Origin of the sequence: Guyparkeria hydrothermalis, from assembly GCF_023555385.1 — a bacterium.
GTDB lineage: Bacteria > Pseudomonadota > Gammaproteobacteria > Halothiobacillales > Halothiobacillaceae > Guyparkeria > Guyparkeria hydrothermalis_A.
In genome coordinates this window covers 57051-112497 of record NZ_JAJSED010000001.1, presented here as the reverse complement: position 1 = coordinate 112497, position 55447 = coordinate 57051, and the positions used below count along the sequence as shown (strand labels likewise).

57 protein-coding genes and 2 tRNA genes (2 of these 59 only partly in view) are annotated in these 55447 nt (G+C 64.8%); 24 read left to right on the top strand and 35 right to left on the bottom strand.

Going from position 1 to position 55447, the window contains the following annotated elements:
* From fabG to LV476_RS00495, 15 genes are all read right to left on the bottom strand, one after another.
* Positions 1-208, bottom strand: partial view of a 3-oxoacyl-ACP reductase FabG gene (fabG, locus tag LV476_RS00565; protein ID WP_250072260.1) — the start only. 551 nt of this gene lie to the left of the window's left edge; the window shows 208 of its 759 coding nt (coding positions 1-208); the start codon lies at positions 206-208; the stop codon falls past the left edge of the window.
* A 61-nt stretch (positions 209-269) separates the two neighbouring features.
* Entirely contained in the window at positions 270-1196 is a 927-nt protein-coding gene (gene fabD, locus LV476_RS00560) for an ACP S-malonyltransferase (protein ID WP_284047377.1), read from the bottom strand.
* A 257-nt stretch (positions 1197-1453) separates the two neighbouring features.
* The gene (flgL, locus tag LV476_RS00555) at positions 1454-2497 is read right to left on the bottom strand and encodes a flagellar hook-associated protein FlgL (protein WP_250072257.1); all 1044 of its coding nucleotides are present in this window, start codon (positions 2495-2497) and stop codon (positions 1454-1456) included.
* Between the two features lie 11 nt (positions 2498-2508).
* Entirely contained in the window at positions 2509-4230 is a 1722-nt protein-coding gene (gene flgK / locus LV476_RS00550) for a flagellar hook-associated protein FlgK (protein ID WP_250072255.1), read from the bottom strand.
* Positions 4231-4304: 74 nt separating this feature from the next.
* Complete coding sequence (gene flgJ / locus LV476_RS00545) at positions 4305-5354, bottom strand: flagellar assembly peptidoglycan hydrolase FlgJ (RefSeq protein ID WP_250072253.1); 1050 nt, start codon at positions 5352-5354, stop codon at positions 4305-4307.
* A gap of 9 nt (positions 5355-5363) precedes the next feature.
* Positions 5364-6449, bottom strand: coding sequence for a flagellar basal body P-ring protein FlgI (locus tag LV476_RS00540; protein WP_284047460.1), 1086 nt, complete (start codon positions 6447-6449; stop codon positions 5364-5366).
* Between the two features lie 58 nt (positions 6450-6507).
* The gene (gene flgH, locus LV476_RS00535; RefSeq protein WP_250072251.1) at positions 6508-7200 is read right to left on the bottom strand and encodes a flagellar basal body L-ring protein FlgH; all 693 of its coding nucleotides are present in this window, start codon (positions 7198-7200) and stop codon (positions 6508-6510) included.
* A 40-nt stretch (positions 7201-7240) separates the two neighbouring features.
* Positions 7241-8029, bottom strand: coding sequence for a flagellar basal-body rod protein FlgG (gene flgG, locus LV476_RS00530; RefSeq protein ID WP_250072249.1), 789 nt, complete (start codon positions 8027-8029; stop codon positions 7241-7243).
* A gap of 27 nt (positions 8030-8056) precedes the next feature.
* Positions 8057-8800: a flagellar basal-body rod protein FlgF gene (gene flgF / locus LV476_RS00525; RefSeq protein WP_250072248.1), complete on the bottom strand. Its 744-nt coding sequence runs from the start codon at positions 8798-8800 to the stop codon at positions 8057-8059.
* 176 nt (positions 8801-8976) lie between these two features.
* On the bottom strand, positions 8977-10329 hold the full coding sequence (flgE, locus tag LV476_RS00520; protein WP_250072246.1) for a flagellar hook protein FlgE: 1353 nt from the start codon (positions 10327-10329) through the stop codon (positions 8977-8979).
* Between the two features lie 15 nt (positions 10330-10344).
* Positions 10345-11046 (bottom strand): flagellar hook assembly protein FlgD, encoded by a 702-nt coding sequence (locus LV476_RS00515; RefSeq protein WP_250072244.1) that lies wholly within the window; start codon positions 11044-11046, stop codon positions 10345-10347.
* Between the two features lie 26 nt (positions 11047-11072).
* A complete protein-coding gene (gene flgC, locus LV476_RS00510; RefSeq protein ID WP_284047376.1) occupies positions 11073-11480 on the bottom strand; it encodes a flagellar basal body rod protein FlgC in 408 nt (135 codons plus the stop codon).
* A 43-nt stretch (positions 11481-11523) separates the two neighbouring features.
* A complete protein-coding gene (gene flgB / locus LV476_RS00505; protein WP_250072232.1) occupies positions 11524-11931 on the bottom strand; it encodes a flagellar basal body rod protein FlgB in 408 nt (135 codons plus the stop codon).
* Positions 11932-12033: 102 nt separating this feature from the next.
* Positions 12034-12837: a CheR family methyltransferase gene (locus LV476_RS00500; RefSeq protein ID WP_250072230.1), complete on the bottom strand. Its 804-nt coding sequence runs from the start codon at positions 12835-12837 to the stop codon at positions 12034-12036.
* Between the two features lie 8 nt (positions 12838-12845).
* Positions 12846-13805, bottom strand: coding sequence for a chemotaxis protein (locus LV476_RS00495; RefSeq protein WP_349665988.1), 960 nt, complete (start codon positions 13803-13805; stop codon positions 12846-12848).
* A gap of 314 nt (positions 13806-14119) precedes the next feature.
* Here LV476_RS00495 and flgA point away from each other — a divergent pair, with 314 nt between their 5' ends.
* The 3 genes from flgA to flgN all read left to right on the top strand — a co-directional run bounded on the left by flgA (position 14120) and on the right by flgN (position 15991).
* Positions 14120-14866 carry a flagellar basal body P-ring formation chaperone FlgA gene (gene flgA / locus LV476_RS00490; protein WP_250072228.1) on the top strand — a complete coding sequence of 249 codons (747 nt, stop codon included), beginning with the start codon at positions 14120-14122 and terminating at the stop codon, positions 14864-14866.
* A gap of 166 nt (positions 14867-15032) precedes the next feature.
* A complete protein-coding gene (flgM, locus tag LV476_RS00485; protein ID WP_250072226.1) occupies positions 15033-15350 on the top strand; it encodes a flagellar biosynthesis anti-sigma factor FlgM in 318 nt (105 codons plus the stop codon).
* 161 nt (positions 15351-15511) lie between these two features.
* Positions 15512-15991: a flagellar export chaperone FlgN gene (gene flgN, locus LV476_RS00480; RefSeq protein WP_250072224.1), complete on the top strand. Its 480-nt coding sequence runs from the start codon at positions 15512-15514 to the stop codon at positions 15989-15991.
* 9 nt (positions 15992-16000) lie between these two features.
* Here flgN and rsmD read toward each other — a convergent pair whose 3' ends face one another.
* Positions 16001-16600 (bottom strand): 16S rRNA (guanine(966)-N(2))-methyltransferase RsmD, encoded by a 600-nt coding sequence (gene rsmD, locus LV476_RS00475; RefSeq protein WP_250072221.1) that lies wholly within the window; start codon positions 16598-16600, stop codon positions 16001-16003.
* A gap of 122 nt (positions 16601-16722) precedes the next feature.
* Here rsmD and ftsY point away from each other — a divergent pair, with 122 nt between their 5' ends.
* The 5 genes from ftsY to LV476_RS00450 all read left to right on the top strand — a co-directional run bounded on the left by ftsY (position 16723) and on the right by LV476_RS00450 (position 22371).
* Complete coding sequence (ftsY, locus tag LV476_RS00470; protein WP_250072220.1) at positions 16723-17925, top strand: signal recognition particle-docking protein FtsY; 1203 nt, start codon at positions 16723-16725, stop codon at positions 17923-17925.
* A 153-nt stretch (positions 17926-18078) separates the two neighbouring features.
* On the top strand, positions 18079-18750 hold the full coding sequence (locus LV476_RS00465; protein ID WP_250072219.1) for a cell division ATP-binding protein FtsE: 672 nt from the start codon (positions 18079-18081) through the stop codon (positions 18748-18750).
* Complete coding sequence (locus LV476_RS00460; protein WP_250072218.1) at positions 18747-19709, top strand: cell division protein FtsX; 963 nt, start codon at positions 18747-18749, stop codon at positions 19707-19709. The genes LV476_RS00465 and LV476_RS00460 overlap by 4 nt, the downstream gene beginning before the upstream one ends.
* Positions 19710-19867: 158 nt before the next feature.
* Positions 19868-20752: an RNA polymerase sigma factor RpoH gene (gene rpoH, locus LV476_RS00455; protein ID WP_250072217.1), complete on the top strand. Its 885-nt coding sequence runs from the start codon at positions 19868-19870 to the stop codon at positions 20750-20752.
* A gap of 158 nt (positions 20753-20910) precedes the next feature.
* Complete coding sequence (locus LV476_RS00450; RefSeq protein ID WP_250072216.1) at positions 20911-22371, top strand: GGDEF domain-containing protein; 1461 nt, start codon at positions 20911-20913, stop codon at positions 22369-22371.
* A 240-nt stretch (positions 22372-22611) separates the two neighbouring features.
* On the opposite strand, the gene ccoS is transcribed toward LV476_RS00450, so the two are convergent.
* From ccoS to LV476_RS00405, 9 genes are all read right to left on the bottom strand, one after another.
* Entirely contained in the window at positions 22612-22845 is a 234-nt protein-coding gene (gene ccoS, locus LV476_RS00445; protein WP_250072214.1) for a cbb3-type cytochrome oxidase assembly protein CcoS, read from the bottom strand.
* A 131-nt stretch (positions 22846-22976) separates the two neighbouring features.
* Positions 22977-23891 (bottom strand): protease HtpX, encoded by a 915-nt coding sequence (htpX, locus tag LV476_RS00440; RefSeq protein ID WP_250072211.1) that lies wholly within the window; start codon positions 23889-23891, stop codon positions 22977-22979.
* Between the two features lie 170 nt (positions 23892-24061).
* On the bottom strand, positions 24062-26296 hold the full coding sequence (gene parC / locus LV476_RS00435; protein ID WP_250072209.1) for a DNA topoisomerase IV subunit A: 2235 nt from the start codon (positions 26294-26296) through the stop codon (positions 24062-24064).
* 38 nt (positions 26297-26334) lie between these two features.
* Positions 26335-27432, bottom strand: a complete 1098-nt coding sequence (gene lptG / locus LV476_RS00430) for an LPS export ABC transporter permease LptG (protein WP_250072208.1) — start codon at positions 27430-27432, stop codon at positions 26335-26337.
* On the bottom strand, positions 27419-28537 hold the full coding sequence (gene lptF, locus LV476_RS00425; protein WP_250072202.1) for an LPS export ABC transporter permease LptF: 1119 nt from the start codon (positions 28535-28537) through the stop codon (positions 27419-27421). Before lptF ends, lptG begins: the two co-directional genes overlap by 14 nt.
* Positions 28515-29954 carry a tRNA 5-hydroxyuridine modification protein YegQ gene (yegQ, locus tag LV476_RS00420; RefSeq protein ID WP_349665987.1) on the bottom strand — a complete coding sequence of 480 codons (1440 nt, stop codon included), beginning with the start codon at positions 29952-29954 and terminating at the stop codon, positions 28515-28517. The genes lptF and yegQ overlap by 23 nt, the downstream gene beginning before the upstream one ends.
* Positions 29955-30066: 112 nt before the next feature.
* A complete protein-coding gene (locus LV476_RS00415; protein ID WP_250072200.1) occupies positions 30067-30684 on the bottom strand; it encodes a pyridoxamine 5'-phosphate oxidase family protein in 618 nt (205 codons plus the stop codon).
* A gap of 63 nt (positions 30685-30747) precedes the next feature.
* Positions 30748-31290 carry a DsrE family protein gene (locus tag LV476_RS00410; RefSeq protein ID WP_250072198.1) on the bottom strand — a complete coding sequence of 181 codons (543 nt, stop codon included), beginning with the start codon at positions 31288-31290 and terminating at the stop codon, positions 30748-30750.
* 149 nt (positions 31291-31439) lie between these two features.
* Positions 31440-31862, bottom strand: coding sequence for a hypothetical protein (locus LV476_RS00405; RefSeq protein WP_250072196.1), 423 nt, complete (start codon positions 31860-31862; stop codon positions 31440-31442).
* Positions 31863-31967: 105 nt separating this feature from the next.
* On the opposite strand from LV476_RS00405, the gene hemB reads away from it, so the two are divergent.
* The 3 genes from hemB (at position 31968) to LV476_RS00390 (ending at position 35188) form a co-directional block, all read left to right on the top strand.
* Entirely contained in the window at positions 31968-32963 is a 996-nt protein-coding gene (gene hemB / locus LV476_RS00400; protein ID WP_250072194.1) for a porphobilinogen synthase, read from the top strand.
* Between the two features lie 58 nt (positions 32964-33021).
* Positions 33022-34101: a GGDEF domain-containing protein gene (locus tag LV476_RS00395; protein ID WP_250072193.1), complete on the top strand. Its 1080-nt coding sequence runs from the start codon at positions 33022-33024 to the stop codon at positions 34099-34101.
* Between the two features lie 166 nt (positions 34102-34267).
* Positions 34268-35188, top strand: a complete 921-nt coding sequence (locus tag LV476_RS00390) for a sensor domain-containing diguanylate cyclase (protein WP_250072192.1) — start codon at positions 34268-34270, stop codon at positions 35186-35188.
* A gap of 2 nt (positions 35189-35190) precedes the next feature.
* Here LV476_RS00390 and LV476_RS00385 read toward each other — a convergent pair whose 3' ends face one another.
* Genes LV476_RS00385 through LV476_RS00370 form a run of 4 tightly spaced genes read right to left on the bottom strand, consistent with a single transcriptional unit; the run spans position 35191 to position 38665 of the window.
* Positions 35191-35829 carry a DUF2238 domain-containing protein gene (locus LV476_RS00385; RefSeq protein ID WP_250072191.1) on the bottom strand — a complete coding sequence of 213 codons (639 nt, stop codon included), beginning with the start codon at positions 35827-35829 and terminating at the stop codon, positions 35191-35193.
* Positions 35829-36287 (bottom strand): VOC family protein, encoded by a 459-nt coding sequence (locus LV476_RS00380; RefSeq protein WP_250072190.1) that lies wholly within the window; start codon positions 36285-36287, stop codon positions 35829-35831. The genes LV476_RS00385 and LV476_RS00380 overlap by 1 nt, the downstream gene beginning before the upstream one ends.
* Before the next feature lie 25 nt (positions 36288-36312).
* On the bottom strand, positions 36313-37305 hold the full coding sequence (locus LV476_RS00375; protein WP_250072189.1) for a DUF697 domain-containing protein: 993 nt from the start codon (positions 37303-37305) through the stop codon (positions 36313-36315).
* A 22-nt stretch (positions 37306-37327) separates the two neighbouring features.
* Positions 37328-38665 (bottom strand): YcjX family protein, encoded by a 1338-nt coding sequence (locus tag LV476_RS00370; RefSeq protein ID WP_250072188.1) that lies wholly within the window; start codon positions 38663-38665, stop codon positions 37328-37330.
* A gap of 252 nt (positions 38666-38917) precedes the next feature.
* Between LV476_RS00370 and LV476_RS00365 the strand changes: the two genes are divergently transcribed.
* Positions 38918-39940 (top strand): cation diffusion facilitator family transporter, encoded by a 1023-nt coding sequence (locus LV476_RS00365; protein WP_250072187.1) that lies wholly within the window; start codon positions 38918-38920, stop codon positions 39938-39940.
* A 100-nt stretch (positions 39941-40040) separates the two neighbouring features.
* Here the strand turns inward: LV476_RS00365 and LV476_RS00360 are convergent, their stop codons facing one another.
* Entirely contained in the window at positions 40041-41663 is a 1623-nt protein-coding gene (locus LV476_RS00360) for a methyl-accepting chemotaxis protein (RefSeq protein ID WP_250072185.1), read from the bottom strand.
* 245 nt (positions 41664-41908) lie between these two features.
* On the opposite strand from LV476_RS00360, the gene LV476_RS00355 reads away from it, so the two are divergent.
* The 6 genes from LV476_RS00355 to dusA all read left to right on the top strand — a co-directional run bounded on the left by LV476_RS00355 (position 41909) and on the right by dusA (position 45626).
* Complete coding sequence (locus tag LV476_RS00355) at positions 41909-42124, top strand: putative motility protein (RefSeq protein ID WP_250072183.1); 216 nt, start codon at positions 41909-41911, stop codon at positions 42122-42124.
* Positions 42125-42226: 102 nt separating this feature from the next.
* Positions 42227-42955, top strand: a complete 729-nt coding sequence (locus LV476_RS00350; protein ID WP_250072181.1) for a sulfite exporter TauE/SafE family protein — start codon at positions 42227-42229, stop codon at positions 42953-42955.
* A 516-nt stretch (positions 42956-43471) separates the two neighbouring features.
* Complete coding sequence (locus tag LV476_RS00345; RefSeq protein ID WP_250072180.1) at positions 43472-43663, top strand: hypothetical protein; 192 nt, start codon at positions 43472-43474, stop codon at positions 43661-43663.
* A 139-nt stretch (positions 43664-43802) separates the two neighbouring features.
* Positions 43803-44108, top strand: a complete 306-nt coding sequence (locus tag LV476_RS11285; RefSeq protein WP_434062804.1) for a DUF4124 domain-containing protein — start codon at positions 43803-43805, stop codon at positions 44106-44108.
* 26 nt (positions 44109-44134) lie between these two features.
* Complete coding sequence (locus LV476_RS00340; RefSeq protein WP_250072178.1) at positions 44135-44356, top strand: outer membrane protein assembly factor BamE; 222 nt, start codon at positions 44135-44137, stop codon at positions 44354-44356.
* 262 nt (positions 44357-44618) lie between these two features.
* The gene (gene dusA / locus LV476_RS00335; RefSeq protein WP_284047375.1) at positions 44619-45626 is read left to right on the top strand and encodes a tRNA dihydrouridine(20/20a) synthase DusA; all 1008 of its coding nucleotides are present in this window, start codon (positions 44619-44621) and stop codon (positions 45624-45626) included.
* Positions 45627-45632: 6 nt separating this feature from the next.
* Here the strand turns inward: dusA and LV476_RS00330 are convergent, their stop codons facing one another.
* A complete protein-coding gene (locus LV476_RS00330) occupies positions 45633-46142 on the bottom strand; it encodes a hypothetical protein (RefSeq protein ID WP_250072174.1) in 510 nt (169 codons plus the stop codon).
* Positions 46143-46150: 8 nt separating this feature from the next.
* Positions 46151-46819: a lytic transglycosylase domain-containing protein gene (locus tag LV476_RS00325; protein ID WP_250072172.1), complete on the bottom strand. Its 669-nt coding sequence runs from the start codon at positions 46817-46819 to the stop codon at positions 46151-46153.
* On the opposite strand from LV476_RS00325, the gene LV476_RS00320 reads away from it, so the two are divergent.
* From LV476_RS00320 to LV476_RS00300, 5 genes are all read left to right on the top strand, one after another.
* The gene (locus LV476_RS00320) at positions 46818-47252 is read left to right on the top strand and encodes a DUF1249 domain-containing protein (protein ID WP_250072170.1); all 435 of its coding nucleotides are present in this window, start codon (positions 46818-46820) and stop codon (positions 47250-47252) included. The genes LV476_RS00325 and LV476_RS00320 overlap by 2 nt on opposite strands.
* Before the next feature lie 110 nt (positions 47253-47362).
* Positions 47363-47438 (top strand) — tRNA-Gly (locus LV476_RS00315).
* Positions 47439-47444: 6 nt separating this feature from the next.
* Positions 47445-47518: transfer RNA gene (locus LV476_RS00310), tRNA-Cys, on the top strand.
* Between the two features lie 95 nt (positions 47519-47613).
* Positions 47614-48690, top strand: coding sequence for a lysylphosphatidylglycerol synthase transmembrane domain-containing protein (locus LV476_RS00305; protein ID WP_250072168.1), 1077 nt, complete (start codon positions 47614-47616; stop codon positions 48688-48690).
* Positions 48687-50930: a glycosyltransferase gene (locus tag LV476_RS00300; protein ID WP_250072166.1), complete on the top strand. Its 2244-nt coding sequence runs from the start codon at positions 48687-48689 to the stop codon at positions 50928-50930. Before LV476_RS00305 ends, LV476_RS00300 begins: the two co-directional genes overlap by 4 nt.
* A gap of 9 nt (positions 50931-50939) precedes the next feature.
* Here the strand turns inward: LV476_RS00300 and sohB are convergent, their stop codons facing one another.
* Positions 50940-52028, bottom strand: coding sequence for a protease SohB (gene sohB, locus LV476_RS00295; protein ID WP_250072164.1), 1089 nt, complete (start codon positions 52026-52028; stop codon positions 50940-50942).
* Positions 52029-52157: 129 nt separating this feature from the next.
* Here sohB and LV476_RS00290 point away from each other — a divergent pair, with 129 nt between their 5' ends.
* Entirely contained in the window at positions 52158-52391 is a 234-nt protein-coding gene (locus LV476_RS00290) for a DUF2789 domain-containing protein (protein WP_250072162.1), read from the top strand.
* A gap of 32 nt (positions 52392-52423) precedes the next feature.
* Here LV476_RS00290 and LV476_RS00285 read toward each other — a convergent pair whose 3' ends face one another.
* Positions 52424-53653: a MalY/PatB family protein gene (locus LV476_RS00285; RefSeq protein WP_250072160.1), complete on the bottom strand. Its 1230-nt coding sequence runs from the start codon at positions 53651-53653 to the stop codon at positions 52424-52426.
* Positions 53650-55447: the 3' portion of a 5-histidylcysteine sulfoxide synthase gene (gene ovoA / locus LV476_RS00280; RefSeq protein WP_250072158.1), read on the bottom strand. It continues 350 nt past the right edge of the window; 1798 of the gene's 2148 nt are visible here — the last part of the coding sequence; the start codon falls outside the window, past its right edge; its stop codon occupies positions 53650-53652. Before ovoA ends, LV476_RS00285 begins: the two co-directional genes overlap by 4 nt.

Genomic DNA, 55447 nt, shown 5'->3' with positions numbered 1-55447 from the left:
GGGTCACGTCCAGCGCCATGCCGGCACCCTGGTCACCCAGACGCTCGCTGATGGCAGCGGCGCCCTTCTCGGAGGTAGCCGTGCCGATCACCGTCGCCCCGGCGGCGACCAGCGCATCGGCAATGGCGGCACCGATACCGCGGGAGGCGCCGGTAACCAGCGCGACGCGCCCTTCCAGATTGGCAAATTGGCTCGCTTGTTCGGACATGGGATGTTTCCTCGAATTGGGTTCGTCGTGGTCCTTGTGACTTGCAGCACGGCCCGGCGGCTTATTCGGTGCCGAGCGCCTTTTCCAGCGTGGCCTGGTCGAACACGGGCTTCGCACCCATGCCACGGTCGATGCGACGGGCCAGACCGGTCAGCACCTTGCCCGGGCCGAATTCGACCTGGTCACCGGCGCCCATGGCCTGCATCGCCTGAACGCAGGCGACCCACTGCACCGGACGGAACAGCTGCTCGACCAGCGCGGTGGCAATCGCCTCGGGATTCTCGTGGGTCAGTGCATCGACGTTGTGGATCACCGGCACACGCGGCGGGCGGATCGATACCTGGGCGATCTCTCCGCGCAACTGCTCGCCCGCCTCGCGCATCAGCGACGAGTGCGACGGCACGCTTACCGGCAGGAGCACGAAGCGCTTGGCGCCCTCGTCGCTGGCGATGGCCTCGGCCCGCTCGACCGCGGCGCGGTCGCCGGCGATCACCACCTGGCCTGGGGCATTGAAATTGACGGCCTCGCAGACGTCGCCGTCGGCGGCCTTCTCGCAGACACCACGCACCGCGTCGTCCTCAAGGCCCAGCACGGCAGCCATCGCGCCCTGCCCTTCGGCAACCGCCGACTGCATCAGCTGGCCGCGGCGCGCCACCAGGGCGACGGCGGCCTCGAAATCGATCGACTCGGCGGCGACGAGCGCCGCGTACTCGCCGAGACTGTGACCGGCCAGCGCAGCGGGCGTGGCGCCGTCGTTGTGACGCCAGATCTGCCAGGCCGCGACATCGGCCGCCAGCATGGCCGGCTGCGTGCGTTCGGTCTGATTGAGGTCGGTGGCTTCACCCTCGGCGACCAGCGACCAGAGGTCGTAACCGAGCACGTCGCTGGCACGATCGAAGACCGCCTGCGCGATGTCCTCGTGTTCACCCCAGCCGCTAGCCATGCCGATGGATTGGGAACCCTGCCCCGGAAACACCCCTGCAATCATGTTCACGCCTCGCCGATTAAAAACGGCCGCGATCGTATCACAGCCGCCTTGGCGCGCTGACCCCGCACCTTGACGTCAACGCATCGCAGGGGGTCAGGAATCCATGCGGGGTGTCCGATCGATGGGTCCGGATAACACCAACCCTGGAGGCGGGCGTCATCACCGCGACCCGGGACGGAGGAACAAAGGAGGGAGGAAACGCCAGCCCGGGCCGCGACCAGTTATCCCGCGGGTCCACGCGAGAGGTGCAGCTCGGATCAGATGTTATTGAAGAGCGAAAGCCCCTGAATCTTCACCATGCTCTTCTGGGTGGCCTGCAGGTTGTAGTGGTTCTCGTTCAAACGGGTGATGGCCTCGGCCATGTCGGTATCGCGCAGACCGGACACCACCTGCTCATTGGCAAGCTTCCATGCCCCCTGATCGCTCTTCATCCGATCGAGAATATTGAGGTCATTACCCATCTCACCCCGAGCGACGACCACCTGCTCGAGCAAGACATCCACGTCCTGCTGGCTGGCCGAGTAGAACTCGGTTACATCCGCACCGCTACTCTCAATGGCGTCATGGTTATCGATCGCCCACTTCAGACCGTCGATAATTTGGAGCGCTGATCGAGGGTCGGCCTCGTCATCAGCAAGATCAACATTCGTAATGTCATACGTGGGGTCGAAAGGAAATTCCGCCGGAAGACTGCTGTTGGTTTGCAGATCAGACGGATAAATATTCTCGTCACCCGGAGTTACCGTGAAAATGTCGGTGGCGACCCGCTGGGTCGTGACCTGCTGGTTTTCACCGACATCCACCTTCACTTCGGCAGTCGGGGCAGCACCAGCGACAAACTGGTCCTGACCAGTCTTCTCGTCAAAAGGCTGACTGTTCGCGCGGGTCCCCGCAAAGACATACTCACCACGCTCGTCGCGCGCATTGATCTGCTCGGTGAGTGCCTCGCGCAGTTGCGAAAGTTCGTTGCTCAGCGCCTTGCGCGAGGTGGCATCCTGAAGAATGCTGCCAGTCTCGAGCGAAATCTCCCGTACGCGTTGGAGAATATCGGTGCTGGCCGCCAGCCGGGTTTCCTGCGAGCGGATCTTGCCATCGGCTAGATCGTTGTTGCGCAGGAACTGCTCCACCCGCTCCTGCTGGCTGCTCAGCTGGCTTACACGCGAGAAAGCGACCGGATCGTCGTCCGCTGATCGCAGCTTCACACCGGTCGCAATGTCAGTCTGCGCCCGAAGCATTTCCGACTGCTGGCGCTGCAGGTTCTGCAGGCCGGACTGGAAGATCATGGAAGTGGAAACACGCATCAGGTCACTCCTCAGCGAACGGCATTGAGAACCGACTGGAACAACTCACCAGCGATCGAGATACTGCGGGCCAGCGCCTGGTACTGCTGCTGGTACTGCAGAAGCTTGGCCGCCTCTTCATCCAGATTCACACCGGAAACCGACTGCTTGCGGGCTTCAAGGTTGTCCAGAGCCGCGCGGGCTGATTCGCCCTGCAACTCGGCTGTGCGGGCAACCGAGCCTGCCTGACTGACGGCAGAAGACAATGAGCCGGCGATGGTCTCGCCATCGAGGGCATCGGGGTCAGCCGAAGCACCGAAATCGGAAGTCGACTGCCCGACCACTCCTTGATTACCCATCTCGGTAATCTTCTGGATATTCGTGTTATCTCGCGATCCGGCGCTGACCGAATCACCGTTTGAATCCACAACAGAGCCAGCCGCGGCGACTTCAGCTGGACCAAGGTCAGTCGTCGTAATTCGACCGGCGACACCAAGACCAGCATCGATGAACAACCGATCCCCGGTTTTAGCCCCCGCGCTGTCAAAGTCGATCGACATGCCGGGAATGTCAGTGGTCACCGAGGTGCTTGTGGGATCGACAGTCGTGGAAGCGCCAGAGCCGTCTTCTTTCGTAATCTTCCAGACAGATCCATCGAAGCGAGCTACGTAACGCCCGCTTTCTAGCAAAGTCGCATCAGTGATGGCGACATCCGCACCTGCGGCCCCCTCATTCCCTGGACTAGCGATGACGCTGCCACCCATCAGATCATTATTTGGGTCGCCTTGTCCGACGTTGAACAAAGCCTTACCCGGATCACCATTCAGATCGAACCCATCCTTCTGAATCGCGTTCACTTCTTGGGCGACCACCATCGCCGTGCGCCCCAGTTCACTGCGCAACGGCTGAATCAAGGTTTCCTGCGCCTCGATCATGCCGCCCAGATCCCCACCGGTAACGCGATGAGTGATCGACTGGCCATCAATCGAAACCTGCAGGCCACCGGGCGCGTTGGTGGTCGTCAACTGACTGGCCATGTTGGCCGTCACCAGCGGCTGACCGGTTCCTACCGCCAGGTTGAGCGATCCTGCCCCATCATCAACCACGCGAACATTGATTCGCTCGGCAATGTCGGTGATCAGTTTGTCACGCCGATCCAACAGATCGTTCGGCAAGGCATTGGGGTCCTGCGCATAGGCCGTGGTGATCTTGTCGTTAAGATCCGCAACCTCATTGGCAAACGTGTTGATTTCTCGCGAGATAGCCTCTGCCTGCTGACCGATCCCCTGATCGAGCTGGGCCAATTGGGCATCGACCCGATTGAAGTGGTCGGCGAGCGCGCCAGCCTGATTCAGGAAGGCCTGCCGCGACGTGATGTCGGTCGGGTTGGAAGCCACATCGCCCGCAGCGTTGAAGAACGCATCCGTGCTTGCCGCAATACCCGTCTCGGTATCGCCGAGCACGCCGGTGACCTGGCTAGCAAAGTTCTCGATATAGGACAGACGGCTGCTGTCGCTGGTGGCGTCACGCAATTGGCTCTCGACGAACTGGTCGAAAGAGCGCGTGATGCTGTCGACCTTCGTGCCCGTACCGATGTAACCATTGCCCATGAACTGCGGCACCTGCGCACTCATGCTGACGCGCTGGCGCGAGTAGCCCTCGGTATTGGCATTAGAGACATTGTGCCCGGTCGTCGTCAGTGCACGCTGCACCGCGAGCAGGCCGCTGACCGAGTTACTTAGAATGTCCGCCATGGTGAGACCTCGAAGGGTTTACTGCCGACCGTATCGGCCGGAAAACGAAAAACTTTAGCTGCGGGCGCCGGCACTCAGACCACGTCCTTCAGGGCCGGCGAGTTCATAATCGAGATCAGCTTGTCGGCGTACTTCGGGTCGGTGGCGTAGCCGGCCTGCTGCAGCTCGCGGGCAAACTGTTCGGGATCATTGCGTGCCTCAAGAGCCTTGCCGTAGCGCGGGTTGTCCTGGATGAAACGGGCGAAGTCGTTGAACGATCCGGCCATGGAGTCGTACTCGCGGAAGGCCGCCTGACGGCGCACCAGGCTGCCCGATTCGAACTCGAGCGTGCCGTGCACCTGGCGCTCGCCGTCCCAGCCTCGGTCGGCCTTGATGCCGAAGAAGTTGTGGCTCGCCCGACCACTGTCGTCGTGCGGGACATGCTTGCCCCAACCGGTCTCCAGCGCCGACTGCGCCACCAGCACCTTGGGCGAGACACCCAGCTTGTCGGCCGCCTCGCGGGCGTGCGGCAGGATCGCCTCGACGAACTGTTCCGGCGATTCCCAGTACGCCGGCTGTCGCGAAGTCGGCTCGCTGGGTGCGGACTGGCCCGCCGACTGGATGGCCGCCAGACGCTCCTTGGTCGGCCCCGCCTGCTCGAGCTTGTCGCCCTCGGCCTTAGCGGCGTCCTTGCCGTCTTCCTGCTTCATCCACGCATGCGGCCGCAGGGTCCACTCGGAGGCATCCGGCAGCGGATACGCCCGTGCTTCGCTCGCCGTGGTCATGCCCTCCGCCTGCCGCTCGAGCGGGTAGCCGCCCTCCGGCGTCGGCTTTGCCTCACTGGTGGTCTTCGCAAGCTGACGCTCGATCATCTCGGCCAGACCGATACCGCCTGCCCGACTCGAGAGCTTCTGCGCGATCTCCTGATCGAACATGCCCTCGAAGGTCTTCATCTGGTCGCTGTTGAACAGGCCGTCGCGCGGTGTGGCCTCGCGCATCGACTGCAGCATCATCTTGACGAACTGCGTCTCGAACTGGGAGGCGACCGTCTTTAACGCCTGAGCCGGGTCCTTGCCAGCCTGCGACTTGAGCTGGTTCAGCCCCTGGAAGTCGGTATAGGAACGAATCTGTGCCGGATCGACCATCACGCCACCTCAAATCACGATCAGCTGGGCCTTGAGCGCCCCGGCGCGCTTGAGCGCCTGCAGGATCGCCACCAGGTCCGAAGGCGAGGCACCCACGGCATTGACCGCCTGCACGATATCGTTGAGCTTCACGCCCGGATCGAACAGGAACGCGCGGCTGTTTTCCTCCTGGACCGCGACGTTCGAGTCCGGCGTGACGACCGTCTCGCCCTGACTGAACGGCGCGGGCTGCGACACGTTGAGGCTCTCGTCCACGGTCACGGTCAGGTTGCCGTGAGAGACGGCGGCCGCCTCGATGGTGACGTTCTGGCCGATCACCACCGTGCCGCTGCGCGAGTTGACCACCACGCGCGCCGGGCCATCCCCCGGTTCGACGTTCACATTCTCGAGCACCGACATGAAACCGACGCGCTGGTCCGGCGCATCCGGCGCACGCACCTTGACCGTGCCGCCGTCGACGGCCTGCGCCACCCCGCCGCCGAGCGCATCGTTGATGGCCTTTTCCATCCGCCGAGCGGTGGTGAAGTCGGGCTCGTGCAGGTTGAGGAACACGGCGCCCGCGCCGCCCATCTTGCTCGGCACGCTGCGCTCGACTGTCGCCCCGTTCGGGATCCGGCCAGCCGTGGGAATGTTGACGGTCACCCGCGAGCCATCACGCCCAGAGGCATCCAGCCCGCCGACGACCAGGCTGCCCTGCGCGACGGCGTAGATGTTGTCGTCCGCGCCCTTGAGCGGCGTCATCAGAAGCTCGCCCCCGCGGAGACTGTCGGCATTGCCCATCGAGGACACGGTCACGTCGATGGTCTGCCCCGGCTTGGCGAACGGCGGCAAGGTCGCGGTGACCATGACGGCGGCAACGTTGGCCAGCTGGACATTGCCGCCATCGGGCGACAGTCCCTGGCGCTCGAGCATGTTCTGGATGCTCTGGCGGGTGAACGGCACCTGCGTGGTCTGATCGCCAGTACCGGCGAGACCCACCACGATGCCGTAGCCGACCAGCTGGTTGTCGCGAACCCCGGCGAAGCTGGCCACGTCCTTGATCCGCTCGGCCCCGGCCTGCGGCGCCCAAGCGATGCCAGCGGCCACCAGAACCATGGGCAACAGACCGAAGAGAAATGCGCGTGCGTGCTTGATCATCGTCATGCCACCGACCTCAGAACGGGAACACCGGGCTGTTGAAGAAGCGGGCCATCCAGCCCATGTTGTTCGACTCGTTGATCACGCCCTCGCCGCCGTAGGCGATCTTGGCGTTGGCAACACGCGTGGACATGACCGTGTTGTCCGGCGCGATGTCCTGCGGGCGCACCATGCCGGCAAGCTTGATGAACTCGCTGCCCTGATTGATGCCGATCCACTTCTGGCCGCGGATCACGAGATTGCCGTTCGACAGCACCCGCGAGACGGTGACGGTGATCTGGCCGTTGAGCGTGTTCTGCTGGCTGCTTTCGCCGTCACCGGCGAAGTCGCGCTCGCCGGCGATCTGGGCGTTGAGTCGCTCGACCAGCGGGCCGCTGAGACCCAGCACGTTCGGCGGGGTGATCCCCACTTCCTGGCTCTTGCCGGTGGAAGTCTGGGCACTCTTCGAGGCCTGCATCCGCTCTTCCAAAATGACCGTCAGGATGTCGCCCACCCGGTAGGGCCGGGCATCGGCGAACATGTTGTCCACCTGCCCCGTCTGGAAGATGGCGCCGTTGCTCTGCACCGGATTGTGCTGGGACGGCTCCGGCGGCATGGCGGCATCGAACTGCGGATCGGGCTTGATCGGCGGCTGGCTGGCACAGCCGGCCAGCAGCGCCAGCCCGACGAGGGCCGTTACCCGGAAAAGGCGGTGGATTGACGGTTTCATGAGGCGCCTCCGGCGTGAGCCGCGCGGGAAAAATGGGTCATCAGACGTTCTGGTTCAGGTACTGGAGCATGCCGTCAGTGGTCGAGATGGCCTTGGAGTTCATCTCGTAGGAACGCTGGGTCTCGATCATGCTGACCAGCTCCTCAACCACGTTGACGTTGGAGCTTTCCAGCGCGCCCTGCTGGATCGCGCCCAGGCCATTCAGCCCCGGGGTGTCGAGCTGCGGTGCGCCGCTGGCACCGGATTCGACGAACAGGTTGTTGCCGATCGGCTGCAGGCCCGCCGGGTTGACGAAGTCCGCCAGCTGGAGGCTGCCGAGCTGGACCGGTTGCGCCTGGCCGGCCAGCTGGGCGCTGACCGTGCCGTCCTGGCCGATCGTGATCGAGATCGCGCCCTGCGGCACGTTGATCGCCGGCTGGACCGGCTGACCGTTGGCGGTCACCAGCTGGCCGTCGCTGTTGAGCGAGAAGTCGCCGTCACGCGTGTAGGCGAGGTTGCCGTCCGGCTGCAACACCTGGAAGAAGCCACGACCGTTGATGGCCATATCCAGCGCGTTGTCCGTCTGCTGGATATTGCCCTGGCTGTGCTGCTTCTCGGTTGCGACGACGCGGACACCCGTACCCACGTTCAGGCCCGTGGGCACTTCGTCCTGCTGGTTGTTGGCCGCGCCGACCTGGCGGTAGTTCTGGTAGATCAGGTCCTCGAACACCGCCCGGTCGCGCTTGAAGCCCGTGGTGTTGACGTTGGCGAGGTTGTTGGAAATCACCGACATGCGCGTCTGCTGCGCGTCCAGGCCGGTCTTTGCTGTCCAGAGTGCGGGTGTGGTCATGGTGTTTCTCCCCTAACTGGTAACGGGTTAACCGAGGCGCATGAGACGATCGGCAGCCTCGCCGTTTTCCTCGGCGGTGCGGATCATGCGGCTCTGTGTTTCGAACATGCGGCCGTACTCGATCATGTTGACCATGGCTTCGACGGCGTTGACGTTGCTGCCCTCGAGCACGCCGCTGGCAATCTGCACGGCGGCATCCGCCTGCGGTTCCTCGACGCCGGGCCGCAGCGAGAAGCGCCCGTCGGGGGCCTTCTGCAGGTCGGCCTGGGCCGGATTGACCAGTCGGATGCGGTCGACCATTGCCGGCTGATTCGCCTGGCCGCCGACCGGAATGATGCTGATGCTGCCGTCGGCGTGGATGTCGATCTTCTCCGCCGGCGGGATGGCGATCGGGCCCTGGTTGCCCATCACGGGATCGCCCTGACCCGTTTGCAGCTGACCGTTGGCGGTCAGGTGCAGGTCGCCGCGCCGGGTGTAGGCGACCCGGCCGTCCGGCGCCTCGACGGCGATGAATCCCTCCCCCTTGACCGCGACATCGAGCTCGCGACCGGTGGTCTGCAACGGGCCGGCCGAAAAATCGGCACCCTTGCCCTGCGCCTCGGTATAAGCGCGCGAAGCCTGCCCCGGGCCGTAAACCGGCAGACTGGCAAAGGCATCGATATCCGCCTTGAAGCCCTGGGTGTTCACGTTCGCCAAATTATTGGCGTTGGTGGCCTGGGCCCGCATGGTCTGCGACGCACCGCTCATGGCGATGTAAGCCAGACGATCCATCTCGCACCTCCAACAATTCACTGATTCGATTCGGGGAAAGCCCCGGATGCCCTGCTTTAATGCAGGAGGTGTGCCAGATCAGGAATGGCAGAGAAAAATTGGCATGGCGCGGCCTTTCGGCAGGCACAAAAAAAGCGGGCCCGATGGCCCGCTTTCGCGTTTACGGCGATGCGTCGTTAGCGAATGCCGATGATCGTGTCGCTCAAGGCCTTGTTGGCCTCGATCGCCCGTGAGTTGGCCTGGAAGTTCCGCTGCGCGGTGATCAGGTTGACCAGCTCGGCGGTGAGATCGACGTTGGACGTCTCAAGCGCCCCGCCCTGAATGGCCCCAAAGGTGCCCGTCCCCGCTTCGCCTGCAAGTGGCTCGCCGGAGTCGACTGTCTCGATCCATTGGTTATTACCGACCTGCTTCAAGGCCTGGGGATTGCGGAAATCAACCAAAGCGACCTTCCCTAACGCCTGATTCTGACCGTTGCTGTAGCTGGCACGGATCAAGCCATCACTGCCCACGGACACGCCCGTCAATTGGCCGGTGGTATAACCATCCTGACCTTGATCACCGATATTGAATCCTGCCGCGTACTGCGTGGAGTTGCGTGAAATCCGCATTTGCACTGACAAATCCTCGGCCCCAGTACCGGGAGATGCCAAGGTGAGGGTTGGATTCTCAGGATCCATAGACGTACCGGGCACACCTGAACCATAACTGAGCAGATTCCCGTCAGCATCTGTAAGGCTACCGTTGCCATCAAACCTGAGCATTTGATAACCGACTGTCACGTCGGCAGTAGAATCGCCATCGGTATCAATACCGTGTGTGTTACTACCAAAGTTGACGGGGTCCTCGTTGTCGAACTGATAGTAAACCCTCCAAGTATTATCTTGCCCCGCGTCTTTCACAAAGTAAGAAGTAAGAGTGTGCGGATTCCCCAGAGAGTCAAAAACACGTTGGGAATTTGCCTGAGTATATGTCTCCGGATCATTCCAATTAAACGCACTGACAGGAAGCCCTTCGGCTTCTGAAGGCAGATTGAACAACTGAGTTGCGGTTGTGGTTGCCCGAGGCTCGCCCGCTTCAGCAGGCAATCTCACCGGATCAGCCGTAGCCAGTGACGTCGAAACCGAGTTGCCCTCAGCATCCGTCGGCAAGCCCTTCAGAAACTCTCCGGCCTGGTTCACAAGATAACCATCCTTGTTGACACCGAGAGCGCCCGCTCGACTGAATACTGACTCAGCCGAGTCCAGCGACGGCTGGAAGGCAAAAAAGCCCTCACCCGAAATCGCCAGATCCAGAGACCGATCGGTGAAATCGAGATTCCCTTGCGTGAACTGCTGGGTGACTGCCTGGTTGATGACGCCCTGCCCCACCGAAGTTTTGCTATTGCCGAACGCGCTGACGGCATAGATATCGCCGAATTCCGCCCGCGACTTCTTGAAGCCGGTGGACTTGGCATTGGCAATGTTATTGCTCGTCACGTTCAGGTCTTTCTGCGCGGCGTTCAGGCCGCTAATGGAGGTGTTGAACGACATGCTGCGTCCTCCGGTTTAATTAATGATTTCAACGATATCCGACAGCTTGACCGACGACAAACCATCGAGATTCAACTCCGGACCATTCTTGGTCACGCCCACACTGCTGATGACCGCCCCGACGTAGGTCTGGGGTGCCTGCCCCTTGCCGTCGACCGTGGCGCTCGCATTCACCGTGTAATTTCCCTCGGGCGCCATGCGCCCATCCTTTAACCGGCCATCCCAGGAAAAGGTCGCCCGGTCGGAGCCTTCTGCCGGCACATCGATCGTCCGTACGACCTGCCCGGTGGCGTTGGTGATGTCCACTCTCACCTCGGATGCACCCGTCGGCACGTCCACTGCGCCGAGGATCCCCGACGGAGCCTTGCTGCCGTCCGCCTGGGTCATGTGGTAGAGCTGCGCGGTATCGCCCTTGACGATGGCCGCCTTGCCCACCAGTGAGGAGGCCTGCATCACCTGGTTGGACTGCACGGACGACTGGAATCCCGAGACGGTCTCGTTCAGATCCTGAATGCCCTGCAGCGAACTGAATTGCGCCATCTGGGCCACGAACTGGGTATTGTCCATGGGCTTCATCGGATCCTGGTTCTGCATCTGCGTGGTCAGCAGTTTCAGGAAGTCCGTCTGGTCGAGGCTCTGCTTGTTCTCGCCCTTGCTGCCCTTCGCAGAGGCGAGCCCAAGGCCGGCATAGATATCGCTGTTTACGGAACTGGCCATGTCATATCCCCTGCGGTGCTACGCGCTTATTGGCCCTGGCCAAGCTGAAGCGTGCGCATTGCCAGCTGCTTGGTGGTGTCCATTACCTGCACGTTGGTCTGGTAGGTCCGCGAGGCGGAGAGCATGTTGACCATCTCCTCGACGGGGTTGACGTTCGAGCCGTAGACATAGCCGTTCTCGTCGGCGAGCGGGTTGCCCGGGTCGTGCTTCTGCACCGGCTGCGCCTGGGACTCCGTTATGCCGGCCACCTTCACGCCGCGGCCGCCGTTGGCCTCGAGTACCGTCTGGAATACCGGCTGGCGCGCCCGGTACGCCTCTTCGGGTGACGAGGCGTCCACGTTGGCATTGGCCAGGTTGGAGGCGGTCGTGTTGAGGCGGGTCGACTGCGCCGCCATGGCAGACGACGAGATGCTGAAAACGTCATACAAGCTCATGATTCACCTGTCTTGACTCCAAAAGTGGGATTCGCCCGGCGGATCACTGTCCGCCCAGGGCCTTCTTGATGCCGGAAATCCGGCTGCTGAGAAACGAGAGCGTGGTCTGATAGCCGATCGCATCCTGCGTGTAGCCGACGCGTTCCTTGTCCAGATCGACCGTGTTGCCGTCCAGCGCTGGCTGGTCCGGCACCGAGAACCCCTCGCGGATCGACGAGGACGAGGTGCCGCCCAGCTGCCGCGGATCACTGGTCGCCAGCTGCCCGGCGGCCCCGGGAGCGGACTTGGACTGCAATGCAGCCTCCATCGCGCGGTCGAACGACATCACCCGGGCCTTGTACCCCGGGGTATCGGCATTGGCGATGTTCTCGGCACGCATCTTCAGGCTGCGCTCCTGGAGCTTCAGCGCATCGTCGTGAATGCCAAACAGGCGGTCGTTGATGATCGACATCGAAAAAAACCCTCGACACAGCGTCAGTGCCGAGGGCTTATGCGATAAGCGTGCCAGCTTTTCGGTAGGGCCGAGCCGAACGAGCTCGGAAAGGTGGCTCGGTCAGTCCTTGAGCCGGTAGGCGGTGCCACCGGTCGGCAGGCGCTCTGCCGTGAAGCGGTCGCTGAGTTGGGTAAGGGATTCCGACGCGCCCAGGAGCAGGTAACCGCCCGGCACAAGTGTGTCGGCAATGCGGTTGATGATCTTGGCCTTGGTCTCGCGCGAGAAGTAGATAAGCACGTTGCGGCAGAACACCAGATCGTAGCGCCGGACCTCCGGGCGCAGTTCGAGCAGATTGCCCTGACGGAACAGCACCCGGCGACTGACCTGCGGAGAGATCTTCCAGCCTTCGCCCGTCTTGACGAAATATTGACGCTTGCGCTCCGGCGAGAGCCCGCGCCCCAGCGACAGGTCATCGAACACGCCCTTGCGCGCCTTCTCGACCACCGCCTCGGAGATATCCGTGCCCACGATCTCGAGATTGAAGGGCACCCGCTGTTCCTCGGCGGTGATGCTGATCGAGAAGGCCTCCTGCCCGGTGGAACAGGCAGCCGACCAGATGCGATAGCTCGATTTCTTGGCCGAAACGGCCTCGGGGAAGAACTTCTTTTCCAGGGCCGCGAAGGGGTAGCCATCACGAAACCAGAGCGTCTCGTTGGTGGTCATCGCATCGACCACGTCGCGCGCCAGGGTGCGATCGCGACGGGAGAGAAGCGTCTCGATCAACCCTTCCACCGACGCATGCCCCTGCGCACGCGCCACTCGTGAGAGCCGCGTTTCCACCAGGTACTGCTTGTCCGGGCTCAGCAGTATTCCGCTGTGCTGCTCGAGAAAGGCGGTGAATCGGGCGAAGGTTTCGGCCTTCATGCCCGCGGTCAAGCCTCGTCCACAGCGTGATGCACCTCATGGTGCGTGAGCGCCTCGCCCACGACGCGGGCGAGATCGTCCGGATGGAATTTCGGGATGAAGCGATCAGCACCCACCTGCTTGACCATGTTTTCGTTGAACACACCCGAGAGCGAGGAGTGCAGGATCACGTAGAGGCTCTTGAGCTTCGGGTCCTGGCGGATCAGCGACGTCAGGGTATAGCCGTCCATCGTCGGCATCTCGATGTCCGAGACGACCATGGCCAACCGTTCGAGCTGCTCCGGCTGCTTCTCCTTCCAGCGACGCAGGGTGTCGATCGCTTCCTGCCCGTTCTTCGTGACCACCGGGTGCAGGTGCATCTGCTCCAGCGTGCTCTCGACCTGCTTGCGGGCCACGACCGAGTCATCGACGACCAGCACCAGGTCGCTGCCCTTGGCGATCTCGCCGAACTGACCGATCACCTCGTCCGACACGGTCTCGGCCACGCCGACGACACGAGCGAAGATCTGCTCGACGTCGATGATCTCCACCAGCTGCTTGTCGATGCGCGCTACGGCCGTCAGGAAATTGGAGTTGTTGGTGCCGCTCGGCGGGGTGAGCACCTCCTTCCACGACAGATTGACGATGCGGTCGACCGAGTGGACCAGAAAGCCCTGCACCGCGCGGTTGTACTCGGTAATGATGACGAACGCGTCCTGCACCTGCTCTTCGGTCATCCGCCCCTTGCCGATGGCCTCCGACAGATCGATGACGGTGATGGTGTGACCGCGAACGTCGGCAATACCCCGGATGGAGCTGTCCGAGTGAGGCACGTCGGTCAGTTTCGGGCAGCGGATGACTTCACGCACCTTGAAGACGTTGATCCCGAAGCGCTGATCCGTGCCCAATCCGAACACCAAAAGCTCGAGTCGGTTGCGGCCGGCGAGCTGGGTGCGGGAATCGACTGATGACATCACGTTGCTTTTCACGACTTGTCCTGCCTTGGTGGCATTGGTGGGCTGGCTGATTCTTGTATTTTCCAGACGTCGTATCGGCCCCGGGGAGACAATCTTTAGCCCACCGGGAGAGAGGCTGGGACCCCGCCCATTCCTGCCTGTTTTCGGTAGGCGGACCGACTGTCAGGGCATGGTAGCGCAGACACACACCGCTTGCGTGCCGGTCGCCGCATGCGGGCGCGGTGGCATGGTAAATGCAAGATCCAGCGGCGTAATCCAACCCGTTCATGCTGCCGCTTTCCCATGACCCATTTCTCATGACCCAGTTACCCTCTCCCAACGATGCAATGCCAAGGCGCGAACCGGATCGGCGTGCGGCGAGTCTCCTCGCGCTTGTGCTGGTGACGGCCGCCGCGCTGCTGGCTGCCGCCCAGGCCACGGCGGCAGCCCCCGCGGCGCCTGCCAGCGTCCAGGCGCAGGTTGCCTCCGCCATGGACCGATATCTGGATCGACAGGGCGGTGACCGGGGCAACCTCACCCTGCGCGCTGACCGGCTCGACCCCCGCCTGCGGCTGAGCGTCTGCGACCAGGCACTGGAAATCAACGAAGGCCGGCCGCTCAACCTCAACCGCGGGCGGCAGACCGTCAAGGTAAGCTGCCACGGCAGCTCGCCGTGGCGCATCTACGTTCCGATCGAACTCACCCGCCGCCAGCAGGCCGTGGTCGCCGCCCGCCCGCTCGCCCGGGGCGACGTGATCACCGCAGCCGACCTGAGCCTGGCAACGGTCGACGCCAACCGGGCGCGACAGCGTTACTACACCGATCCACGGGAACTCATCGGCATGATGGCCACCCAACCGTTGCAGTCCGGCCATCTGGTCACCGCTCGCGACCTCGATATCAACGCCGTGGTCGATCGGGGCGACCTGGTCTCCATCCAGGCCGGCACGCGCGGCTTCGTGGTGGGTTCGACCGGGGAGGTCCAGAACCGAGCCGGCGTGGGTCAGCGCGTGCGGGTGAAGAACACCCGCTCGGGCAAGGTGATCGAGGCCGTGGTCATCGACAGCCGGACCGTGGATGCGATCGGCGGTTGAGCCATACAACCCTCGCTTTGAAAAAGTATTTCAGTCGGCGCTAAAGTTTTCCCGGGAACCGCCGATGGTTTAAGTGCGAAGGGACATTTACGTTAACCTAGACTCCTGCACTGTCGCCTCGGTGGCGGCGCGGACATGTCGTCCGAGACAGGAAGGATCAAGCACCATGGCAAACGAAATCAACGGCTTTGGCCCGCGCAATCTGGGCCAGAACTCGTCGGTAGACTCCTCCCGCGGCCGCAGCGAGGCCAAGGGCGAGTCGCAACGTCCTTCTGGCGATGTGCCGGCGAGCATCAAGGAGGATGACGCCGTGACACTTTCCAGCGGGGCATCGCAGCTTCGTGAACTCGGCCAGTCGCTGGCGGAGACCGCGCCTTTCGATCAGGGCAAGGTCGACCGGATCAAGGATCTGATCAGCCAGGGCGAATATCAGGTCGACTCCGCGAAGATCGCCGAGCGGCTGCGCCAGTTCGAGAATCTGTAACGGCGATCTGCCCTGCTCGACGAGCGGGAACAATCCCGCCCACCCCGGCCGGCACCCCGCCGGCCCGGGGCTTCGTGCGTCCCGGGGAATGACGTATGCTCCTCGGAACCCGGCACGCCGGGACTCACCTTGAGACCACACCCGCCGAGCGCGACGCCACGATGAGCGAATCCACTCCCAACGATCCGGCCCCGTCATGGCTGACTAGCATGCAGACGCACGCCGAGGCGCTGCTCGACCAGCACGAGCGCCTCGCCGACCTGCTGCGCCGCAGCGACACCCCGCCCCTGGACGAATTCGACGCAGTCTTCGAGACAATCCGTCAGCACAACGACGGCATGGCGGAGGCCGAACAGGCTCGTCTGGAATGGACCGCGGCAATCGGCACGGACGACATGGAAAACGCCCTGGCCGAGCAGCCCGAGCACACCCGAAACCGTTGGGCCGATCTCAAGGAAATGGCCCGCCGTTTCCGTCAGCTGTCTCAGGCCAACCTCATGGCACTGCGGCGCATCGACCAGTTTCTCGGCGAGCGGATCGATTTCCTGCTGCAGCGCGACGAATCGGGCGGCTCGCTGTATACCGCCAAGGGAAGCGAAAGCCAGACCGGTGGACGCGGGCGCACGCTGGGCGACGCCTGACTTACTACCTCACTCCCGGGCCAACAGCACCGACCGGCTTTCCCCGGCACGCGTTTCCCGACTGACGACAAAACCCGCCGGCAGCCGCAGCGCATCCAGATCCGCGCCCTCGACGAATACCCGCGCTCCTTCGGCAAGCCAAGGGGCGGCGGCCACCCGCTCAAGCGAGTTCTGCAGCAATGCCGGCTGCCGGAACGGCGGATCGAGAAACACCAGATCAATCGACCCATCGTCCAGCTTGGGTTGGTCAAGCCATTTCAGCGCATCGCGGGTCCAGACGACGTACCGCGAGTGATCCGCACCCAACTGCTCGAGGTTCTCCGCGATCGCACGAGCGACGCGTGGCGATTGCTCGACGAACCCGACCCATGCCGCGCCGCGCGACAGGGCCTCGAATCCGAGCACCCCGCTGCCGGCAAACAGATCCAGCGCGCGCCAGCCGGTCACGGTCTGCCCCAGCCAGTTGAACAGGGTTTCCCGCACGCGGTCAGGCGTCGGACGCAGGTCGCGGGCCGCCGGGAAGCGCAGCCGACGCGACCGCCACTCCCCACCGATGATCCGGACCTGCTCTCCGCGTGACGGGCGGCGCCCCTTGGCGGTACTGGGCATCGACGAAATCCTCCCTAGAACGAGTCGCTGTCGGCCAGAGGGTGCATGATAAACTTCGTCGGCGCCGCGCGGGGCAGCTACCCCGGAACACCCCGTCGCCAACCCAGGTACCATCACGCTCCATGTTCGGATTTCTCAGACGCAAGAAACGCAAGACAGACGTCGCCGAGGCGCCGGAAGAATCGTCAGCGCCCCTGAGCGGCGACGAAACCAGCCCCGCCGAGGCCGACGCATCGCCCGAGCCGCCCGGCGACGACCCTAGTCCCGCCGAACCGACAGCGAGCGCGACTCCCGCGACACCGAGCACCCCGGAGCCGGACGACCGCCAGAAGCAGCGTCAGGAATCCGACACCGCACCGACCACCGCCTCCACCCCTGCCCCAAAACCGGCGGGCGAGGATTCGGGCTCCCTGTTCAGCCGTCTGGCCAAAACGCGCTCTGGGCTGACCGAGGGACTCGGCGATCTCTTCCTCGGCAAGAAGAAGATCGACGAGGACATGCTCGAGGAACTCGAGACCCGTCTGATCATGGCCGACGTGGGCCAGCAGACCACGATGGCACTGATCGACGAGCTCACCGACGAGATCGATCGCAAGCACGTCGACGATCCCGAGCGGCTGTTCGAAACGCTCTACCGCCTGATGGTCGAACGCCTGGAGGCCGTCCAGCCGGCCGCCCCGCCCGCACGTCGCCAACCAGGCCGCCCCCACGTGATGGTGGTCTGCGGCATCAACGGTGGCGGCAAGACCACAAGCATCGGCAAGCTCGCCCACCGCTTCAAGGGCGAGGGTCGGGAGGTGACGCTGGCTGCCGCCGACACCTTCCGCGCGGCGGCCGTCGAACAGCTGATCGCCTGGGGCGAACGCAACGACGTGCGCGTGATCGGCGAGCCGGGGCGGGGCGATCCGGCCTCGGTGGCCTTCGATGCCGTCAGCTCGGCCAAGGCACGCGGCAGCGACATGCTGATCGTCGATACGGCCGGTCGCCTGCACACCCAGTCGGGCTTGATGGATGAACTCGGCAAGCTGATCCGTGTCATCAGCAAGGCCGAGCCCGAGGCGCCCGACGAGGTATTGCTGGTCATCGATGCCAGCATCGGCCAGAACGCGCTGATCCAGGCCCGACAGTTCAACGACGCCGTCAAGCTGACCGGCCTGATCGTCACCAAGCTCGATGGCACCGCCAAAGGCGGCATCGTGTTTGCCATCGCCGAGGAACTGGGCCTGCCGATCCATTACATCGGCGTGGGCGAGAAACCCGAGGATCTGCGTCCGTTCGAGCCGCGCGCCTTCGTCGACGCGCTTCTCGACCATCGCCCCGACTGAGATCCCGATACCTCGAATACCGTCACAAGCAAGTCGAGTGCAAGGAGCCCGCGCATTGAGCGACAAGACACGTCAGGAAGCTAATCGAGACGCGAGCCCGCGCGTGACTCAACCGCCGGTCGGCGCGGCCCGTCTTTCGAGGTACCCGTCCCGATGATCGAGTTTGCCAACGTCTCCCGTCGCTACGCCAACGGCCAGTTCGGCCTGCAGGACATCAGCTTTCGTCTGCCCGCCGGGCGGATGGCGTTCCTCACCGGTCACTCCGGTGCGGGCAAGTCCACGCTGCTACGACTGATCCCCGCCCTGGACCGCCCCACCTCCGGCAAAGTGCTTATTGGCGGCTACGACCTGGGCAAGATGGGGCGGCACCAGTATCCCAAACTGCGCCGGCAGATCGGCGTGGTGTTCCAGGACCACCACCTGCTGCCGGACCGCTGCGTGTTCGACAACGTCGCGCTTCCCTTGCTGGTATCGGGCTACCTGCCGAGTGACGTCCGTCGTCGTGTCGACGCCGCCCTCGACAAGGTCGGTCTGCTGGGACGCCAGCGCGCCCAGATCGACGAACTTTCCGGCGGGGAGAAGCAGCGGGTCAACATCGCCCGCGCGCTGGTCAACCGGCCGCGCATCCTGCTCGCCGACGAACCCACCGGCAACCTCGACCCGGACCTGTCGCGCGACATCTTCGACCGCTTCTTCGAGTTCCACGCCGTCGGTGTCACCGTCCTGATCGCCAGTCACGACGTCGAACTGCTCAAGCAATACCCGGTACCGCGGATCGCCCTCAACGAGGGGCGGATCAATGCCTTCGAGGAGGCCGACTCATGAGCCCCCGCTCTCAGGCCGAAACCCCGACGACACGCGAGAAAAGCCGCCATCCGCTGGCGGCGTGGCGACGTCACCACCGCCAGTGCCTGCGGGGCGCGTTCAAGCGACTGGTCCGGCGCCCGCTCGGCGCCTGGGCAACCATCGTGGTCCTCGGCGTCATGCTCAGCCTGCCGGCGTTGGTGATGACGCTCGGCCACCAAGTCGAACGGGTCGGCTCCATCTGGATGACCGACGCGGCGCGCATGGACCTGTATCTCGTGCCCGGCATCGAGGAGAGCGAACGGCAGGCCCTGCGCGACTGGCTGGATCGCCAGACCGCAGTCGCCGAGCAGCGAGCCATCCCGCCCGAGGCCGGCCTGGAGGAGTTGACCGAGCGCCTGCGCATTGAGGGGCTGGAATCCCTTGATGCCAACCCCCTGCCATGGGTGATCGAGCTGACGCTGGTCGATGCACGTCTCGACACGCGCCTGACACTGGCCGAGGCGCTGCGGGAGCAACCCGCCATAGCCGAGTTCGCCACCGGTGGCGACTGGGTCGAACGCCTCGAGCAGATCCGCCTGTTCTTCGACGAGCTGGGGTGGTGGCTGCTGCTCCTGCTCGGCCTGACCGTGGTGTTCGTCGCCGGCAACACACTGCGCCTCGAACTGCACGAGCGCCGGCGCGAGATCGCGCTGATCGCACTGATCGGCGGGACCGAGCGCTACATGCTGCGCCCACTGCTCTACGACGGCACGATGACCGGCCTGCTCGGCGGTGCGGTCGCCTCGGTGCTGGTCGCCACGGCCGTGGCCGTCACCGCCGGACCGATCGAACGGTTCGCCTCGTCCTATGGCGCGGCCATCTCGCCACAGATCGATCCGGCCGTGATCGGCCTGCTGCTCGCCGCTGGCGCCTTTCTAGGCTGGCTGTCAGCACAGGCAATCGGCCGCTTCTACATCGGCCGCCTCAGCACCCCGTGAATTTTGCCGCGCCCTGCAGTAGTCTCGGGTTTTCCCGGCGGTAACGGGGAACTCTTTCCCCCGTTTAGCACTCTCACTTCGCGAGTGCTAAAATGCGAGGTGATGAAATATTGGGATACTTGCAGCGAGGCGAGTCGATGCATAAAGCAGGCAACCAGATGACCAATTCCGATGCCCGGGCACTGACCGGGGCCACCGGCATGACCATGCCGGTAATGGGTGATTCGTTGTCGCAGTACCTCAGCGAGGTGCGCCGTCTCCCCATGCTCTCCGTCGAGGAGGAGCAGACCCTGGCGCGCCGGCTCAAGGAGTCCGGCGACATCGAGGCGGCACAGAAGCTGGTGCTCGGGCACCTGCGCTTCGTGGTGCACGTGGCCCGCGGGTATCGCGGCTACGGCTTGCCGCTGGCCGACCTCATCCAGGAGGGCAACATCGGCCTGATGAAGGCGGTCAAGCGCTTCGATCCGGAGCAGAAGGTGCGCCTGGTGACCTTTGCCGTCCACTGGATCCGCGCCGAGATCCACGAGTACATCCTCAAGAACTGGCGCATCGTCAAGGTCGCGACGACCAAGGCGCAGCGCAAGCTGTTCTTCAAGATGCGCCAGATGAAGAACTCGATCGGCTGGCTGAGCAAGTCGGAAGCCGAATCGGTGGCCGAGGAACTCGACGTGCCGGAACGCGAGGTCATGACCATGGAGGCGCGCCTCTACGGTCGCGACATGGCGCTGGATTCGCCCGCCTACGACGGCAACGACGAGAGCGAGGGCCCGTCCTACGAGCAGATCCTGGTCGATCAGGATCAGCTTTCGGTCGAGGACATTGCCGCCCAACGCGACGAGAACGATCGCGTCGAGGCGATGACCGAGGCCCTGTCGACGCTCGACGACCGCAGCCGCGACATCCTCACCCGCCGCTGGCTGGACGAGCCAAAGGCCACGCTGCAGACGCTGGCGGACGAGTACGGCGTGTCCGCGGAGCGGATTCGCCAGATCGAGACCGCAGCCCTGAAGAAGCTGCGCACCTCCCTGCCCCAGCCGGCCTGATCAATCTGATCGGGCGGGCTCAAGCCCGGCGCCATACGTCCTCAAGCCACCGCCCGCGCGGTGGCTTTTTTCATGCGTGACCTAGCACAAGCATCCGCTGTTAGACAGGCCAGCCCCACCCCCCTATCCTGACCGTTACACACAGGACGTGGTGACGCATGTATTCCAGCCAGCAGCTTTCCCGACCGGCGCGGAAAGCCGTCTCTCGCATCTACCTGGTCGCCGGAGGCAGCCTGATCCTGCTGTCCCTCGCCTTCTATCTCGCGGGGTTCCGCCCTCTCGCCAGCACGCTCCATGACGAGCATGCACAGCGCATCGACATGTCCCTGAACACGACCCTTCAGCTGGTCCAGGAAGAAATCGAGAAACATCAGAACCTGGCCGAGCAGATCGCCAGCCGCAGCGCGATCCGGGAACAACTCCGCCAATACGAGAACGGGACCATCACAAGCGACGCCCTGCGCCGCTTCAGCCGCCCCAAGCTGACGGATGCCATCCGCGCACACGAGGACATTCTCGGAATCACCCGGTTGGATGGTGACGGCGCGCGGCTGGTCGATGCCGGCCTGCCCGCACCCGATGCGGTCGCTCAGTACTGTCAGGCGCAGGGGGCGGATGACATCCACCTGCTCTCCCCGAGACTCATTGGCGGAGTGCACCGGCTGGTCTACTGCTCGCCGCTACTATCTCCAAGCGGCACGCATTTGGGAACCGATGTGTTGATAATCAGCGAATCCGGCATCCGCGAGCTCATCGAGAGCCCTGCACGAAGCGCAGTCGTCCATTTCGCCCTCTACGACCATGGAAGGATGGTCTACCCACGCGAGCAGCGGGACCGTCCCGCCTTTGACGTCCTGCGAGCTCATCGGGTGGGAATGTCGGCGGAACGAAGCGATTTTCTGATCCGTGACCGCGCCTTCGACAACTGTGACTGGCGGCTATATGCCGTGATCGACGAAAAGCGCTTCTTCAGCGACATCAACTGGCATATGGGCACCCTGCTGGGCGGCCTGGCCGCTACCGCGCTGTTGCTCTTCGCATTGACCGTGCGGGTACTTCAACCCGTCATCGACGCGCTGCTGCGCGAGGAAGAGCTGATCGAGCGGTCCCACCGTGACGGGCTGACCGGGCTGTACAACCATATCCACCTGAAGGAATCGTTGCAGCGAGAGCTGGCGAGAGTCCGGCGCCGCAATGACACACAACTCTCACTTCTGATGCTCGATCTCGATCACTTCAAGGCCGTTAACGATAACCATGGTCACCTGGCCGGAGATGATGTGCTTCGGGCCTTGGCGGACACCCTGAACGACAACGCCCGGCAGCAGGACATCGTCGGTCGCTACGGCGGCGAGGAGTTCATCGTGATCCTGCCGGAAACCGACCGTGCCGGGGCAGAACGCATGGCCGAGCGAATCCGACAGGCGGTCGAATCCGCCACCACGACCACCGAGAGCGGGGAAATCCGCATTACCGTCAGTGTCGGAGCAAGTACCTGCGGCCCGGGAGGGCCTCTCCCGAGTGTCGAGCACTTTATCGCTCAGGCCGATCGGGCCCTGTATGCCAGCAAGTGCGGAGGCCGCAACCGGACCACGCATGCGGCAGCCATGACCGAATAAGAGGGGCCGAAAACAAAAAGGCCACCGCAATGCGGTGGCCTTTTCACTGGCTAACGACGCGAAGTCGATCAGCCGAAAAAGATCACGCTCAGGAAGCTCAGCCAGGAAAAGACGATCAGGCCGACGGTGAACGTGAACGCGAAATTATCGAAGTTGAACATTTCTTTCATGTGAGGCTCCTCCCGTAACTTGGAGCTATCGTAAACCAGCCTTCACGCAATGTCACTAGTCCGGACGGGGTTATTGCCGACCGCTATCCTCGTCGCTTCGCCGTGCCTCCCGCGCCGGTTCCTCATCACTCTCGGAGGCCTCGCCCTGAGTCGGAATCTTCGGGTCATCGTCATCCATCAGGATGCGGTGCGCCGGCCCTTCGAGGTCCTCGAACTGGTTGTTGCGGATCGCCCAGAACGCGGCCCAGACCAGCCCGGCAACCACCAGCATGCTCAACGGGACGAACAGGTACAGGACTTCCATCGCATTCCTCCAATGGGCTTCCATCGCCGAGAAAAAGGCCCGCTCATCGGCGGGCCCTCTCGAACGAACCGACTCACCGAGTCGGCATTGTCACGCGCGGCGCGCGGCGTTTCAAACGCCCGGTAGCGGCCTCAGGCCGTGCGGGCGTGACCGGCCGCCGCACGCAGGGCGGCAATGCGCTCATCGAGCGGCGGGTGCGACATGAACAGGCGACCGAAGTTGCCAGTGCGGCCGAAGATACCGAAGGCGGTCATCTGCGCCGGCATGTCCGACGGCCGATCGTAATTCACCTTCAGGCGCTCGAGCGCGGCGATCATCTTCTCGCGGCCGGCAAAGCGTGCACCGGCGTCATCGGCACGGAACTCACGCTGACGGGAGAACCACATCACGATCATGCTCGCCAGGATGCCGAAGATGATCTCGGCGACGATCGTGGTGATGAAAAAGCCGATGCCCGGCCCCTCCTCGTTCTTGAAGACCATCCGGTCGACAAAGAAGCCCACGATGCGGGCGAAGAAGATCACGAAGGTGTTCACCACGCCCTGAATCAGCGTCAGGGTGATCATGTCGCCATTGGCGATGTGACCCACCTCGTGACCCAGCACGGCCTCTGCCTCGTCTTGCGTCATGCTCGACAACAGCCCGGTGGAAACGGCCACCAGCGCCTTGTTGCGGCTGGCACCAGTGGCGAAGGCGTTGATCTCCGGCGAGTCGTAGATCGCCACCTCGGGCATGCCGATACCGGCTTCGCGCGCCTGCCGCTGGACGGTCTCGACCAGCCAGCGCTCGGACTCGTTGCGCGGGGTCTCGATCACCTGCGCGCCGACGCTCCGCTTGGCCATCCACTTGGACATCAGCAGCGAGATCAGCGAGCCGCCGAAACCGAATACCGCGGCCAGCACCAGCGTGGACGTCAGATTGATCGTCCCAGCCTGGTAATCCATCGTTCGACCGAGACCGAAGACGCTGGAAATCACGAACCAGGCGATCATCAGGACGACGATCACGGCCAGGTTGGTCAACAGGAACAAGCCGATGCGTTTCATCTCTACCTCGAAATGGGGTTGGTAACGTCAGGCGGGCCGGAAACGCCCGACCCGCAACGTGGGAAGATTACCCCAATCTGGGGCGCCACGGCGCATTTTCAAGGTGTAGCGCTAACCAATATCCGCGCCGCTTGCGTCCGGAGGGGAACGCGCTTTATTCCGCCAACGGCTCAGGCACCGGTGGGTGCAGCCGCCAGATCGTCGACACGGGTCAGGCCGCGCGGCAAACGGCGGCCCCGCGCGGCGCGCTTGCCGTGATAGAGGGCTACATCAGCCGGCTTGATGGTCATGGTGCGCGCGCCCGCCGTGATCCGCAGGCCGTCGGCCTCGCCGAGCGCCGCCACGGCGACCAGCTCGACTCCGCTCTTCAGGGCGACGAGCTTGTTGCCCTTGCCCTTGGCGAGCTCGGGCAGCTCGTCGGCGTCCATGACCAGCACATGCCCGTCGCTGGTAGCCACGGCGAGATAGGCGAACTCCTTGCCCGGCAGCACTGGCCGCCCCGGAGCAACCCCCTTGGGCAGGGTGAAAACCTTCTTGCCGGCCCGTTGACGGCCGACGAGGTCCTCCATGGAGGTAACGAAGCCGAAGCCAGCCGGAGACCAAAGCGCGACCTTCTGCGCCGGCTCGCCCATCGCCAGGGCGACGAAGCGCGCACCCGACGGCGGGGTGACCCGGCCGGTGACGGGCTCGCCCTGCCCGCGTGCCGACGGCAGCGTGTGCGTGGCGAGCGTGTACGCCCGCCCGGTGTCGTCGAAGACAACCACCGACTGGGTCGAGCGCCCTGCGACATGGGCCTGATAGCCGTCGCCCGCCTTGTAGGAAAGCGACTCGGGGTCGACGTCGTGTCCCTTGGCCGCGCGGATCCAGCCGTTCTGACTCAAGACCACGGTGACCGGCTCGGCGGTCATCAGACGGGTCTCGTCGAGCGGCTGGGCCGACTCGCGCGTGACCAACCGCGAACGGCGGGCATCGCCGTACTCCTCGGCATCCGCAACCAGTTCGTCGCGCATCTGTCCGCGCAGCGCGGTCTCGTCGGCGAGCAACGTGCGGATGCCCTTGGCCTCGTCGGAGAGTTCGGCCTGCTCCTTCTTGACCGCGATCTCCTCGATCTTCGCCAACTGCCGCAGGCGGATCTCGAGGATGGAGTCGGCCTGGAGCTCGGTCAGCTCGAAGCGGGCGATCAGCTCGGCCTTGGGATCCTCGGCCTCGCGGATGATCGCGATGACCTCGTCGATATTGAGAAACGCGATCAGCAGGCCGGCCAGCACCTCCAGCCGGCGCTCGATCTTGGCCAGGCGCCATTCAAGGCGCCGGCGGAGGGTCGCCTGGCGGAAGGCGATCCACTCGGCCAACAGATCCTTGAGATTGAGCACCTGCGGCCGGCCGTCGGCCGTGATCACGTTCATGTTGATCCGGTAGCTCTTCTCCAGATCCGTGGTCGCGAACAGGTGCGCCATCAGCGCATCGATATCCACCTGGCGGCTACGCGGCACGATCACCAGCCGCGTGGGCGACTCGTGGTCCGACTCGTCGCGCAGGTCGGTAACCAGCGGCAGCTTCTTGGCGTGCATCTGCCCGGCAATCTGCTCGAGCACCTTGGAGCCGGAGACCTGGAACGGCAGCGCGGTCACCACGATCTGCCCGGACTCGACCTCGTAGCGGGCCCGCTGACGCACGTTGCCGGTGCCGGTCTCGTACATCTTGCGGATGTCTTCCGGCGGCGTGATGATCTCGCCCTCGGTCGGGAAATCCGGTCCCTTGACGTGCTTGCACAGCGCGGCGACGTCGGCCTCGGGGTTCTCGATCAGTGCCACACAGGCGTTGACCACCTCCTTGAGGTTGTGCGGCGGGATGTCGGTCGACAGACCCACGGCGATGCCGGTCGAGCCGTTGAGGAGCACGTTGGGCAGGCGCGCGGGGAGCAGCGCCGGTTCCTTGAGCGAACCGTCGAAGTTGTCGACCCAGTCGACGGTGCCCTGGTCGGCCTCGGCCAGCAGCGTCTGGGCGTAGCGGGTCAGGCGGGATTCGGTGTAGCGCATCGCCGCGAAGGACTTCGGATCGTCGGGCGAGCCGAAATTGCCCTGTCCATCGATCAGCGGGTAGCGATAGGAGAACGGCTGGGCCATCAGCACCATGGCCTCGTAGCAGGCCGAATCCCCGTGCGGGTGGTACTTGCCGAGCACGTCGCCCACCGTCCGCGCGGACTTCTTGTGCTTGGCAAGCGCCGAGAGCCCCAGCTCGCTCATGGCGTAGACGATGCGCCGCTGCACCGGCTTGAGGCCGTCGGCAACGTGCGGCAGTGCCCGATCGAGGATGACGTACATCGCGTAGTTTAGGTACGCCTTTTCCGTGAAGGCACCGATCGACTGGCGTTCGTATTCGTTGTGGCTTGGGTCTTCGAACATGCGGTTCCCTTGAGTTCGCTAGGAGCTTCCCGTAAGCGTCAGGCCGCCTGGCGGCGCGTCCGCGGGGTGGCCCGATAGAGGGCCGCCACCCCGGCCGCCGAGAACAGGGCCGGTGGCAAGATGGTACTCAGGATCGGCGAAATACCGTAGGCCGGTGCCAGCGCCGCGACGATCTGCGTGAGCGTCATGTACGCCACGCCCAGCAGGATGGCGATGAACAGCCAGCGGCCGGCCGACCCACCCCGCTGGGCGACGAAGACGAACGGCAATGTCACCAGCAGCATCGCCAGTACCGAAATGGGCTGGACCACACGCGACCACATCGCCGTGGCGTAGACCGAGGTATCCAGCTGGTTACGCTCGAGGTAGGCCACGTACTCGGACAACTGGGCGACGTTCATGTACCGCGGGTTGAGCGCGGCGATCTCGATCACCTGCCGATCGAACAGCACCATTTCGCGAGCCGGATGCCGCTCGACGCTGACCGAGCCCTCGGGCTCGGCAATCGGTAACCGGGTGTCCACCACCTGCTCCAGCCGCCAACGGTTCTCGCCCAGGCTCTCCGCACGCGCCGCCCGGATTACCCGCTCCGGCCGACCGTCGGCCGACAGTTCGAAGACGCGCACGCCGATCAGGTAGCCATCCACCAGTGCCCGCTCGACATTGACGATCCGGTCGCCCTCGCGCAGCCAGAAACCGCTGGCGAGATCCGTGCTCACCTGGCTGTCGGTTACCGCCGCGCGCATCATGTTGGCCTTTGCCTGCCCCCAGGAGCCAACGGTCTCGCCCATCACCGTGCCCAGGGCGGCAAGAATCACCCCGGCGATCAGTACCGGGCGGGCAAGGCGCAACAGCGACATGCCGGTCGCCCGCATTACGGTCAGCTCCGAATGGGCCGCCAGCGCACCGAGGCTCAGCAGACCACCCACCAGCACCGTGACCGGGAACAACTCGTAGAGGTAACCCGGCGTGGTCAGCACGACGAACCACGCCGCCTGCAGCGTGTTGTAGTCCGCGTCGATCTTGCTCGCCTCGTCGATCATGCCGAACACGAGGATCAAGACGGCGAAAGCGGCCGAGGCACCCAGCCCGCCGGTCACCACACTACGGATCAGATAACGATCAAGCGTATTCACGGCGTCCCTTCCAGAGTCGACGGAACCGTCCCCAGCCACCACGAGCGGACCAGAACAGGGCGGCCCACAGCAACACGAAGCCACCGTGCGCGACGAGAAGCGCCCCGCCCAGGCCATACTGACCGGCCTCGATGCCGTCGGCGGCCAGCGGCACGGCGTTGAAATAGAGCGCGTAGATCAGGAAGGCCCAGAACAGCCGACCGTAGCGGCCACTGCGGGGCGGTGCCTGTGCCAGTGGGATGGCGATCAACATCAGCACCAGCGCCACCACCCCCTGTGAAATGCGCTCGAACAGCGCGGCGCGGTCGTTCGGCGACCCGGAGGCCCAGAGCGCGGCCGACGAACGTACGCTAGTCTGTGCCTCGCTCTGTTCGGACTGACCGGGCAGACGCATCAGGTGGCGCTCGTAGTCGAGACGGTTCCACTCGGCCGTGCCGATCTGCCCGCTGATCCGCCGGCCGTCCTCCAGGGCGACGTAGCGACTGCCGTCCTCCTCGACCATCACGCCGCTGGGCGCGCTTTCCACGGCCACCGAGCCGTCCTCGGCACGGTCGTAGACGAAAATGTGCCGATAGCGGCCGTTCTCCGCCGCACCGACGTAGGCCACCAGACGGCCGTCATTGGCCTCGATGAACCGGCCGACCGGCACCTGCTGGCCGATGTAGTCGGCCTGGGCGACTTCCATCATCCGGTCGCGCGCCTGCTCGGCCATCGGCCAGCCCTGAAGGGAAATCCACGCGGTGATCGCCGCGAGGATCACGCCGATCGGCAGCAGAGCCGCCGTGATCCGCCACAGACCGAAGCCGCTGGCGCGCATGATGGTCTGCTCGCTGTCGCGGTTCAGCCGCCCGAGCGCGAACATCAGCCCGATGAACAGTGCCACCGGGATGACGTACATCAGCATCTTGACCAGGTTGAAGCCCAGCAGCTTGGGCACCAGCGCGGCCGGCAGCGTGCCGTCGGCCGCCAGCGACAGCGCGCGGGCCAGCAGGTTGGTGGCCATGATCAGCATCAGGACGGTGGCGACCGCCCCGATCGAGATCAGCGCCTCACGGCGCAAGTAACCGCCGAGCCGCACGCCGTCAGTCGGCCAGGTTGCGGGCAATCAGCCCGTAGCGCAGGCGATCGCCGAAGGCCTCGGCGCCTTCCGGCAGGCGCAGGCGCACGCGCCAGCCCCCGCCGGGCGCCTCGTCCAGCGGCTCGCCTTCCAGCGTCTGCATCTCGGCGAGTTGGTCGACCCGGTTGCCATCGGGCAGCAGGAAGGTGACCTGGTCACCGACCTTGAGCTTGTTCTTGACCTCGACCCGGGCCCAGGGGCCCTCGACCTCGCTGATCTCGCCGACGAACTGCTGCTGGCGACTCTTGGACACACCCTCGATGTAGTTCTGGTATTCCTGGGTGTGATGGCGCTTGTAGAAGCCGTCGGTGTAGCCGCGGTTGGCGAGGTTGTCGAGATCCGCGATCAGCGACTCGTCGAACGGCCGACCGGCGACGGCATCGTCGATCGCCTGACGGTAGACCTGCGCGGTGCGCGCGACGTAGTAGTGCGACTTGGTGCGCCCCTCGATCTTGAGACAGTCGACGCCGATGTCGACCAGGGCCTGGACGTGCTCGACGGCCCGCAGGTCGCGCGAGTTGAGTATGTACGTACCGTGCTCGTCCTCTTCGATCGGCATCTGCTCGCCCGGGCGACTCTTCTCCTCGAGCAGATACACCTGGTCGGCGAGCGGGTGACGCTCCTGCTCGCCCATGGCGCCGTCGCGCATCGGGTTGGCCGCATTGAGGGCATCCAGCGAGATGGGCTTTTCCTGGGGCTTCTCATCGGACGGCTCGGGACGGACGACGCCGGAGATGTCCTCGGAGGCGTTCTGCGGGGTGTATTCCCAGCGGCAGGCATTGGTGCAGGTGCCCTGGTTCGGGTCGCGGTGGTTGAAGTAACCCGACAGCAGGCAGCGCCCCGAGTAGGCGATGCACAGCGCCCCGTGGACGAACACCTCGAGCTCCATGTTCGGGCACTTCTCTCGGATCTCGCGGATCTCGTCGAGCGACAGCTCGCGCGAGAGGATCACGCGACTCACGCCCACCGACTCCCAGAACTTCACCGTCGCCCAGTTGACCGTGTTGGCCTGCACCGACAGGTGGATGGGCATTTCCGGGAAGGCCTCGCGCACCATCATGATCAGACCGGGGTCGGCCATGATGAAGGCATCCGGCTTCATCGCGACGATCGGCTCCATGTCGCGGATGAAGGTCTTCAGCTTGCTGTTGTGCGGCGAGAGATTGACGGTGACGAAGAACTGCTTGCCAGCCGCGTGCGCCTCCTCGATGCCGATGCGCAGATTGTCCTCGAGGAAATCGTTGTTGCGCGCCCGCAGCGAGTAGCGCGGCAGCCCGGCATAGACGGCGTCCGCGCCGTAGGCGAAGGCATAACGCATCGACTTGAGCGTCCCCGCCGGGGAAAGCAGCTCGGGCGCCTTGCGGGTGGTGCCGTTTGAGGAAGCCTGGGTCATGCCCTGGGTCATAAAAGGGGGCTCCGGATCAATCTGGTGCGTGTGTGGCGCGCGATTCTAACAGGTTGACCGAAAAGGCCCCGCGTCATTCACGCCGTGTCGGACCCGAGCGCGGCCACGATGTTCAGTAGAGCGTGCGCTCCTGACGCTCGTCCAGCCCGTCGTCGTAGGACGCCCCGTTGATACCGGAATCGGGGACGCCGGCCAGCATCTCGCCGGCCGTCGGCGTGTCGGCCGCCAGCGATCGGCTCTCGGCGTCCCACAACCGGGCACGCAGCAGGGCCCGGGCGCACTGGAAAAAGACGGTTTCGATCTCGACCACAATCACGCACTGCGGTGGCTTGCCACGCATGCTGGTCTGTTCCAGCAGGGCCGGGTCGGTGGTGATGCGCGCGCGGCCGTTGACCCGCAGCGTCTCGTTCTTGCCCGGAACGAGGAACAACAGGCCGATGTGCGGATCCTCGACCAGGTTGCGCAGGCTGTCGATACGGTTGTTGCCGCGCCGCTCGGGCAGCGCGATGCGTCGGTCGTCGAGCACCTTGACGAACCCAGAGGGGTCGCCGCGCGGGGAGCAGTCCAGCCCGTCAGGGCCGTGCGTCGCCATGACGTAGAACGGCGAGGCCTCGATCAGGCGCCGATAGACCGGCACCAGGTGATCGACCTCCTTCTTGATCGCCGCCCCGCCGGGCGCGTCGAACAGGGCATCGAGCTGGTCGATCGACTGAATCTGGTGCGGGTCCAAGCCGGTCTCCTCGGAAGGGGTGAATCTTCCCCTAGGATACGGCAAAACCCGGCTCGCCGACCGTCAGCGCATCGATTCGATCGACTGCGTCCGCACGAACACCTCGGGCTTGATCACGGCATAGCCCTGCTGCTGATAGTGGACCAGGTCGGTAAAGGCCGACGGCACCATGGTGATGAAGTCCTGGAAGTCCTCGCGGTCGTAGTCGTAGTCCTCGGCGGCCAGCCCGCAAACGTGGAAGTCCACGCCGAGGTTGGCGTAATAGCGCATCCGGTCGACTGCCTCGGCGTATTTCTCTTCGTTCTTCTTCGCCACCGTGACGATCTCGGTGCCGTGAATGATCACCACGATGTCCATGTCGAGCATCGGGTCCATGTTGTAGGGCGCCGCCTGCAACGGGTTGACCAGCGAACGGATCCAGTAGATCGCCGCATTGATCTTTTGCGGATCATCCAGGTAGAAGTCGTAAACCACCTTCGGCGGCTGGTAGTCGGGCGTGATCACCTTGGCCTGTGCCCAAGCGGTGGTCGAGCCGAGACCGAAGCAGAGCAGAAAGGCCAGTGCCGCCTGGCGCCAGTACGAACGGAGGGGAATCGGGCGTTTCATGGTCAGCACCTCTCGCCGGGCCGGATCGGCTTTGCCGACGGGCGCCTTGTGACGAGTGGCCCCGCATCGGGCCGGGGTGATCCGGTTGCCCTTCCCCTGAGCGTAGGCCATTCATGCGGCGATAGCGCTGCAGAAACAGCGCCTTGCCCTCACTCTTCCGCCGGGCGGCGGCAGATGGGGGTGTCGTCCGGGTGCTCGACCGCGCTCGCGATGCGCGAGACGAAATCGCCCAGCTCCTCGGCGCTCAGTACCGACAGGATGCGGCTGACCATCTCCGGTGGCATCGGCGCGAAGCTGGAGCGGCCGTCCGTCAACTGCACCCAGACCCCGGCAGAGACATCCGCCTCGGCATCGCCGCTGGCGAACAGCTCGGCCTCCGCCGCCTGGGCGGCCTCCTCGTACCAGCCCTCGATCTGGTCGGCCAGGTCATCGTCGATGTTGTCCGGGATCGAGACGGTGGTCGCCTCCTCGGCGATCGGATCGCTGGCAACCTTCACCTCCAGCCCCAGCGACTCCAGACGCCTGATAAAGCTCGCGCCACCATCCGGTGTGAGAAACGTGAATTCGTACATGCCCCCTCCGGCTGATTACCGCACCCGCCAAAAGCGTATGTGCCGGGTGCGTTCGTATTGCTATCCTACCGACCCCATATTTTCAAATGCCAACCGGAGCCCGACATGCCGTTCTCGCGCTCGTTTCCCGCCTACCGTCCTCGCCGCATGCGTCGCGACGCCTTCAGTCGCCGCCTGATGCAGGAACACACGGTCTCCGCCAACGACCTGATCCTGCCCGTGTTCGTACTCGAGGACCCGAACGGGCGCGAGGCCGTCGAATCGATGCCGGGCGTCGAGCGACTGGGCATCGAGAACCTGTCGAAACTGGCCGAAGAGGCCCTGGAGCTAGGCATCCCGGTGCTGGCGCTGTTCCCGGTCACCCCGCCGGCGGCCAAGTCCGAGCAAGCCGAGGCGGCCTATGATCCGGACGGCCTGGTCCAGCGCACCGTGCGCACATTGAAGGAACGCTTCCCCGAGCTCGGCATCATGACCGACGTCGCGCTCGACCCCTACACCACCCACGGGCAGGACGGCATCATCGATTCAAGCGGCTACGTGTTGAACGACGAAACCGTCGAGGTGCTGATCCGCCAGGCCGAGTCGCACGCCGCGGCCGGTGCGGACATCGTCGCCCCGTCGGACATGATGGACGGGCGCATCGGCGCGATTCGCGAGAATCTCGAGGCCAAGGGCCACATCCACACCCGGATCATGGCCTACAGCGCCAAGTACGCCTCGGCGTTCTACGGCCCGTTCCGCGACGCGGTCGGCTCGGCGGCAAACCTGGGCAAGGCGGACAAGACCACCTACCAGATGGATCCGGCCAACGGGAACGAGGCCATCCACGAGGTGGCCGCCGACCTCGCCGAGGGTGCGGACATGGTCATGGTCAAGCCGGGCATGCCGTATCTCGACGTCATCTTTCGGGTGAAACAGCGTCTCGAGGTGCCAACCTTCGCCTACCACGTGTCCGGCGAGTACGCGATGCTCAAGGCCGCCGCCGAGCGCGGCTGGCTCGACTGGGACAAGTGCATCATGGAAACCATGACCGGCTTCAAGCGCGCCGGTGCCGACGGCATCCTTACCTACGCTGCGCTCGATATTGCCCGGCAGCTCTAACCCCAACCCACGGGTCCGAGTTATCGCATGACCCAGCGAGCAGAAGGAGCGCACCGGGATGACCGGACCTGAGGCATGGACCCGCGGCAACGCCGGGGGCAGCGCTGGGCAGCAGCAACGCAGACGGACGGGACTATCCCGGTTCTTCCTCTCCGTGATTGCTGCCCTCGCCTTCGGCTACACCCTCGTCAACACGTTCCATTTCCACGCCTATCCGCTCGCGGCGATGGAGCTGGCAGTCACCCTGGCCGCCTTGTTCGACCTACATATCAACCGCGACGTCGACCGCGCGGCGTGGGCAACGGTGCTGATCACCGGACTGCTGATCGTCTTCTACTTCATCTACGTCCAGGCGAGGTTTTCCTCCCTGGCCTGGGTGGTGTTCTTCGCGCTCATTGCCTTCTACCTGCTGGGCACCCGACGCGGGACCGTGGTCTATCTGGCCTATGTCGCCCTGATGGGTCTGCTGGTGCTCCTGCAACGGGACGAATGGCCCGCCCTGCAGCCGGTGGCAACGCTGACCAATCTGGTCGGCGCCCTGATCGGTTTCGGCCTGATCGCCTACTACCAGGAGCGCTCGCGGGAGGAAGCCCACCGGCGCATCGCGGAGTTGGCAAACCGCGACTCCCTCACGGGGATGGCGAATCGCCGCCACTTCGTCGAATATTTCAACCGCATGCGCGAGACCCTGCAGGCCGAGGGCCGCCCGTACGCGCTCGTCCTGCTGGACATCGACCACTTCAAGCACATCAACGACACCCACGGCCACATCGCCGGCGACCAGGTGATTGCCGTGGTGGCGAAACGCCTCAAGGCCAACATCCGCGCGGACGATCTGGTCGGCCGGCTCGGCGGGGACGATCTGGTCGGCCGGCTCGGCGGGGACGAGTTCGCCATCCTGCTGCTGGACTGCAACCAGTCACAGGCAGGGCAGCGGGCCGAATCATTGCGACAGGCCATTGCCGCCACCCCGATCGCGGCTGGCGGGCGGGAAATCGCCGTCACCATCAGTCTGGGCGCGGTCGCAGCCGACCCAGAGACCGAAGACATCAACATGGTCCTAGCCGAGGCAGACCGGCTTCTCTACGCGGCCAAGGAAAGTGGCCGGAACGCCGTGGGCGCAGGCACGGCCTCTTGACCCCGCCGCGACGAGTGCTTCCCGCTCATACGGTTTTCGATATACATTGCGTCTCGCGGGTATCGACAACTGCGATCGAAAATAGCAGCCCCGCCCTCGGGCGACCGTCGCGCCCTGACGTCACCAGTTAGAGGAAGCCGGCACCGTGACAAGCCCGGAAAACGTGATGGAACCCGATCACGAGGTCTACCGGACCCTGCTCGAATCCACCAAGGCGATCCCGTGGAAGATCGACTGGGAGACGCTGACGTTCTCCTACATCGGCCCGCAGATCGAGAGACTGCTCGGCTGGAGCCCGGAAAGCTGGGTCGGCATCGACGACTGGGCCGAGCGCATGCACCCCGACGACCGCGAGCGGGTGGTCAACTTTTGCGTGGCGCAGTCCAAGGCCGGGTCCGACCACGAGGCCGACTACCGCGCGCTCACCAAGGACGGCGACTACCTCTGGATTCGCGACGTGGTGCACGTGATGCGCGACGAGAGCGGCAAGGTCGACAGCCTGGTCGGCTTCATGTTCGACATCAGCGAACGCAAGGCCAGCGAGGAAAAGCTGCTCCGACTGCAGAAGGAACTCGAGGAGCTGTCGCTCAAGGACGGTCTCACCGGCGTGGCCAACCGGCGCATGTTCGACTCGATCCTCGAGGTGGAATGGGCCAACGCGCAGCGTCACGGCCAGCCCATTTCGGTCGTGATGCTCGATATCGACTACTTCAAGCAATACAACGACGAGTACGGCCATCTCGCCGGCGACGACTGCCTCAAGGCGGTCGCCCGGGCACTGGAAGCCTCCGGGCTGCGGTCCGGCGATTTGCTGGCCCGCTTCGGCGGCGAGGAATTCCTGCTCCTGCTGCCGAACACCGACGAGCCATCCGCGCAGCGCGTGGCCGAACGCTGCCGGCAGCTGATCCTCGACCAGCGGATCCTCCACGCCAGGTCACCGATCGGCCCGCACCTCTCCGCAAGCTTCGGCGTCGCCACGACCATCCCGACCGAGGAAATGGACCCCGTCGAGCTGGTCGAGACTGCCGACTGCCATCTCTACCGGGCCAAGGGCCGCGGGCGAAACTGCATCCATTCCCCGACCTGAGATCAGCCGCCGCGAACCGACGTCAGTTGCCGAATCTGACGATCCTGCCACCGCGACAGCGTGACCAGCGCAGCAAGCGCTCCCAGCAGCGCCAGGAACATGTCGGACTGCGTGTCCCAGGGATCGCCCTGTGTGCCGAGGAAGGCAACTGCCCCGTCGGCGGCGAACACCGCCACCGCCCATTCGAGCAACTCGTAGCTCGCACTGATCGCCAGCACCACACAGACCACCAGGAAATCGCGCATCCAGCGCCCGCGGACGAATGCTCCGCGGATCAGGATCTCGCGGGCGATCAGGGCCGGCACGAACCCCTGGAAGAAATGGCCGATGCGGTCGTAGGGGTTGCGCGCCAGATCGAACCAGTCCTGAATCTCGAATCCCAGCGGCACCCGCGCGTAGGTGTAGGCGCCGCCGTAGATCAGCACCAAGGCGTGCAGGAAGATGCCGACGTAGACGATCGGGGTCAGCGGGAAGCGATGCCGGGTCAGCCAGAGGATCGGCAGGGCGATCACCGCGGGCGCGACCTCGAGCATCCAGGTGGCCCGGTCGTACGGATCGATACCGGAGGCAACCAGCGCGACGAGGACCAACAACGTCCCGCCGGTCAGGAGCCAGAAGCGCTCGCCTGCCCGGTTCGTCATCAGCTCTGATCCCCGAGCTCGACATCCAGCCAGACGGTGCCGTCCGGATCGAGCGTCCAGAACGGGTTGTAGGCCACCTCCCACAGATGCCCGTCCGGATCGGCGAAATAGCCGGAGTAGCCGCCCCAGAAGGCCTTCTCCCCAAGCTTGACGATACGACCGCCCGCCGCCTTCGCCTGCGCGAGCACTTCGTCGACCGCCGCCGGCGAGCGCACGTTGTGAGCCAGGGTGATCCCCGAAAAGCCGTTGCCCGCGGCCGGGATACCGGCATCCTCTCCCAAGGCATCCCGGGCCAGCGCCTCACGCGGGTAGAGCGCCAGCACCGTGCCGTTGAGCTGGAAGAAGACGACCTGCTCCGCGCTGTCGCCGACGGTCCACCCCATGCCCTGTTCGTAGAAGCCCCGCGAACGGGCCAGGTCCGCCACGCCCAGGGTGATCACGCTCACACGCTGTTCCATGCGTTTTCCCTCGCAGGGTGGCTCGCTATCGGTTCCCGGCGGACCGCTCGCGGATTGCGCCCAGGATCAGCCGGGCCAGGTTGCGGTCGACCAACGGCCGGTGCTCGGGGGCGATCCGCGAAGCGCGCATCGCCTGTCGCCCGATGCGCAGCGAGTAGAGCGCCACTGCCACGCCCTGCCCGGCGCGGGCGCCTAAGTTGACCAGCAGATTGCTCGCCCAGCCCTCGCTGGCCGAATCGAGCACGGTCTCGGTGGCCGAGGCGAAGGCCATGTTCTGCACGATCATCCGGTAGAGCCGCAGCCGCGCCGGGAACGAGAGTCGCAAGCCGTAGATGCGGGCGATGACATTGACCATGCGTGCATTGCGCCAGGCCACCAGCAGCAGGTCGAGCGCCGGATAGGGACTGGCGGCAATGAACAGCCCCGTGCGCACCACCTCGCGCTGGATCAGTGCCCGGGCGCGCTCGTCCGCCTCGGCATAACCGCGCTCGAGGGCCACGACCAGTTCGGTGGCATGACTGCCGGCATCGATGCCGAGCAGGTTGTCCTCGAAGGTCTTTCGGTAGGGGCTGTCGGCCAGCAGGTGTTCGGCCGCGTTCCGCAGCTGGACCACCGACTGCCCGGCTTCGCCGTCACGCTCGGCGTCGGCCAGGCGTCGATTCAACAGCGCGATGGCGTCGATATGGTGGCGCTGATGCCAGGCCCGCCCCACGAGCACCAAGCCCACGGCAGCCACAAACACGCCGATGCCGAACACCGCCCAGCCCAGCGACGGGTGGGTTGCGTGCGCCCAGTAGATCGCCTGCAGCCAGTTGATCGCGATCCACGTGATGGCCACCACGCCGAACACTGTGGCCAGCCACGGGAACCCGCGCCGGGGCTCGAGCAGGTTCTCGCCGTCGTCTTCCAAGTCCGCCGCGTCGTAAAGCGCCTCGGGATCGATATCGGGCACCCCCTCGCCCTGGGCATGAATCCGCGTGGCCAGGTGGCCCTCGCGAGGGGATCGAGCATCAGTCATGCCGATTCTCCTGTGTACATAGTCAGTGTTCCCCGATGAGAAAGTCGAGCAGGCCATCCACGCGCCGCCCCGGAAACGGTCGGGCCCGGTCGAGACCGGCCGGTGGCGCCAGCGTGGGCAGGTCATCGATGACAAGGTCGAGGTCGTGCGGCATCTGCTCGGGAATGGAAGGTGGAGTGAACGCAATCTTCTGCCGGGAGCTCTTCTCGGTGCCCACCAGCATCGGCTCACCGCGACCATCCTCCCGCGACTGGGCCGCCGTCACCGCCGAGATGGCAAACAGGCGCAACTCGACGTCCTTGCCTGCCAGCGACTGGGTCAGTTCGAACAGATAGCTGTCGAGAAGCCGGGTGAGTCGCGCCTGGTCGGCGGGCAGCAGGTGATCGATCTGGGTGGCGACAATGGCCACACGGCGGATGCGCCGGCCGAACAGGTTCGCCAGCCAGTGCCCCTCGCGGTAGCGAAACGGCTCGAGAATCGATTCGAGCGCCGCCCGCATGTCCGCCAATGCAGCGCGCCCGCTGCGCAGCGCCCCGAGCAGGTCAACCAGGATCACCTGGGCATCGAGGCGGCCGAAATGCGACTCGAAGAACGGCCGGGCGATCCGGTCGCGGTAATACGCGAAATGGCGCTGGCAGACTTCGCCCCACGATCCCTGCGGATACTCGCCGGCCGGCTGCTCGACCGCGGCCGGTAGCGGCAGGAACGGCATGGCATCGGGATCGAAGCCTTCGCCCGGCATCAGCCAGCGTCCGGGCAGGTTGCGCGACAGGCGATGCGGCGGCAGGCGGCTGTCGGCAAGCATCATCGACCAGCGTTGCGACAGCGACTCCATCTGTTCCGGATCGAGCGGTGCCGCCGGATCGATCCCCGCCAGCTCCTCGAGCAGTCCCGGGGCAATCTCCCGGCGCGGATGACGCGCCAGCCAGTCGCGCCAATGGGCGCTGTAGTCGGCGAACGACCAGTCGAGCAGCGACAGGTCCAGCAACCACTCGCCGGGGTAGTCGAACAGTTCCAGGCAACGCCGGCGCGGACGCAGCGAGTACCAGCGCCGCTGGTAGTCGAGCGTCAGGCGGGCGATCGACCAGTCGCGGGTCGACTCGGGCCAGCTGGGCGGCTGGCTGGTCAGGGCGGTCAGGGCGTGGTCGTAGTCGAAGGCCCGCTCGATCTCGCGATGCCAGCGACCGTGGCGGATCGCCGCCAGTCCAGGATGATCGGTGAGCGCGCCGCGCCGGGCATTCTCCAGGTGATTGATGATCGCCGTGATCAGCGTCGATTTCCCGGCGCCGGACAATCCCGTGATGCCAATGCGGGTGACCGGGCAGCCGGTGATCGGGGATGAGGACGAATCATGGGCCATCGATGGCACGGCTCTCGCGAACGAACAAGGTGGACCGATGGTAGTCGAGCCGGCCACGGCGCCCAAGCCCTGCGCGCCCGACAAGCGCATTGCGGTCCCATGTTCCCGCCGGGCTGGCGCTCAACGCCGGGCTGCATTAAAATGGTACTAATCTAGTTCGGTATTAGTCTTGCCTAACTTTCCCGATGGCACGCCACGGCCTCATGCGCGCGCCCGGGACCGGCATCGACCCTGACGAGGCGACCACCACACATGGCCAATCGACACGCGAAACTGCTGCGCATGGTCACCACCGCCTCGGTGACCCTCGCCCTGACGCTGATGGCGCTCAAGCTCGCGGCGAGCATCACAACCAACTCGGTGAGCATGCTCGCCTCGCTGATCGATTCCACCATGGACCTCCTGGCCTCTTTGGTGACGCTGGTCGCCGTGCGCATCGCCCTGCAGCCGCCGGACGAGGATCACCGCTACGGCCACGGCAAGGCCGAACCGCTGGCCGCGCTCGCGCAGGCCACCTTCATTGCCGGTTCCGGCGTATTCCTGATGGTCCAGGCGCTGCAGCGCCTGATCCGCCCGCAACCGATCGACGCGGTCGACTGGGGCGTGGCGGTAATGCTGTTCTCGATGGTCGCCACGCTCGCGCTGATCACCTTCCAGCGCTACGTGATCGTCAAGACGCGCTCGCCCGCCATCAAGGCGGACGCCTCGCACTACAGCATGGACTTCCTGGTCAACGCCTCGACCATCGCCGTGCTGATCCTTGCCGGCTACGGGCTCAACTGGCTCGACCCGGCCTTCGGTGCCGCCGTGGGCGTGTTCGTCCTCTACAGCGCCTGGAAGGTGGGCAGCGAGGCGCTCGACCACCTCATGGATCGCGAGGTGCTCGACGGAACGGAGAACCGCGTCGCCCAGATCGCCACCGCGCATCCGTCGGTGCACGCGGTCGACCAGATTCGCACCCGGCTTGCCGGGCGCACCATGATCATCCAGCTCTATCTCTATCTGGACAATCACATCGATCTCAACCACGCCCACCAGGTCGGCGACGAGGTCGAGGCGCGGTTGCTGCGCACCTTCCCCGGGGCGGACGTGATGATCCACGAGGAGCCGCTCTCGGCCTGGAAGCCGGGCAACGGCCCCTCTCCCATGCGCATCGAACCACTGACCACACGCCGACCGCGTGCCGGACAATGCGAGACCTGCCGCGACCTGACCGACACGCAACCGAGTCTCTGGCGCCGCCTGCCCTTCATCCGGCGTATCGCCGGCTCCTGACCACGGCTGGGGCGGCGAGCTCGCCCCGGCAGGAACCGACGAACCAACAAAAAGGGCCGGCATGTCGCCGGCCCTTTCTCGTGCTGCTCTTTCAAGCGCCTCAGGTCTTGAAGCGGTTGACCAGTCCGTCGAGGTTCGCCGACAGGTGGGTGAGGTCGCCACCGGCGGTGGAGACCTGCTCGGAGGCGTCGTCGAGCTCCGCGCTCTTGGCCCGAATACGCTCGAGATTGCGGTTGACCTCCTCCACGGTCGCCGACTGTTCTTCGGCAGCGGTGGCGATCTGCATCGTCATCTCGTTGATGTGATTGACGTGGCGCACGACCGCATCGAGGGAGTCGTCGGTCTCGTTGACCGCCTCCAGGGTCGCCTCGCCCTGCGAACGGCTGACGTCCATCGCCTCGACGGTCCGGCGGGCCCGGTCACGCAGGCTGTCGATGATGCCCTTGATCTCCTCGGTGGACTGCTGGGTCCGGCTCGCCAGGTTGCGCACCTCCTCGGCGACCACCGCAAAGCCGCGACCCTGCTCCCCGGCCCGGGCCGCCTCGATCGCCGCGTTCAGCGCCAGCAGGTTGGTCTGCTCGGCCACGCCCTGGATCACGTCCAGCACCTTGCCGATGTCCTGGGTCTGCGACTCGAGCTGGCCGATCGAGGCCGCCGTGTCCTGCATCGAGTCCATCAGCTGGTTCACGTTTTCCATCGAGCGCTTGAGCGCCCGCTGCCCGCCGTGCGTGACCTCCTCGGTCTCGTTGGACGCGCTCGCCGTCTGGTTGGTGTTCTCGGCGATCTCGCGCGTGGTCGCGGTCAGCTCTTCGATAGCCGAGGCGACCATCTGCGTCTGCTCGTTCTGCTCGTGGGTACTCTCGCGCGACTGGCGGGTGATCATCGACATCTCCTCGGCCGAGGCTGCCAGTTGTCCGGTCGAGTCGGTGATCTCGCAAACCAGCGTCTGGATGCGTGCCACGAACTGGTTGAACGCGCCTGACAACTGCGCGAATTCGTCATGCCCGTCGGCGGGCAAGCGGCGGGTCAGATCCCCCTCCCCTTCGGCGATATCGCGCATCGCGCTGATGACATAACGGATCCGGCGGGTGAACGAGGCCATCACCAGCACCAGCAGGAACACGCCGACGCCCAGCGCGACCACGCCGATGACAACCGTGGCGGAGAAGGCCGCTTCCTTATGGTCGATGGCCGCCTCGGTGCGCTCGGTCTCGCGCTGCTTGGCCGAGGCAATCAGCGACTGGATGTCCTTGCGGATCTGCTGCCAGACCGGATGCTCGTCACGTACCAGTAGCCGCTCCGCCGCGGCGATATTGCCGGCCTCGACCTGCTCGAACACGGCCAGCCGCGCGGCCATCACCTGCTGCCAGCTTGCCTCGATGCCGTCGAGAAGGGCTTGTGCCTTGTCGTTCTCGACCGCCGTAAGCGACCGGGCCTCGGCGATCGAGGCACGCACCACCTCGTCGGTCTTGCGCATCACCTTGATGGCGCCCTCGAGCTCGGGACGGAACACCTTGTTGCGGGTGGCGACCCCACCGAGCAGGCCGTTGCTCATGACGTCCTGCAAAGCCTCGACGCGGGCATTGTCCTGGTGCTGGACCTGCAGGTATTGCTCGGAAACCGACTCCATCTGACTCAGGGCGTAGACCAGAGCCCCGATGAAGAGGATGGCCGACACGGCAAAGGCCAGCAGTATCTTGGTGGTGTTGTTCAAACGGTTCATGAATGGGCTTTCCTCGGGATGACGCTTGCTGCGTTCTTGTCTTGGATGTGCGCCTTGGATCGGCACCAGCCGCCCAACCTTTAGCCATCCTATTAACATCAACGCGGGGCGGATGATCGGGCAGCTTGCAGGGCGGCAGTCGGGGTGCACGTCGGCGGCCGAGAGCGTACACTTCTGTCCATCTGATGCATTCGCTTTTGGTGATGCATCCATAAGCCCAGACACCGCACCGAGGAGAATGCGACATGGCCGACCCGGTATCCGCAGCAAACGGCATGCAGGCCGCAATGGCGAACCTTCAGCTGGCACAGGAAATCGGCGTACGCGTCCAGAAGGAGGCAATGGAAACGCAGGAAAAGGCCATGGCGCCGCTGCTCGAATCGATCGCCCAGGGTGGCGGTCAGAGCGCAGCCCCCTCCGGCGACGGTCCCCTCGGCGGGCAAATCAACACCTACGCCTGAGACTCCGCGCCAGACCGAACCGCCCGCACGGTTCCCCGATCCCCGGCCCGGCCGGGGATTTTTCGTTGCCGCCATTCACCGAGATGCCCGGAGTAACCACGCGTGGACGACGTCACCCTGCTCCAACTCGTGCTGGCCAACCTGGCCATCTTCGCCGGCGCTCTGCTTCAGGGGTTGGCCGGTTATGGCATCGGTACGCTCTCGGCCCCACTGCTATTCCTGATCAGCCCGTTGTTCCTGCCCGGGCCGTTGATCCTCAACGCCGTGCTGCTGACGGTGCTGATCCTGTGGCGCAGCCGGGCCAACCTCGCTTTCCGCCAGGTCCGCTTCGCCATCGGCGGCGACATCATCGGCACCCTGCTCGCGGTGGCCACGCTGGCCGTGCTGACCCCGCGCGGCTTCGAACTGGCCTTCGGCATCCTGATTCTGCTCGCCGTGCTACTGAGCGTGGTGGGCCTGCAGCCACGGCTCAACGCGCGCAACAGCGTGATCGCAGGCGGGGCGTCGGGGTACATGGGCACGATAACCGCCGTGGGCGGCCCGCCCATCGCCCTGATCTACCAGAACGAGCGCGGGCCACTGGTGCGAGCCAACATGTCGGCCTTCTTCCTGTTCGCCAGTTTCGCCAGTGCCGTGGCGCTGTTCTTCTCCGGTTTCATCGGGGCACGGGAATGGCAGCTATTCGCCGCGATCTTCCCCGGCACGCTACTGGGCTTTCTCGCCTCCGGTCATCTGGTCCACCGGGTGCCGTTCGCCGCCCTGCGACCGGTGATTCTCGGCATTGCGGCCATCGCCGGCATCAGCGCGGTCGTCAAGGGCCTGCTGCCCTGACGGCCTCCCCTGACGCCTTGGGCTGCTGCCGTTACAATGCCGGACCGTTCGCCACCGAGCCGCTCGCGATCACCTCAGACCGCGCCCAGAACTCGCCCCCGACTCCGACTGCCAGCCCGTGGCGGTTCTGTATTGCGCCCATGCTCGATTGTATAGACGCTCCTATTTATCGCTTTTTGTCAATGTGTTACGCCACGTCGGGGCTCGATAGTAGCACCATGGAAGCACCGGCCATCAGGAATCGCTCGCGCAGGACCAAGAGGCTTGTTGCTCACAAATCATTAAACCTGAGAAGCAAGCGGGCTACCTGCTCACGGATGAGCAACAACCTGGCGCGCATCTGCATGGGGTGCAGGTGGTCGGGAGTTCAACCCCCTCCACTCCGACCATATTTTCAATGACTTGCTTCTGCTCTGCGCACGAGTCACTTCTAAAAAACGGTATCTTCTACAATGGACACTTGAGGTGGCGCTATTGCCACGGCAGGACTACCCACCAGCACAGGAGGTGCACAACATGAACAAGAACGCACGCACATGGTCCGCGGTTGTCTTCGGCGGCATCGCATTCCCTGCCCTGATCTACTGGGGATTTGGTGACTACATCGCCTGGTGGGTGTTCATCGTGCTGTCGCTCGGCGGATACAGCGCTGCATACGCTGGCCTTACCGAGGCGGCAGCGAATGAGCGGATTGCCGACGGCGATTGATTTAGACGAGCGCGATGGGCTCACCAACACTGGCGACAGCCCTGCTGTCTCATAGATCAACGCTGGTGTGTATTTCCCGCCAAGCGGGTAGCCGTCCACGATTAGGTTATCCGTCTGGCTGACGACACCCGAGGCATGCATGACTCGAATGCTAGTCGCCAAGCTGTCCACCCTCATCCTTCACCCATCGCAAACATCGACGGCGTGGTCCGTTGTCTCCTTAGAGCAAGAAGGGCTCCGATCGGCACAGGAGGTGCTCGCCATGACCAGACCCATCTTAATCACTGCCCTGCTTTGCTTAGCGGGGGCGGCCAACGCCGGTGCGTACAAGTGCACGGCAACGGATGGAAGCCTGACGTTCTCGGACAAACCGTGCCCTGGGCAACAAAACGAGGAAGTCGATTTGCGGGCTAATGAGCCGACTAAACAACAGCGAGAAAAGTGACGCGCATTTTAGAGCGCGACCAAGCAATGACCGATGGCAGGACCGAGAGAAAGGCCGGCAACGCCAAGCCGGTCAGCACGCCGTCACGGCCGGAGATCACTCACGGTATGACGAAGGACCAGGTCCGCTCCGCATTGGGTGCCCCGGATTTCAAAAGCCCGACAATGTGGGGTTACCACGACAAGCCGCCAATGACGGTTACCTTCGACATCAATGGGATGGTCACGAGCGCGATCAGCGCCCCTTGAGCAAAGGCTCTGCGAACACGGTCGAACCTGCCCCCCCCTCTTTCCGACCGCAAAGGATCAGCGCTAAACCGTCCGTCCAATCAATATTTGGACGAACACACATCTTTGCCGCCCTTCCACCCCTTGAGCCAGAGACCTACCTATCATGTCTAGCTGTGCTACCAGCGAAGTGTGGTAGCACTTTGGTAGCACCACGGCTTCAAATCAGGTAAAAAGCGGCGATATTTTTCGCCAGTTCTACACCTCACCCAGAACTAAAAAGTTGACTCAAAGCGCACCAAAAAGCACCTCACAGGCTCATGCCAATCCTTGGCGATTTTGTATTGCGCCCATGCTCGACTGGACGGATCGGCACTACCGCTTCCTCGCGCGGCAGCTCAGCCGCCACGCGCGCCTGTACACGGAGATGGTCACCACCGGGGCACTGCTGCACGGCGACATCGAGCGCCACCTGCGCTTCGACCCGGCCGAGCACCCGGTCGCCCTGCAGCTGGGCGGCTCAGACCCCGAGGCACTGGCCAAGGCCGCCCGCATCGGTGCCGAGTGGGGCTACGACGAGATCAATCTCAATGTCGGCTGCCCGAGCGACCGGGTGCAGAACGGCGCCTTCGGCGCCTGCCTGATGGCCCGGCCGACCCTGGTGGCCGAATGCATCGCCGCCATGCAGGAGACAGTCGATGTCCCGGTGACAGTCAAGAGCCGCATCGGCATCGATCATCAGGAAACATACGAGGAATTCCGCGAATTCGTCGACATCGTCGCGAAAGAAGGCGGCGCCGACGTGTTCATCGTCCACAGCCGCAAGGCCTGGCTGAAGGGGCTTTCGCCGAAGCAGAATCGCGATGTGCCGCCGCTGCGCCCCGAGTTCGCCACCCGGCTGAAGCAGGAACGACCGGATCTGACCGTGGTGCTCAACGGCGGCCTGACGGGAATCGACTCCATGCAGTCCGCCCTCGACGAGGTCGACGGGGTGATGGTGGGGCGTGCGGCCTACCAGAACGTCGGCCTGCTGGCCGAGATCGACGCCGCCCTGTTCGGCGACGAGCGGCGGGTCGACCGGCTGGCAGCGCTGCAGGCCTACCGGGACTACGCGGCAGCGGAGATCGAACGGGGCACGCGCCTGCCCACGCTGATCAAGCCCATCCTCACCCTGTTCCAGGGCAAGCCGGGAGCACGTGCCTATCGCCGCCACCTGAGCGAACAGGCACCGAAACGGGCCGACGACCCGACGGTCATCGATGAGGCGATCGAGCTGCTGCGCTGGCGCTGAGGGCGTTCAGCCGCGCCGCTGCGAGACGACCGAGAAGCCATCGAGCACGAAGGCGCTGCCAAAGCCGTTGACGTAGCTGCCCGCCCCGAGGTGAAAGCCCAGCAGGTGGAAATCGCCCAGTCCACAGAGCAGGTCGACGGTCTTGCCGTGCCGCGCGCGCAGCGCGGCGGCGATCCCAGGAAAGCGATCGTCATCGCGTGCGACGGGCTCGACGCTCACGGTCCACTGGGCGCGCTCACGGGCAAAGGGGTTGCGTGTGTCCGACTGGTCGGCGAGCAGCGCGACACTGGCTTCGCGACCATCCAGTAGTGGACGAGTGTGCGGGGCAAGCTCGCTCGCCAGCACCCAGAGGGCACCGTCGACTCGTGCAAACGGCAGAGTCCCGATCACCGGCGGACCATCGTCGGCTGAAGTAACGGCAAGCACCAAGGCGGACTGCCCGCCGAGAAACGCGTCCAACCGGCCGTTCTCGGCGGCAAGGTCGGGGGTGTCGTCCGCGTCCTGGTTCAATGCCACGGCCGGGCTCACCCCGCCCCGGCGTAGGCCGCCTGCAGCTGCATGACGCGACGCACGTAGGTCTTCGTTTCCTGGTACGGCGGAATCCCGCCATAACGCTTCACGGCGTTTTCCCCTGCGTTGTAGGCGGCCACGGCCAGTTCGCGGTCGCCACGGAACATCTTCAGCAACAGCGCCAGGTAGGCGACGCCACCGGCAATGTTCTCTTCGGGGTTGAAGCGATCGACGACATTGAAGCGCTTGGCGGTGCCGGGCATCAGCTGCATCAAGCCGCCGGCCCCCTTGGGCGAGACCACATCGGGGCGGAAGGCACTCTCGGCATGGATGACGGCGCGCACCAGGGAGGGGTCCACGCCATGGCGCACCGAGAAGCGGTTGACCACGTCGGCAAACCGCTCGCGGTCGAGTTTCGGCAGCACGCGGTAGCCGTCCTGCCAGCCCTTGGGTTTGGTGGCCTCACCTTTGCGCCAGAGCTTGTAGGGCTCGTTGGACGACTGCTGGGGCACGTTGGTCAGATGAACCACGCCCTGGGCATCGCGGTACTTGTAGACATCGGCCATGGCGGATGTGGCGCCGAGCAGCAGGCAGACCGCCAGCGCACCGACGACTGCCGGCCGACAGATTACTGACGCCCTGCCCGCGGGCGTCCCGGAAAGCCCGGGACGTTTCCGATTCATGCGGAGGTTCCCTAAACTGGCAGGCATGAACGTCAACACCGGCATCCCTCGCTACACCGAACACGATCCATTCGATCAGTTGATGGATCTCTATGAACAGAACTATATCCTGATTCGCCGATTACTCGGCGATCTGCGCCGACTGGCCCCGGGCGACGAGTTCACTCTCGGATTCCAGGTGGTCGCCCGGGTCACGGAGCGCGGCCGCTTCACCCTCGAGCTCGCCTTCACCGACCACGCGGTACTCGACTCGCGACAACATCCTGTCGTCCTGCGGGTACGCATCTATCTCGACGCCCGCTCGGCGGAGTTGCACGATCCGCGCCACCCTGCCGCCTGTCTGCAGACCGACCGTACCGAGTGTAACCGGGCGCGACAATCGCGCAACCGCATGTTGCAGCGCTGGCTTCTTGCCCGTTTGCGTCAGCGATAATGTCACCGCACCGACCCACCCTCGACCACTGGCGCCAGCGTGATCCGTGCGACCGGGCCAAAAGCGACTTGACAAGGGGGCGGTTCCTGATGAAAATTGCGCCCCCTCAAGCGGGAATAGCTCAGCTGGTAGAGCACAACCTTGCCAAGGTTGGGGTCGCCGGTTCGAATCCGGTTTCCCGCTCCAGATTGCGGCTGGATGGCAGAGTGGCTATGCACCGGATTGCAAATCCGTTTACCTCGGTTCGACTCCGGGTCCAGCCTCCAAAACCGTTTGCAGAAAACCCGCCTTGCGCGGGTTTTTCTGTGTCTGGCATCCCGGCAGCCGTGACAATAGCGGCGTGCCGTGATCGCGGAGCCGCATGACCGACCCGCACCACCAACCCGATCGATTCGAGATTCAGGACGAACCGGCCTTTCGCGGTCGTCGCCTGTTCTGGTTCGCAGTGCTGTTCATCGGACTGAGCGCGGCCGGTCTCTATGCGGTCTACTCACAGGTCGCGGGCCACACGATCACCTGGGACAGCCGTCTGCTCTCCCCGTCGCTCATCCTGGCGAGCCTGGCCCTGCTGCTGGTCTACTTCACCGCCGACGGCCTGCGACTGTGGTTCACCCTGCGGGCGCTCGGCCAGACCATGCCGCTGAGCGCGATCGCCCGACTGGTATTCCTCAACATCTTCGTCTCGAACATCACGCCGCTGGCCACCGGCGGCGGCGTGGCCCAGGTTTGGTTCATGCGCCGGCGCGGCGTGCCAGTTGGCACCGGCCTGACGGCGACCACCATCCGCACCGCGCTCGCGGTGCTGTTCATCTTCGGCGCCACCCCGGTGCTCCTGCTCACCCTGCCCGGCGCTGAACAGGCGGCACAAAGCCAGTCGCTGGTGGCGACCCTGATCGTCTCGGTGATCCTCTACCTGGGGTTTTTCACCGTGCTGGTGCTCCGATCTAACTGGCTGCTGCGGCCGCTTCTGGGCCTGCTCAAGTTCCTGCATGAACTGCATCTGATCAGCGCTCGCCGGCATCACCGCTGGCGCCATCGGCTGGTCCGCGAACTGCAGCGCTTCGCCCACGGCTTCGTGCGCTATTTCCAGGGGCGCTGGACCGACATCGCCGCCTCGTTCCTCTTCACGGCGATCTTCCTGCTGGCGCTGTTCTCGTTCCCCGCCCTGCTCTTCTGGGCGCTGGGCTACGGCTTCGACTACTGGGTGGTCATCGGCCGCATGGTGATGACCACCTTCGTCATGTATTTCTCGCCCACGCCGGGGGCCTCGGGCATTGCCGAGGGCGTGTTCGGCCACTTCTTCCGTGACCTGGTCACCGCCTCGCACCTGGTGCTGGTGACGGTCGCCTGGCGGGCGCTGACGATCTATCTGGGCATGCTGATCGGCCTGTTCGTCACCCAGCGCGAGATCGCCGCGAGCCGACGGGGCAGACAATGAGCCGGCTGTCGGAGAAGCTCACCCCGCGCCGGCTAAAGCTCGCCTTCTACCTGACGCTGATGGCGATCCTGCTGCTGATCGGCTATCGGATCTATCTGTCGTTCTTCGAGCAGACCTACCACGCGGTCCATGCCGATCAGATCGAGCGGGTCCAGTCCCGCGCGGCCGACGGCCTGCATTTCGCCGTGGTCGGCAATATCAACAACTCGGTGGGCCTGTTCGAGCGCAAGATGATCCCGATGCTCAATCGGGCAAACCTCGACCTGGTCGTCTCGGCGGGCAACGCGGTCAGCGGCGGCGGCGAGGACAAGTACCGGGCGCTGTACCGCACCCTATCCCACCTGGAGATGCCCTATCTGCTCACCGTGGGCGAGAAGGAAAGCGGCGCCTTCGGCTCGTTCAACTACTACGAGCATTTCGGTCCCTACTTCTTCGGCTTCCGCGCCGGCGGCAGCCAGTTCCTGTTCCTCGACAGCACCGACCCGGACACCTATCCATTCCAGCTCCACTGGCTGAGGGAGCAGTTGCGAGACCCGTCGGCGGCGCACCGGTTCGTGTTCATCGGCCACCCGATGTTCCAGACCGCCAAGGAAAGCCCGCTGGACTTCGACGACCAGTACCTCGGCGATACCGCCTTTCGCGACCGCCTCCACCAGCTGTTCTCAGAGCATGCCGTCGACGCGGTGTTCTCCAGCAACCTGCACCTGTTCGATCATCAGGTGCGCGACGGCGTCGATTACGTCGTCACCGGCGGGGCAGGCGGACTGGTGCTCAACGACGAGACCAGCTTCTACCACTACGTCGACGTGACCACCGAGGGCGGCGAGGTGTCGATCAGCGTCCAGCGGCTCGACATCGGCCAGCACCAGTTCTTCAAGACGCTGGAGAGCCTGTGGTTCTTCATCCACTCGCTGTTCTACGTCGGGCACCTGAACTTCCTGCTGGTGCTCGGGCTGCTGGCACTGCTGGCGATCAAGCTCTACAGCGCGATCTTCGTCGAGCGCGACTACTACCGGAACTACGATCTCGACACCTCGCCGTGGCGGGATCGCCCGCTGAAGGTCGCGATGGTGACCAACAATTTCCTGCCCTTCATCGGCGGCGTGCCGATCTCCATCGACCGTCTGCGCCGCGGGCTCGAGCAGCTGGCCCACCGCGTTCGCATCATCGCGCCAAGCTATGCCGCTCAGGACGATCACGACATGGACGTGATCCGGATCCCGTCGCTGATCAGCATGGGCCGAAAGGACGAGTTCCGGCTGGCCAACCCGCTCTCGCCGCGCATCCGACGCGGCCTGAAAGGTTTCGCGCCGGACATCATTCACATCCACCACCCCTTCTGGCTGGGATGGACCGCGTTGTGGCGTGCCCGACGGCTGCACGTACCGACGGTGTTCACCTACCACACCCGCCTCGAGCACTACTCGCACTTCGTGCCGCTGCCGGGGCCGCTGTTCCGCAACCTGATCGCGCACACGGCGATCCGGCGCTTCGCCAATCGCTGCACCGGGGTGATCGTGCCGACCGAGTCGGCCGAGGAGTACCTGCGGGTCATCGGGGTGACATCACCGATCTACGTCCATCCGACCGGCATCGACTTCGATCGCTTCCAGGCCGTCGACACGGCGGCGGTCGAGACGTTGCGCCAGGCGCACGGCATCGGTGAGGACGAACGGGTGCTGGTGAGCGTGTCGCGACTGAGCCAGGAGAAGAACATCGATTTCCTGATCGCCGCCCTCGACGAGCTCAATCGCCGCTCGACGCGCTCATTCCGCTGCCTGATCATCGGCGAGGGCGAGGAGCACGCCCGTCTCCAGGAGCGCATCGACGAGCTGGGCCTGAGCGATACGGTCACGCTGGTCGGCAGCGTGGCACCCGAGGAGATGGCGCGCTACTACCGGCTGGGTGATGCGTTCGTCTTCGCCTCGAAATCGGAGACCCAGGGGATGGTGATCCTCGAGGCGATGGCCGCGGGGCTGCCGGTGGTGGCCGTACGCTCCAGCGGCATCGACGACGTGGTGAAGAACGAGACCAACGGCTTCAAGACGGCCGAGGACATCGACCGCTGGACGACCGCCGCCCGGCGACTGATCGAGGACGACGCCCTGCGTGCCGCCATGGCCGAACAGGCCGTCACCACCGCCCGACGGCACGCCATCGACCACTTCGCCCGCGACGTGGCCGATACCTACCGACAGATCCTCGCGCTGTATCACTGGCGGGAGCGCAGCAGCGACTAGCCCTGGGGCTCAGAGCGGATGACGCCACTCGCTCAGCGCCTGCTGTGCCGAGGCGTTCAGTTTCGCCAGCAGCCCTCGCTTCTTGATCGGCTGGCTGATCTCGAAGGTGTCACCGGCACTGACCGCCTCGAGGATCAGGTCATCGCTGGTGCCGATCGCGTCGATCAGCCCCAGTTCGAGCGCATCCTCGCCGTACCAGTGCTCGCCGGTCGCCAGGCGCTCGAGATCGAGCGATGGGCGGTAACGTGCCAGGAACTGCTTGAACAGCAGGTGGGCCTGTTCGAGTTCCTCGCGAAATTTCTCCCGGCCGGCCTCGGTGTTCTCGCCCAACAGCGTCAGGGTGCGCTTGTACTGCCCGGCGGTGTGCAACTCGACATCGATATCGTTGCGCTTGAGAAGGCGGTGGATGTTGGGCAACTGCGCCACCACCCCGATCGAGCCGATGATCGAGAACGGGGCGGCAACAATGCGATCGGCGACCGCGGCCATCATGTAACCGCCGCTGGCCGCCACCCGGTCGACGATCGCGACCAGCTCGATCTCGGCGGAGCGCAGCCGGGCCAGTTGCGCGGCGGCAAGGCCGTAACCCGGCACCACCCCACCCGGGCTGTCGAGCACCAGCAGCACGCGGTCGACGCCCGGCCGCGCGACCTGCAGCACCGCCGAGACCTCCTCGCGCAGGGCATCGACGGCCGACGCGCGGATGTCTCCGGCGAAGTGAAGTACGTAGTGTCGTGGCGACTCGGTCTCCGATTCGGGTTTCTCCGCGGCGACCGACGACTTTTCGGTCGATTCCTCCGTCTCCTGTCCGTCCGCGGCCTCCTGCTGATCCTTGCCGCCCCCCGGTAGACGGTCGCGAAGCTTGCTCCAGGCCCCTTTGACTCCTCCGGCCGGTTTCTCGATCGCATGTCGCAACTGCTTGGTGCGCGACTCGATCTCGTCATTCAGGCGGCGGATCTTGAGCGGCTTGAGTCGTGCATCGCCGGACTGCGCGTTGCGAGCCTGGGCCACGACCGAGACCACGGCGGCAACGACGAAGATTACCGCCACCCCGAGCGTCGCGGTCTTTAGCAGGAACAGGAAGTAGTCTTGCCACATGGGCGTTTCACTCCGGGAAAAGGGCCGAGTATAGACGGGCGAGTCGCGGCCGGAAAAAGCATCTAGACTTTTTACCGGACAACGGCAAACCCACATCAAGCTGGGCATGAACCATCTGGAGGAGATCGCATGCAGGCACCGTTTCACCCGCTGAGTGAACTGTTCGAGCAACTGGGGCTGGATGCCTCGAAAGAGGCGATCGAGGCGTTCATCGACCGGCATTCGCCGCTGCCCAGCGACGTCGCGCTGACCGACGCCCCGTTCTGGAACGAGAACCAGCAACGGTTTCTGCGCGAGTCGCTCGCGGAAGACGCCGACTGGGCCGAGGCCGTCGATCACCTCGATGCCCGTCTGCGTGACTGAACGCGCGCCCGAACTGGCGCTGTATCGTCCGTCTAGCCGCGGTCGTCCACCCGGATGGCCCACGCCTCGCGCAACTGGGCCATGGCACGGTCGATCACCCGCGTGGGCGAGGCCAGGTTGATGCGCATGTAACCGCGCCCGGGCTCACCGAAAATGATGCCCTGACTGAGCCCAAGGCCCGCCTCCTCGATGAAGAACCGCTGCAGGGCACGATCCTCGGGATCGCTGGTGGCATCCGACAGCCCCATGCCGCGGCAGTCCAGCCACAAGAGATAGGTCGCCTCGGGCCACATCGGCTCGATCGGCAGATCACTTACCGCCTCGACCACCCGGTCACGATTGATCGCGACATGCGCCATCAGCTCATCCGGCCAGTGTGAGCCATGCACATAGGCCGCCTTGAGCGCGGTCAGGCCGAACACCGACCCCTCGCCCAGGTGCATGCCGCGGCGCTCGCGGTCGAACCGCTCGCGGATGGCGGCATCGGGGATCACGGCGTAGCCGCCACCGATACCGGCGGTATTGAACGTCTTGCCCGGCGCGGTCACCGTGAACCAGCGGCAGCCGGAGGGATCGCCTACCCGGGCGAACGGCGTGTGCGACACGCCCGGGTAGGTCAGATCCATGTGGATCTCGTCGCTGATCACCATCACATCGTGGCGCGCGCAGATGGTCGCGACCTGGCGCAGTTCGTCGGTACTCCAGGCCCGGCCACCGGGATTGTGCGGATTGCACAGCAACAGCATCTCGGCCTCGGCAGCCTCGGCCTCCAGCGCCTCGAAATTCATCTCGTAGCGCGTGCCGCCGGATCCATCCGGTCGCTCGACCAGCGGGTTCTCAACGAGAGTACGCCCCTGGTCGCGAACCACCTGGAAGAACGGGAAATACACCGGCGGCTGGATGATCACCCGCGCATCGAGTCTCGTGAAGGCACGGATGGCCATCGCCATGGCCGGCACCACGCCCGGCACCGGCACAATCGTCTCGGGGGCGACTTGCCAGTCGTGCTGGCCCGCAAGCCAGCCGGTGATGGCGTCGAAATGGCCGGCATCGGGCTTGGCGTAACCAAAGGCCCCGTCGGCCAGCCGCTCGGCCAATGCCTCGTTGACGAAGTCCGGTGCCGGGAAGTCCATGTCCGCCACCCACAGCGGGATCACGTCGTCGCGGCCGAAGATCTCGCCGCGCCGGTCGTATTTCTCGCAGCCCGAACCGGGGTACTGAGCCAGCCGGGTGAAATCGGTCGAGGATTCGCGTCGACTCATCGGCGCGCCCACACGGTGACCTGGCTGACCGTGTGCTGGAATCGCCGGGCCGTATCGCGGATGACGAACGGGATGTCCGCCGGCTCGCCCACCAGCTCGAAGTTCGGCTCGAGGCGCTTGATCAGCGTGTCGAGCGTCGTCACGGGTCGGCCGTCCTCGTCAACGTAGCCACCCAGCCAGCGCTCGCGTGGCGTGCACTCCTGGAGCCAGGTGTAGGGCGAGGCCAGCACCAGCAGGCCGCCGGCGTTGATGCGCCCGGCGATATCGTCAAGGAACTTGCCCGGATCATAGAGCCGGTCGATCAGGTTACCGGCGAGCACCAGATCGTAGCCGGCGAAGTGCGGCTTCATGTTGCAGGCATCCTGCTGCCAGAAGTCGATATTGTCGCGCGCTTCGAGACCCAGCGCGGCCAGCGAAGCGGCGCGGTCCTCGGTCAGCTCGCCCTCGGTGGGCAGCGCGTAGGCGATCTGGCCGTCATCAAGCATCGCCTGGGCGATCTGGATGAAGCGCGCCGAGAAGTCGAGCCCCGTGACCGACTCGAAATGCGGTGCGAGCTCGAAGGTCGCCCGCCCCGTCGCGCAGCCGATGTCCAGCGCCGCGCCATGGTTTCGTCCCTCCATCTGCCGCAGGGCGTACTCGGCCAGCGCCCGCGGGAAGTTGGCGACACCGAAGTACGAGCGGCCATAGTGGAAGTCGCAGTACTGCGCCAACTGGGCGTCGGTCTCGTAGTAGCTCTCGTCCTTGCTCGCCGGCGGTCGCACCGGCTCGCCCTCGACGTAGCGGAAGCCGGCGTGCTGGAAGAAGTGCCGGCGGAAGGCGTAGCGGGCATCGCGGGTAGCCTCGTTGCCGGTCGAGATCCACGATCCGCCCTTGATCAGGTTGTGCTGGTTGTCGAAGGTGGGCACCGAGAAGTCGTCGTAAATCGGGTGCGGCTCAAAGCCCTCGAAGGCGTCGATGGGCGTCTCGGTCCATTGCCAGACGTTGCCGATCACGTCATAGAAATCACCTTGGGCGAAACGATCGACCGGACAGGCCGAGGCCCAGTACTCGAGGTTGATGTTGCCAGGCGCCCGCTCGCCCCACTCCGGCTCATCCGGCACGCCGGCGATCTGGCGCAGGCGTTCGTATTCGGGTTCGGTGGGCAGGCGGATGGACTTGCCGGTGGTCTCGGCGAGCCAGTTGCAGAAGGCCTTGGCCTCGAGGTAGTTCACGTCCACCGGCCAGTCCCAGGGCATGTCGATCTCGCGGGTCATGGTGCGGTAGCCCCAAGAAGAGTGACCTTGGGAATCGCCGCGCGGCACCCAGAAGATCGGGTGGGCGGCACCACGGAAGTCGAGCCAGCGTCGCCCTTCATCGGTCCACCACTCGGGCGTCTCGTAGCCACCGGCCTCGACGAAGGCGAGGAACTCGGCGTTGGACACCTGCATGCGGCTGGCACGGAAGGTATCCACCCGGGTGGTCAACTGACCGTATTCGTTGTCCCAGCCGTACAACGGCGCATCGTGCGACTTGCCCTGCACCACCGTGCCGCCGGTCACCTCAAGCAGTTCGTTCGCAGGGGCCTCAGCGGCGCTCGCAGCGGCCGCGTCGCAGATCGGCCAGTCATCGTGCGGGCGTACCCATTCGAGATCGAGCTGCCGGATGAGCACCGAGGAGGTCTCCAGGTGGATGCGCTCGTGCTCGATGCCCATGAAGATCGACCAGGTGGGGTGGTCCTCCCAGCGCACCGGCGGAGTCCAGTCGAGCTGGGAGATCAGCTGGTCGACCCGCTCGCGCACCGCGCGGCGATACTCG

Excerpts from the sequence above, each read along its gene's own strand:
- ftsY (WP_250072220.1), top strand. The coding sequence starts at position 16,723 with ATGTTCGGATTTCTCAGACGCAAGAAACGCAAGACAGACGTCGCCGAG.
- htpX (WP_250072211.1), bottom strand. The coding sequence starts at position 23,891 with ATGAAACGCATCGGCTTGTTCCTGTTGACCAACCTGGCCGTGATCGTC.
- flgC (WP_284047376.1), bottom strand. The coding sequence starts at position 11,480 with ATGAGCTTGTATGACGTTTTCAGCATCTCGTCGTCTGCCATGGCGGCG.
- LV476_RS00465 (WP_250072219.1), top strand. The coding sequence starts at position 18,079 with ATGATCGAGTTTGCCAACGTCTCCCGTCGCTACGCCAACGGCCAGTTC.
- LV476_RS00405 (WP_250072196.1), bottom strand. The coding sequence starts at position 31,862 with ATGTACGAATTCACGTTTCTCACACCGGATGGTGGCGCGAGCTTTATC.
- flgA (WP_250072228.1), top strand. The coding sequence starts at position 14,120 with ATGCCAAGGCGCGAACCGGATCGGCGTGCGGCGAGTCTCCTCGCGCTT.
- ccoS (WP_250072214.1), bottom strand. The coding sequence starts at position 22,845 with ATGGAAGTCCTGTACCTGTTCGTCCCGTTGAGCATGCTGGTGGTTGCC.
- LV476_RS00410 (WP_250072198.1), bottom strand. The coding sequence starts at position 31,290 with ATGAAACGCCCGATTCCCCTCCGTTCGTACTGGCGCCAGGCGGCACTG.
- flgB (WP_250072232.1), bottom strand. The coding sequence starts at position 11,931 with ATGTCGATCATCAACGACCGCCTGTTTGGCATTCACGACGATGCGCTG.
- LV476_RS00500 (WP_250072230.1), bottom strand. The coding sequence starts at position 12,837 with ATGAAGGCCGAAACCTTCGCCCGATTCACCGCCTTTCTCGAGCAGCAC.
- flgH (WP_250072251.1), bottom strand. The coding sequence starts at position 7,200 with ATGAAACCGTCAATCCACCGCCTTTTCCGGGTAACGGCCCTCGTCGGG.
- yegQ (WP_349665987.1), bottom strand. The coding sequence starts at position 29,954 with ATGACCCAGGGCATGACCCAGGCTTCCTCAAACGGCACCACCCGCAAG.
- LV476_RS00300 (WP_250072166.1), top strand. The coding sequence starts at position 48,687 with ATGAGCCGGCTGTCGGAGAAGCTCACCCCGCGCCGGCTAAAGCTCGCC.
- flgN (WP_250072224.1), top strand. The coding sequence starts at position 15,512 with ATGAGCGAATCCACTCCCAACGATCCGGCCCCGTCATGGCTGACTAGC.
- flgF (WP_250072248.1), bottom strand. The coding sequence starts at position 8,800 with ATGGATCGTCTGGCTTACATCGCCATGAGCGGTGCGTCGCAGACCATG.
- LV476_RS00355 (WP_250072183.1), top strand. The coding sequence starts at position 41,909 with ATGGCCGACCCGGTATCCGCAGCAAACGGCATGCAGGCCGCAATGGCG.
- LV476_RS00390 (WP_250072192.1), top strand. The coding sequence starts at position 34,268 with ATGGAACCCGATCACGAGGTCTACCGGACCCTGCTCGAATCCACCAAG.
- fabD (WP_284047377.1), bottom strand. The coding sequence starts at position 1,196 with ATGATTGCAGGGGTGTTTCCGGGGCAGGGTTCCCAATCCATCGGCATG.
- LV476_RS00360 (WP_250072185.1), bottom strand. The coding sequence starts at position 41,663 with ATGAACCGTTTGAACAACACCACCAAGATACTGCTGGCCTTTGCCGTG.
- LV476_RS00345 (WP_250072180.1), top strand. The coding sequence starts at position 43,472 with ATGAACAAGAACGCACGCACATGGTCCGCGGTTGTCTTCGGCGGCATC.
- LV476_RS00365 (WP_250072187.1), top strand. The coding sequence starts at position 38,918 with ATGGCCAATCGACACGCGAAACTGCTGCGCATGGTCACCACCGCCTCG.
- LV476_RS00325 (WP_250072172.1), bottom strand. The coding sequence starts at position 46,819 with ATGAATCGGAAACGTCCCGGGCTTTCCGGGACGCCCGCGGGCAGGGCG.
- flgL (WP_250072257.1), bottom strand. The coding sequence starts at position 2,497 with ATGCGTGTTTCCACTTCCATGATCTTCCAGTCCGGCCTGCAGAACCTG.
- hemB (WP_250072194.1), top strand. The coding sequence starts at position 31,968 with ATGCCGTTCTCGCGCTCGTTTCCCGCCTACCGTCCTCGCCGCATGCGT.
- LV476_RS00285 (WP_250072160.1), bottom strand. The coding sequence starts at position 53,653 with ATGAGTCGACGCGAATCCTCGACCGATTTCACCCGGCTGGCTCAGTAC.
- LV476_RS00290 (WP_250072162.1), top strand. The coding sequence starts at position 52,158 with ATGCAGGCACCGTTTCACCCGCTGAGTGAACTGTTCGAGCAACTGGGG.
- parC (WP_250072209.1), bottom strand. The coding sequence starts at position 26,296 with ATGTTCGAAGACCCAAGCCACAACGAATACGAACGCCAGTCGATCGGT.
- LV476_RS00305 (WP_250072168.1), top strand. The coding sequence starts at position 47,614 with ATGACCGACCCGCACCACCAACCCGATCGATTCGAGATTCAGGACGAA.
- flgG (WP_250072249.1), bottom strand. The coding sequence starts at position 8,029 with ATGACCACACCCGCACTCTGGACAGCAAAGACCGGCCTGGACGCGCAG.
- LV476_RS00380 (WP_250072190.1), bottom strand. The coding sequence starts at position 36,287 with ATGGAACAGCGTGTGAGCGTGATCACCCTGGGCGTGGCGGACCTGGCC.
- LV476_RS00340 (WP_250072178.1), top strand. The coding sequence starts at position 44,135 with ATGACCGATGGCAGGACCGAGAGAAAGGCCGGCAACGCCAAGCCGGTC.
- LV476_RS11285 (WP_434062804.1), top strand. The coding sequence starts at position 43,803 with ATGACTCGAATGCTAGTCGCCAAGCTGTCCACCCTCATCCTTCACCCA.
- flgK (WP_250072255.1), bottom strand. The coding sequence starts at position 4,230 with ATGGCGGACATTCTAAGTAACTCGGTCAGCGGCCTGCTCGCGGTGCAG.
- LV476_RS00395 (WP_250072193.1), top strand. The coding sequence starts at position 33,022 with ATGACCGGACCTGAGGCATGGACCCGCGGCAACGCCGGGGGCAGCGCT.
- rsmD (WP_250072221.1), bottom strand. The coding sequence starts at position 16,600 with ATGCCCAGTACCGCCAAGGGGCGCCGCCCGTCACGCGGAGAGCAGGTC.
- flgE (WP_250072246.1), bottom strand. The coding sequence starts at position 10,329 with ATGTCGTTCAACACCTCCATTAGCGGCCTGAACGCCGCGCAGAAAGAC.
- LV476_RS00540 (WP_284047460.1), bottom strand. The coding sequence starts at position 6,449 with ATGGTTCTGGTGGCCGCTGGCATCGCTTGGGCGCCGCAGGCCGGGGCC.
- sohB (WP_250072164.1), bottom strand. The coding sequence starts at position 52,028 with ATGTGGCAAGACTACTTCCTGTTCCTGCTAAAGACCGCGACGCTCGGG.
- LV476_RS00375 (WP_250072189.1), bottom strand. The coding sequence starts at position 37,305 with ATGACTGATGCTCGATCCCCTCGCGAGGGCCACCTGGCCACGCGGATT.
- LV476_RS00320 (WP_250072170.1), top strand. The coding sequence starts at position 46,818 with ATGCGGAGGTTCCCTAAACTGGCAGGCATGAACGTCAACACCGGCATC.
- flgM (WP_250072226.1), top strand. The coding sequence starts at position 15,033 with ATGGCAAACGAAATCAACGGCTTTGGCCCGCGCAATCTGGGCCAGAAC.
- flgJ (WP_250072253.1), bottom strand. The coding sequence starts at position 5,354 with ATGGTCGATCCGGCACAGATTCGTTCCTATACCGACTTCCAGGGGCTG.
- LV476_RS00385 (WP_250072191.1), bottom strand. The coding sequence starts at position 35,829 with ATGACGAACCGGGCAGGCGAGCGCTTCTGGCTCCTGACCGGCGGGACG.
- rpoH (WP_250072217.1), top strand. The coding sequence starts at position 19,868 with ATGACCAATTCCGATGCCCGGGCACTGACCGGGGCCACCGGCATGACC.
- LV476_RS00460 (WP_250072218.1), top strand. The coding sequence starts at position 18,747 with ATGAGCCCCCGCTCTCAGGCCGAAACCCCGACGACACGCGAGAAAAGC.
- LV476_RS00370 (WP_250072188.1), bottom strand. The coding sequence starts at position 38,665 with ATGGCCCATGATTCGTCCTCATCCCCGATCACCGGCTGCCCGGTCACC.
- LV476_RS00515 (WP_250072244.1), bottom strand. The coding sequence starts at position 11,046 with ATGGCCAGTTCCGTAAACAGCGATATCTATGCCGGCCTTGGGCTCGCC.
- LV476_RS00450 (WP_250072216.1), top strand. The coding sequence starts at position 20,911 with ATGTATTCCAGCCAGCAGCTTTCCCGACCGGCGCGGAAAGCCGTCTCT.